We start from the raw sequence: 54,048 nt of genomic DNA, 5'->3' as shown, positions 1-54,048 counted from the left end.
CGAAAAAGCAGTGTCGAAGGTCCAGGCGTGCCGCAGCGTCGCGATCTCTCCGGCATCGTTGAACACCACCTCGACCTTGGCATCGATGAAGATGTGCGGATGCGCAAGCGCCGGCTGCGACAAGCCGAACAGTGCCGCCGGCACCGCCAGAGCAGCAAGCGCCGGGCTGAGAAATCGCATGAGGCTCAAGAGAAAGATCCGTCAGTTGATGGGGTGAACCGCAAACCAGTCCACCAGATGGTCGATCAGGGCCCGCACCTTTCCGGCAAGGTGCCGCCGATGTGGATACACTGCCTGCAGCGTCTGGCCGGTCGGCAGAAAGTCGGGCAGCACCGGCACGAGCTCGCCACTCGCCACCAGCGGGTCCGCCAGATAGGACGGCAATACGACGAAACCGAGACCCATGGCTGCTGCGGTGCGCGCCGCAAGCGGAGAATTGACCCGGAGCGGCCCGGTCACAGGCACTGAAATGGTCTTGTCGTTCTCGATGAAGCGCCAGTTAGATTGACCCTGCAGGTTCACATCGACGATGCACGGCAAATGCCGCAGATCCTCGGGATGCCGCGGCGTTCCGATAGCGGCGATCAGGCTCGGCGCTGCCCCGACCACCACATGCATATCCGCGATCTTGCGGGCAATGAGGGAGGAGTCCGCCAGCGTCGAAATCCTCAGCGCCACGTCGATCCCTTCGTCCACGAGATCGACGTAGCGATCCTCGAGCCGCAGGTCGAGCGTCACCTTGGGATGTTTCTTGAGATATTCGAAGATGGCGGGAGCCAGCGTCGACTCCCCGAAATTGCGCGGTGCCGAGACGCGGAGCATGCCGCGCGGTTCCGCCGTCTGGTCGGTGATTGTGGAATCAAGGTCGTCGAGTTGCTGCAACAGCGAGGAGGCTTCCCGGTAATAGGCTTCACCCGCCTCGGTCAGGCTCAGTTTACGGGTTGTCCGGTTCATCAGCCGCACGCCCAGATAGTCTTCGAGGTCGGTGACATACTTGCTCAGCAGCGCCTTGGACCGGCCATGCAGGCGCGCCGCAGAAGAAAAACCGCCGGCATCGAAGACCTGAACGAACGCGCGAATGCGAGCAAGATCCTGCAACCTGGCCTCCAGACGTGGGGCGTTTTCCGGCCATTATCGCGCCTTGCCCTGCCAATCGACGCATAACTCATCTGCAACGAGTGAACAATAACGCCTCTTGGTCGTTGCCCGATTAACGATAGGATGGAACCGCCATCGACGTGTAACGGGAGTTCGGACTATTTTCCCGCCTATGTCAAAACCATCTTCCAGTTCAGTGCTCTACCGGCTGATTGCTGCCGGCCAGCTGGCGCACAAGGCCGTGCTTGTGCCGCTTGTCGAGCGCGGGCTCGAACCAGGAGACGATGCCATTCTCTTCGAACTCGGCCGCGCAGGCCGGACCGAAGTCGAACTCGGCGAGGAGCTGGGCTTGCCGCTCGACTTCCTGTCGCCTCGCCTCAGCCGCCTTGCCGATCGCGGCCTGGTGGAACGGCGCGCCGTGGGGCCCGAGCTCTTGCCCGGCGTCGCGCTGACCGAACGGGGCATCCGTATTCGCAACAGCCTTGCCGATCATTGGAAGCAGCTTGAAGATGCGCTCTTGGGCGAACTCAAGCCCAAGCATGCCAAGAAGCTGGGCAATATCCTGCGACGTTTCACTGACTTGCTGCAATTCTGATCGCGCCCGGCAACGCAGCGCTCGTTCAGGCATTCATGCAGTGAGCTGGTTCGGCTGCGCTACAGTCGCTTTCCCCTGTTGGGTTTGTTCAGTCTGGGTTCATCCGCGATGCGCTTATCTAGACCCAAGGCCAAAGGCCAATAACAGGGAAAGGAGAACTCCCATGGCTCTTAATCGCAAGCTGATCGCCTCCGGGCTTGCCACCCTGGCAGTGCTGGCAACCACTGTTGCAGCGTCCGCAGCGACAGCCTATGCAACCGGCAATGTCAATGTTCGCAACGGTCCGGGCACCGGCTACCGCGTCGTCGATACGCTGATCCGCGGCCAACGTGTTGACGTTCAATACTGCCAGGGCAGCTGGTGCTTCATTGAAAAGCGCGGCCCCAATGGCTGGGTGTCGTCCAATTACCTGTCCAATGCCGGTTGGGATGACGACTATTACGCGCCGCGTCCGCCGCGCCCGCCCGTCTGGAATCCGGCACCCCCGCGCCCGCCGCACTGGAACCCGCGCCCACCGCGTCCGCCCCACTGGAACCAGCGTCCGCAGCCGGTGATCCCTGCCCCCTATCCGAGCCGTCCGAGCGGCAGCTTCTGTTTCAACGGACCTAACGGATACTTCTGCGCCGGCAACTAATGCCAGCTCAGCGCAATCCCGAGGCGCATCGATCCCGGTCGGTGCGCTTTTCTATTCGATGGTCAGCCGTTCGACGTCGACACCGTGCCGTTCAAGCGGCGCCCTCGACTGGCGCAGCAGGAATTCGTTGACCCCGTAGGCGACCACGGCGCCTACTGCCACGGCGATACCGAATCCGCGCCAGCCATCCTGGCTGCCCACGACGATCCCCGCCATCAGCGTCACCGCGCCGACGCCCAGCACGATCCAGCCGCGCTTCTGGCCGGCAATCCGGTAATTGCGCGCGCCCGAATGCAGGAGATCGCGCAGTTCGCTGTCGCTCATGGCCACGAGTTCGCGGTTGCTGCGCTCGCGCCGGATCGTTTCGATATAGGCATCCACCCGCCGCAGCGTCAGCGCATCCCGCTCGCGCGTCGCCTTGCCCCTCGTCAGAAGCGTCCAGCCACCGCCGATCAACAACAGGACGAGCGCGATCTGCAAAATGCCCATAGCGAGCCTCCCCGGGTAATCCTCTGCCTCACATGCCCATTCCGGCGCGCTGCTGCAACCCGTCAGGGGCAGATCTCTGCCAATCATCCGAAAACGAACCAGGCGCTGCGCTTACTGCGAAGGCAGCTTTGGATGTTTGGGTGGCTCAGTTCTTTGCCTGAACGCTATGCTTCGCCGGGCACAGGCGGCAGGACGACGCGTACCTGCTTCCGGCGCTCCCGCGCCATGACGACGAGCCCTGCTGCCACGATGATCCCCGCGCCCAGCAGCGATACCGCATCAATCCACTGCTCGAACACCACGATGCTCAGAATGATGGCCCATGGCAGCGAGAAGTAGTTGAACGGCTGCAGGACGCTGGCTGGCGCCATGGTCAAGGCATAAACCATAAGTCCATGCCCGATGCAGGTCGTGATCATCGTCAGGACGACCAGCCCGAAGTCGGCCCATTCCATCGGCTGCCAGAAAAACACTCCAACCGCGCTCGACATCAACAGGCCGATCAGCGAGCCATAAGCCAGGCTTGTAGCAGCCGTGTCCACACGCGAAACCTGCCGGGTCAGAACGATATAGAGCGCATAGGTCGCCGCCGACGCCAGAGCAAACCCAACGCCCCAATCGAGCGCCACCCCGCCCGGCCGCAGGATCACCAGCGCACCCAGCAATCCCGCGCCCACCGCGGCAAAGCGGAAGATCCCGACCTTTTCGCCCAAGATCGGTATCGCGAATACCGTCACCAGCAGCGGGTAAACGATCACGATCGCCTGCAACTCGCCGAGCGGCACACTCTGTAAGGCGATGGCGAAACACCAGATATCCACCATCAGCAGCACGCCGCGCAGCACTTGCCGCCGCGGCATGTTCGATTGCAAGGCCCGCCGCAGCGGCGCCTGCCGCATCACCATCACCAGCGCAAAGAGCGCAAAGCCCCAATAGCGCATCATGGTGATCTGGAAAGGTGAGTGATCCTGCACCAACAGTTTGGCGACGGCATCCTGAACGCCGAAAACCCCGATAGTCAGCAGCGTCAGGATGATCGCGCGGCCGAGATTGTCCGCGCCTTGGATCTGGGGGGAAGACATGGTCACCGATTGCACCGATACGTCCCGCTGGAACCTTGGTGCAGGACGCGATCACGCTAGCGCAGGCCCTCGAGTTTTGCCATCTCATTCCTGCCCCGATCTGTCATCTCCTCCGCCTACACTCACCCCGTTGCGACATCCGTTCGCAACACCCATTCAAATGCGTCGATTGAAGGAGGCCGGTGATCCGGCCTATTGTTTCGCCAATGTCTGAATCGCTCCGCCAAAACCAGAACCACTCCGGTGTCGCCCTGATCACCGGCGCCAGCGACCGCATCGGCGCAACTCTGGCCCGCACGCTCTCGTCAGCCGGCTACACCGTCGTCATTCACTATCGCTCGGGCGGCGACGATGCGGGTGAACTTGTGGAGGACATCCGGCGCAAAGGGGGCCGTGCCGAAAAAATCAAGGCCGACCTCGCCGATCGCACCGAGCGCGCCGCGCTCGTCCAGAAGGCCAGGGCGTTTTTCGGTCCGCTCACCATTCTGATCAACAATGCCTCGGTCTTCGACCCCGACAGTGCCCATGATGTGATCGAAACCGAGTGGGACAGGCACTTTGCCATTCATGCCGAAGCCCCCATATTCCTTTCGCGTGATTTCGCCGCCCAGCTGCCGGCCGACCGCGAAGGAAACATCATCAACATGATTGACGAGCGGGTATTGCACCCGAGCCCTGCCTATTTCAGCTATACCTTATCGAAGTCCGTGCTCTGGACTGCGACGCGCACCATGGCGCAGACATTCGCCCCGGCCATTCGCGTCAATGCCATCGGCCCCGGCCCCGTCCTGCCCCATAGCGGCCAGAGTGAAGAGGACTTCGCCCAAAGTATCCAGTCCCTGCCGCTCAAGCGCCACGCCGATCCCGACGCCATAGCCCAGGGTGTACTCGCCATTCTGGGCATGACCGCCTATACCGGCCAGATGCTTGCTCTCGATGGTGGCAAGCATCTTGATTACCCCTCCCGACGCGGCCCGACGCCTCGAAAATGACTGAGACCGACACCACCCCTGCTCCGCTCCCCTCTGGCCCGGAGGTTATCCGCAATTTCGTGCGTACCCTGCCCGCAGCGCCGGGCGTTTATCGCATGCTCGATGCTAATGGCGAGGTTATCTATGTGGGCAAGGCGCGCAGCCTCAAGGCGCGCGTCACCAACTACACCAGACCCGAAGGCCTTTCCGTGCGCATTCAGCGCATGGTCATGGCCACGGTGTCGATGGAATTCGTCCGCACCGAAACAGAAGCCGAAGCGCTGCTGCTTGAAGCCAATCTCATCAAGCGCCTCAAGCCACGCTTCAACGTGTTGCTGCGGGACGACAAAAGCTTCCCCTACATCCTGATCGCCACGGATCACGAAGCGCCCGAACTCACCAAACACCGGGGCTCCCGCCGCCGCCCAGGTCATTACTTCGGTCCCTTCGCCTCCGCTACCGCGGTCGGGCGAACCATTGCCAGCCTGCAAAAGGCCTTCCTCCTGCGCAATTGCTCGGACAGCTTTTATGCCGCCCGCACGCGTCCTTGCCTCCAATACCAGATCAAGCGCTGCGCTGGACCCTGCACACGGGAAACCAGCCTCAAAGCCTATGGCGAGCTTGTCGAAGATGCGCGTCTTTTTCTGACTGGGAAGTCTCAGTCGGTGCGCGACCATCTGCAAAAGGATATGGCTGCCGCCGCGGAAAACCTCGATTTCGAGCGCGCCGCGCTGTTGCGCGATCGCCTGTCGGCGCTGGCTCTCGTCCAGTCGCAGGGGGACGCCACGGCTCGGTCGGTCGAGGAGGCCGATGTGTTCGCCATTCATCACGAAGGCGGCCAGTTCTGCGTACAGGTCTTTTTCTTCCGGGCTTTTCAGAATTGGGGCAACCACGCTTTCCGGCCCAAGGCCGACGACAGCCTGTCCGATGCCGAAGTGCTCGAAGCCTTTATCGCCCAGTTCTATGAGGATCGCACCCCGCCCCGCCTCGTGCTTCTCAGCCACGACCTTGCCGAGCCCGAGGTGATCGAAGAAGCTCTGCGCACCCGCGCCGGCTACAAAGTGCGGGTCGAAACTCCGCAGCGCGGCGAAAAACGGGACCTCGTCAACCATGCCTTGCAGAATGCGCGCGAAGCCCTTGGCCGCCAGCTGGCCGAAGGCGCGTCACACCGCGCCCTCCTCGAAGGCGTCGCGAATTGCTTCGGTCTCGACGAGCCCCCGCGCCGTATCGAGGTCTACGACAACTCCCATATCTCGGGCACCAACATGGTCGGCGCCATGATCGTTGCGGGCGAAGAGGGCTTTTCCAAAAAACACTACCGCACGTTCAACATCAAATCCGACATCTCGGCCGGCGACGACTTCGGCATGATGCGCGAGGTTCTGACCCGCCGTTTCGCCCGTCTTGCCACTGAAAGCGAGACCGATGCGGAAGACGAGTCCACCGGCATGCCGGATTGGCCCGATGTCGTCTTCATCGATGGCGGCGCCGGTCAGCTCAACGCCGTACGCCAGGTGATCGCTGAACTGAACCTGCCCAAGGAAGTCACCTTCATCGGCATCGCCAAGGGCGAGGAGCGGGACGCCGGGCGCGAAAAGTTCTTCATGGAAGGCAAGGATGCCTTCATGCTGCCCCATCGCGACCCCGTGCTGTACTACGTGCAGCGCCTGCGCGACGAAGCGCACCGCTTTGCCATCGGCACCCACCGCGCCAAGCGCAAAAAGGACGTCGTCAAGAACCCATTGGACGAGATCGAGGGGATCGGCCCCACCCGCAAGCGCGCGCTCCTCAACCACTTCGGCTCCGCCAAGGCCGTCGCCCGCGCCAGCCTCCTCGATCTGGAATCCGTCCCCAGCATCTCAAGATCCATGGCCCAGCTGGTCTACGACCACTTCAATCGCACCTGACGCGTACCCCCTACCGTGACCACCCGGCTGGTTCGGGTGGTTCATTTCGCAGCACTGCGCGCCGTGCAATAAATCTCCGCGTTCTGTCGAAATCCGACATGCCGCTTCGTCGCATAGGCAGACACACAGGAGCGTCCGATGAAGTTTCTCACCATGGTCAAGACCCTCAACCCGCAAGTTGCGATCAACCCGCCGCCCGCTCTGATGCAGGCTATCGTCCAGCTTGGCATGGAGGCTGGTGCCCGCATGACGGAAACCGGCGGAATGGCACTGGCCGGCACAGTGACGATGCGCCAGGGTCAGCTCATCACGGACGGCCCTTTCGCCGAAGCCAAGGAACTGGTCGGCGGCTACGCCATCTACGAGCTTGAAACAGACGCCGAGATCGTTCGCTGGACCGAACGCTTCGTGGACCTTCATCGTCAGCACTGGCCCGAATGGGAAGGTGAGGTGACGATCCTCCATCTCCAGCGATTCCAGATGAACGCGTGAACCGGGCAGGCACGGCGAAATCACCCTCGCCGTGCTTTCGGGAGCAACTTCCGCGGCTTCCGCTCGTTCGTTTCCTGACCAATCAGGAGTCGCACCATGTCCGATGACAACAATCACATTCTCTCCCCCCAGGAAGCGACCGATCGCATCTGGGAGCTGGCCGACAAGATCGATATCTGCATGCTGACCACCTGGAACGGGTCCAATCAGCGCAGCCGCCCCATGTCGGCACGCGTCCGTCGCGAAGAGAACGCCATCTACTTCCTCACCGACATCGAAGGTCACAAGCTGACCGAGATCGAGAAGTACCCCAACGTTTCCCTTGCCTGGGCCGATAATGGTGGCCACAAATATGCAGTGATCTCCGGCGACGCCGTCGTGCTCAATGACCGCGTCAAGATCGAAGAGTTGTGGGAACAATTCGACAAGGCATGGTGGGATGACGCTAGCGATCCCGAGATTCGCCTGCTCAAGGTGACGCCCGACGAAGGTGAAGTCTGGGACAGCCCGAACAAGGTAATCGCCGGCGCCAAGATGTTGTTTGCTGCTGCTACCGGCGCCAAGCCCGACATGGGCGACACCGGCAAAGCCGATATGTAATTGACGCTGCTCTTAAATCCCCGCCGCCGGCGGGGATTTGCTTAGCCCCGCCTCAGACCAAAGTCGGGGCTGGACAAGCCGGCACGCCTCCGCTAGCTTCGCCGTCATGATCAACGCAGCCACCTTTTTTTGGTATTTTAGCTATCCGCTCCCGGCGGAGGCTAATGCGCGCGCGTCCTGATCCCCTAGAGACCAGACCCAAATCGCAAGCCAGCCGCCCGACTTCCGAGGCGGCTTTTTTGTTGGCCCCTCGATCACCCGAGAGACCCGCAAAATGCTCAAGTCCACCGACGATCTTCGCATCACCGAAATCAAGCCGCTGACGACGCCGATCGACGTCATGCGCCAGCATCCGCGTACCGATCAGGCGACGCGCACCGTGATCGCCGCGCGCCACGACCTCCACAACATTCTGCAAGGCCAGGACGATCGTCTCGCGGTCATCGTCGGCCCTTGTTCAATCCACGATCCCAAAGCGGCCATGGACTATGCCCAACGCCTCGTGACGCTGCGCGAAACCCTTGGGTCCCGGCTCGAAATCATCATGCGCGTCTACTTCGAGAAGCCGCGCACGACCGTCGGCTGGAAGGGCCTGATCAACGATCCGGATCTTGATGGCAGCTTCAACATCACCCAGGGCCTGCACACCGCACGTACCCTGCTGCTCGACATTGCCAATCTCGGTCTGCCGGCCGCCTGCGAGTTCCTCGACATGACTACCCCGCAATATATCGCGGATCTCGTCTCCTGGGCCGCTATCGGCGCCCGCACCACCGAGTCCCAGATCCATCGCGAACTGGCTTCTGGCCTGTCGTGCCCGGTCGGCTTCAAGAACGGCACCGATGGCAATGTCAAGATTGCGCTCGACGCCGTGCTCTCCGCCGGTCAGCCGCACCACTTCATGGCTGTTACCAAGGACGGCCGCTCAGCCATCGCGGCGACGACCGGCAATGAAGACTGCCACATCATCCTGCGCGGCGGCAAAACCACCAACTACGATGCCCACAGCGTCGATGAAGCCGCCAATGCTGCTGGCAAGGCAGGGGTCAACCCCGCCATCATGATCGATGCAAGCCACGCCAACTCCGCCAAAAAGCCAGAGAACCAGCCGCTTGTGCTCGCCGATATCGGGGCGCAACTCGCCGCTGGCGACAAACGCATCATCGGCGTCATGATCGAGTCCAACCTCGTCGCCGGCCGCCAGGATCTCGAACCCGGCAAGGACCTGGTCTACGGCCAATCCATAACCGACGGTTGCATCGACTGGAGCACCACCGTTACCGCCCTCGAAGCCCTTGCCGAAGCTGTCGAGAAACGCCGCGCGGCAAACGCCCAGGCCGTTGCCTGAATCTGATGATGTCTGCCCTTCTAACTAACGGGAGGGCAGACGCTCCTAAAGCGTCACTCCGCAGGCTTTTCCGGGTAGCCGCTCGAACGGTTCCAAATCTAAACCAATGAAGGGCACAGCCGTCAGCTCGCGCCGTTCGTTTCGTGCTGACTTGTTCAACACTCTTCCCCCGTCTTCTCTGACCAGAGCTCCAGGAGCATAGGACGGTGCAAATCTGTCAAGGACGCCGAACCGTCTTGACCCCCCTGCCCCATTCCTGTTCTCTCCCCCCATGACCCGCAACCCGCTCACTCTCGTCCCCAACATCATCACCATCGCGCGCGTTGCCGCAATCATCCCCATCGTCTGGCTGGTGATGAGTGGCGACATCACTCTGCGCATCATTGCGCTGGTCCTTTTTGTGCTGGCCGCGGCCAGCGATTGGGTGGATGGCTACCTCGCCAGGGCCTGGAACCAGTATTCGGACCTTGGCCGCATGCTCGATCCGATCGCCGACAAGCTGCTGGTCGGCATCCTGGTCGCCGCGCTTGCCTGGGACGGCAGCTTTTCGGGCTGGGACATGATCCCGGTTTCCTCCATCCTCTTTCGCGAGTTCTTTATCTCCGGGCTGCGCGAATTTCTGGGCAATACCGCCATCGTTCTGCCGGTCAGCAAGCTGGCCAAGTGGAAGACCACCATTCAGCTCGTGGCGCTCGCCGTCGTTCTGCTCGAGGGCATCATCCCCGGCTTGCGACTCGTTTCCGATCTTATGCTCTGGGCTGCCGGGCTGATCACGCTTTGGACCGGCTGGAACTATCTGCGCGCCTCCTGGCCGCATCTGTCCGGCATAGGGCCGAAATGAAAGTCCTATACTTCGCCTGGCTGCGCGAGCGCCTCAACCGCGCCAGCGACGAGGTCACGCCGCCCGATAGTGTGCGCACGCTCGACGATCTTGTCTGCTGGCTGCGGAGCAACGACGAAGCGCTCGATCTTGCCATGGCCAATCCCCGGCAGTTCAAGCTCTCCAAAAACGCCCGCATCGTGCCTTGGGACACCCCGATCGATGGCGCCGAAACGGTCGCCATTCTGCCGCCGATGACCGGCGGTTGAGATGATCCTGGTCTCCGCCTCCCCCTTCGATCCCGGCGCCCTGCTCGCCGCCTTTGCGGCCGATCATCCTCATGCCGGCGCCGCCGTCACCTTTACAGGAATGGTCCGGTCCAGCCCCGACCGTCCCATCAACGCGCTTATTCTCGAATGTTATCCGGAACTAGCCGAAAACGAGATCGCCACCCTGCGCGGGCGGGCCATCGAGCGCTTCGGCCTGATCGATGCCGCCATTCTCCACCGCTATGGACGCCTCGTTCCCGGCGAGGCGATCATGCAAGTGATGACCCTTGCAGCCCATCGCCAAGCCGCTTTCGATGGCGCACAGTTTCTGATGGATTACCTCAAGACCGACGCTCCGTTCTGGAAACAGGAAGAAACCGCGTCCGGCACGCAATGGGTAGAGGCGAACACGGCAGACGACGCGGCTAGAGACCGCTGGGCGAAGTAAGGCCCCCACGCTCAGGAACTACCTTATCTCTCCCGCTGAGGGAAAGGTCGCCCGCAGGGAAGGGTGAGGGGCCTTCCCTATCACCCAATACGAAAAAGGCCGGGCATCCCTGCCCGGCCTTTCGATCTCAGATCATCAAAATCTTATTCCGCCGCCGCCCGCTTGGGCTGCACTGCGGCCGAATAGGCGTCGATCAGCGTCCGGCACCCTTCGCCGGGCGTGAACGAATAATCGCCGATCACCGAAACCGGCGTCACTTCCGCGGCGGTGCCGGTCAGGAAGCACTCGTCGAACTGGCCCAGTTCCTCGGGCATGATATGCCGCTCGGTCACGGTGAACCCGTTCTCCTTGGCGAGCGCGATCAGCGTCTGCCGGGTGATGCCATTGAGGAAACAGTCCGGCGTCGGCGTCGTGATGTCCTTGCCTTTGATGAAGAACACGTTCGCCCCGGTGGCTTCAGCCACATAGCCGCGATAGTCCAGCATCAGCGCGTCGGCATAGCCATTGGCCATTGCCGCGTCCTTGGACAGCGTGCAGATCATGTAGAGCCCGGCAGCCTTGGCTGAAGAGGGAATGGTTTCAGGGCTCGGGCGCTTCCACTTGCTCCACTCAAGGCGAATGCCCTTGAGCTTTTCCTCGACCGAGAAATAGCTTGGCCACACCCAGGCCGCGATTGCCACATGCACCTTGTTGTTGCGGGCCGGAACGCTCAGCTCTTCAGAGCCGCGCCAGGCAACGGGACGCACATAGGCATCCACGAGGCCGTTCTTGTCCAGCACCAGCCGCTTGGCCGCTTCGATCTCGTCGACCGAATAGGGAAACGGCATGTCGAGCGTTGCCGCCGAGCGGATCAGACGCTCGGTGTGTTCGCGCGACTTGAAAATCTCGCCGCCATAAGCGCGTTCGCCTTCGAATACCGAGCTGGCATAGTGAAGCCCGTGCGTCAGCACGTGAATCTTCGCGTCCTTCCACGGTTTGAGTTCGCCATCGAACCAGATCCAGCCATCACGCTGGTCCATGGGCACGCCTGCCATGATCCTCTCCAAAGTCTTCGTTCTTGCCATTTCCACACGAAACGGGCGCTTCGTCGATCATGCCCCAAGGGCCATGCCCTTGGCAAACCTGAATGTCTTTGGGATAAGACGGAACGCCGTTGTGATGGAGCGACAATGCCAGAGCCGCAAAAAAATGTCAACAAGGCTGACATAACTTCTCCGCTTCCGGCGCGCTCCGATCTGCCCCTCGATATCATGGGGCTTTTTTTCTTCGCCTACCGGGACTTCACGGGCGACGCGGACGCCCTCCTCGAGCGACAGGGCTTTGGACGCGCCCATCATCGGGTGCTTTATTTCGTCAATCTTCGGCCCGGCATGCCCGTGGCCGATCTGCTCGACATTCTCAAGATCACCAAGCAGAGCCTGGCACGCGTTCTGCGCCAGCTGATCGACAATGGCTATATCGAGCAGAAAACCGGACAGGCCGACCGGCGCCAGCGGCTGCTGCATGCCACCGACAAGGGCCGCGCGTTTTTCGCCACTCTGTCTGCCACCCAGGCCAGCCGCATAGACGATGCCATCGCGGCCCTACCTCCTGATGGCGCTCACATGGTGCGCCAGTTTCTGATCGGCATGGTCGATCCCAATGATCACCCGGTGCTCGACCGGCTCAGCCTCACCATCAATTACCGCCGCCCATAAAAGGCTTGCACGCCAGCCGCTTGTGCGACACGTTCGACTCGGTTGGGGCAGCGGGGGCGTCCATGCCGGGTCTGGGGGACTATCTTGATCAAGCGCACGAAATGCAGCGCCAGGGTGAGTTTCTCGAAGCACTCTGGTGCTACGAGAGCGTCCTGCGCGATCCCATGATTGCGGAAAATCTGCTGCTTCGCCAGACGACCGGCATGGACATGGCGCGCCTGCTGCTTGCGGAAGCGAGCCGTTGCAATCAACTCGAACGGCGCCAACGCCTTGTCTCGCGCGCAATCGCCATTCTGAGCCGGACGATCATGACGGGGGCGGCGCGTCACCCGGCCGCCCTTCTCCTCGCCGAAGTCTATGGCCTGCGCTATGCGCTGGCGGGCGAAGCGAGCGACCTGCTGGCTGCTTATCTGCTGATCGATGCGATCATTGAAGACGAAGCGCCTTCCCAGATCCTGTCCGAAGTCGAAAAGCTGCGCGGCCAGTTCGCTTCGATCAAGCTGCTGGCCCTGCGCCAGGACGCGCGGCTTTAGCTGCGGCCCAGTTCTTCGCTGCGCTGCCGCGCGGCGCCCACAGCCCGCTCCATCAAGGGGGCAAGACCATCCGCGGCCATCAGCACCGCGAGGGCCGCTGCGGTCGTGCCATTCGGTGACGTCACGTTCTGGCGCAGCACGCTTGCCGGCGCCGCATCGGCTTCAAGCAATGCCGCAGAACCGATCACTGTCTGGCGAGCCAGCACCATGGCCACATGCTCATCCAGCCCCTGTGCCACCCCCGCTGCGGCCAGCGCTTCGACAAGATTGAACACATAGGCTGGGCCCGAACCCGAAACGGCGGTGACCGCGTCGAGATCGCCTTCCCTGTCGAACCAGACGACGAGGCCCGCAGCCGACAGCAGCGCCTCGGCGGCGGATTTGCCATCCTGGTCAACACCGGGACCCGCAACAACGCCCGTCACGCCCTTGCCGATCTGCGCTGGCGTGTTTGGCATGGACCGCACCACACGGTCGGTGCCGGAGCCTTGTTCGAGACGCGTCAGCGAAATGCCGGCTGCGATAGAAAGGATCAGCGTCTGCGGCCCGATCACGGGGGCAAGCCCCTCCATCACCGCGTCGATGACTTGCGGTTTGACCGCAAGCACCAGCACATTGGGGCGCAGCCCAAGCGCCTGATCATAGATCATCAGGTCATATTCGGCGGCAAAAGCCTTGGTCTCTTCGCTCGGATGCGGCTCGACCAGAACGAGATTGGTGGGCGGCAGGCCTGCTTCGAGCCAGCCGGTGGCGAGCGCTATGCCCATCTTGCCAGCCCCGATCAGCATCACCGGGCCAATGGAACGCAGATCCGTCATCATGCCTCGCCCACGGTTTCGAACATCACATGGCTCAGCGCATCGGCTGCCGATTTGCCAGCCCAGACCACGAACTGAAATGCCTGGTAGTAGAGATCGCAACTATCGGTGGCCGAGCGCAAGAGCGCTTCGCACTGCTGCGGCGACACATCCGCTCCGCCTGTGAGAAGGTGCGAATTGCGGAACAGCACCACGCCTTCCTTGTTCCAGATGTCGAAATGGCCGATCCAGAGCTGCTCGTTGATCAGGCTGATCAGCTGGCGCACCTCGTTGCGCCGGCCATCGGGCACCTTGAGATCAAAGGCGCAGGCGATATGGAGCGATTCCAGATCTTCCATCCAGTTGAACGAAACGTGGTAGTCGCTCCACCCGCCCCGCACGGAAATGGAAATCTCGTCCGCATCCTGCCGCTCGAATGTCCAGTCATTGATCGACGCGATATGCTCGACCAGGTCCACCGGATGGGAGCTACGATCGGGCTCATAAGCAATCAGGGACATTGGGGCGGTTCCGTGCTGGCTTGGCAGATCACCATCCACACCGGCGCACCGGAGCTTCGGGCAGAGCGGACTATCCCGGGCGCCTCACTCCTGCGCTCGAATCGTCCACGACTCAAAGCCTACACGCCATAGCTGATTCAGGGAGCCAACCCCGGTCACGACACCCCAATCTCTTGTGGAAGATGGTAACCAGCCGTTAACCATATCACACCGTCCGGGCACGCCTCGATAGCCGCCCGGCCGCGTCTTTTGCTTGCGCACCCCTTTCGGGCGCGCGGGATTCGTCAGGCTGTCTTGTCGGCCTTGAGGGCAGCCAGCTCCTTGCGCAAGGCGTCGATCTCTTCGCCTTGCACCTGAACCAGCTCGCGCAGCGCATCGAAATCCTCGCGCTTGACCAGCTCCATGTCGGCGACAATGCGCTGGGCCTGAGAGCGGGCAACGGTTTCCACTTCCCGGCGCACGCCATCGGCCACGCCTGCAGCCTCGTTCATGATCCGTCCGAGCCCGTCGAAAATTCTGCTGCTCTGATTCATGGCTGTTTCCATTTGCTCTGGTGATGTCCCTATGTAAGCGACCGGTGCCCGCTTGGCCAGTGCAGCGAATGGACGCGCCGCTAGACAGAGGGCGCCAGAGCCGCCCGTGTCTGTCCCACGGGCTCGACTGGCCGGAACGGAAAGACGAGGCTGAAAGTCGAGCCCTGCCCTTCCACACTCTTGACCTCGACGCGGCCACCATGAAGCGACATGATTTGCGACACGAAATTGAGCCCGATCCCGGTTCCCGGAAACTCTTCGGCGGTACGGGCGCGGAAAAACCGTTCGGTGACGAACCCCACCTCGTCGGCGGGAATGCCGACCCCGAAATCCTCGACACTGACGACGACATTGCCGTCTTGTTCGCTGCCGCGGATAACCACGCGCGTATCGGCCGCTGAATATTTGAGCGCGTTTGAAACCAGATTGTGCACGGCCTGCTCGAGCAGGACCCCATCGGCCATCGTCAGGTCCGGCAATCCCACGAGATGCCGCTCGATCCGTGCCTGCTCTTCCTCCACCTGATTTTCGCAAACCGCGTCGATCAGTTCGCGCACATTGCAGGGCCGCGCCTGAAACGCGATCTCGCCCTGCTCGAGCCGGGCGGCATTGAGCGTGCTTTCCATCAGCCGCGTCAGCCGCTGGCAGGCATTGCGGATCTTGGTCACGCGATGGGTGATCTCCTCGATCGACATCGCGCTACCCCGCCGCAACATGCGCTGCGAACTGGAGTCGATGATGGAAAGCGGCGTGCGAAACTGGTGCGACACGACCGACGTGAAAGCGCGGTGGAGGCGCGACACCTCGCGTTCGTGCTGCAACGCCGCTTCCGTACGCACTGTGTTGCGCAGCCCCCGCACTACGATGATCGCCACCAGAATGCCCGCCACGATCGTTGCCACCAGATAGCCGATGACCTCGAACAGGATCTGCCGGCGGTGGTCCCTCACGACGCTTTGCCGGTCGCGCCCATCGAGCATGCCCGCATTGGCGAAGTCGCGCATGGTCAGAGCCATGGCCACCGCCGTGTCATGCAGCGCCAGAATCGCCGCGCCGTTGTCCGGCTCGAAGTCGGCCAGCCCCGCCCGATGGCTTTCGAGCATGTCGCGCAATCCCGCGATTTCGTCGCTGAACCCCATTGCGGCAGCCCGCCTCGGTATCTGCCCTTCCTCGAACAGATGAATGCGGCTGTCGAGCAGGTCATAGCGCAGTTGCAGTTCGTCGCGACTGACGCGCCCCGCTTCGAACAACAAGGCGGCATCGGCAAGGCGCATGGCCTCGAACTGGCCCTGGCTTGAAAACCAGATCACCCCCTCGGCTGGCTCCCCCGCAAGGCGTCCTTCGTTCATCATCAGGCGGGTGACGGTGGTCAGAAGCAGGACAAACAGAACCGTCAGCGCAAGCGTCGCAGCCAAAAAAGGCCGCGACGTCCAGGGCCGGCCGTTCATTGCACCTGCAGCGACTTGAGCTGCCAAACCCACCGGTCGTGGAGCCGCCTGTCCTGCAGCGCCGGCTCGTCATCGCGCGGATAAACGATCCAGACCGGCCCCTTGTCGCTAACGCGCATTTCCTCGCCGTTCATCTCGGTGGCGAGCAGCAAATCATAGTCAAGGAAGTCACTCATCGGCAGCTCAACCGTATAATCGTTGAGCGCCGAGGCCATTACGACATCGCCTTGCGCCTCCACCCGCTCCATCAAGGCCCGGCCCAGCACGCCCGAAAAATCCTGCACCCCATCCGTCCAGGGGGTCGAGGTCTTGACGTGCGTGACACCGATATCCCGCAGCATCTGCCGGTCGAACTGCGCCCCGGCCTCGCTATTGGTCACCCCGACCGTCCCGCTCACCGTCAAGATGACCGGCCCCTGCGGCTCCGGCAACGGATCGCCCCCCAGCGCCAGCGGCGCGGCGGCCAAAAACGCAACTACCCCGACCTGCCATGCACCCACGCGTGCCAGGCGCAGACAACTTGCCCACTTCATGAAAGACACCCATGCCCAAAAGTTTGGAGGAAACAAGAACACTATTTACGCCTGAGACTGCTTGCTTGCACCTAAAATCGCGCCACCCCCATCTGTATTTCGTGCGCCGTTGCTTGCGCCGCCACACCGCCTATTCCCCGCTTTCCCTCAGCTGTGATGGCAAGTCCCTCTTGCGACCCAAAGCCCCTGCCGTTACGGCATAGCGACACCCCTTCTCTGGCCAAGCCGGCAAAAGGAACGCCCTTGCCCTTTCCCGATATCGACCCCATCGCCTTTGCCATCGGCCCCTTCGCCATCCGCTGGTACGCGCTGGCCTATCTGCTCGGCGTCCTGCTCGGCGCCGCCTATGGCTATCTGCTGTTGCGCAACGAACGCCTTTGGCATCGCGGCGCCCCGCCCTTTCCAGCCAAGGACATCTGGGATTTCGCCTTCTGGGCCATGCTCTCGATTGTCATTGGCGGCCGCGTCGGCTATGTGCTCTTCTATAATCTGCCCTATTACCTGCAGAACCCGCTCGAGATCATCAACACCCTCGATGGCGGCATGTCCTATCATGGCGGCATGCTCGGTCTGATGCTGGCGGCCATCCTTTTCACCCTCAGCAAAAAGGGCAATTGGCTGTCCTCGCTGGATCTGCTCGGCGCCGTTGCAACCATCGGCATCTTTCTTGGCCGCGTCGCCAATTACATCAATGCCGAGCTTTATGGGGCGCCGACCGATCTGCCCTGGGGAGTCGTTTTTCCCACCGATCCCCTGCAGGTCGCGCGTCATCCGAGCCAGCTCTATGAAGCCGTGCTTGAAGGCCTCCTGCTTTTCCTCGTGATCCGGCTTGCCACCCATGTCTTCTATGCCCTGCGCCAGCCCGGCCTCGTCGCCGGCATCTTCGCCATCGGCTATGCGCTCTCGCGTATCCTCGTCGAATTCGTTCGCCTGCCCGATGTTCAACTGGGCTATCTCTATCTCGGCTGGGTGACCATGGGGCAGATCCTGAGCCTGCCGATCCTGCTCGGCGGCATCGTTCTGGTGGCCTACGCCCTCACCCGCCCCGTCAATCAACTGCGTCCATAGGAGGCTCCGGTGAACAGCCCGCTCTCGCTTGCCCAGCAGATCGACCTGCAGATCTCAGCCAATGGCCCCATTTCGATCGCCACTTATATGGGCCTCTGCCTCACCCATCCCACCAAGGGATACTACAAGGGCGCAGACCCGCTCGGCGCGGCTGGCGACTTCATCACCGCCCCCGAAATCTCCCAGATGTTCGGCGAGTTGATCGGCTTTCACCTGGTCAATGTCTGGCAACAGATGGACCAGCCGCGCCAGTTCAACCTCCTCGAACTCGGACCTGGCCGCGGCACGCTCATGGCCGATATCCTGCGCGTCGCCTGCCGGGCCGAAGGGTTCCGTGATGCGCTCAAGCTCAAGCTTTTCGAGACCAACCCGGTGCTGACCGGCGAACAGCGGAATCGCCTTGCCAGCTACGAGCCGCAATGGCTTGAGAACTTTGAGCAATTCGACGAAGGCCCGATCCTTGTCGTTGCTAATGAATTTTTCGACGCCCTTCCCATCCGCCAGTTCGTTCGCAAGCCCGATGGCTGGCACGAGCGTCTTGTGGGCCTTGTGGATGGCAAGCGCACCTTTGGCCTTTCGCCCACCCCCATTCCCGCCGAAACCATGCCGACCGCCATTGCCGAGGCCGCCGAAGACAGCCTCTTCGAAGTCTGCTTCGCCGCTGGTGAAGTCATGTCGCGCATCGGCAAGGCCGTCGCCAGGCAAGGCGGCAGCATCCTTGCCATCGATTATGGCTATGCTCGCACCCAGACCGGAGACACACTTCAGGCTGTCCGCGACCACCGCTATGCCGATGTGCTTGAGGCACCCGGCGAGGTGGACCTCTCCGCCCATGTCGATTTCGGCGCCCTCGCTGCGGTGACTCAAGAGATTGGCCTTGCGGTTCAACCGCTTGCAACGCAAGGCGAATTCCTGATCCGCCTGGGTATTGCCGAGCGCGTAAAGGCCCTCTCCGGAGCCAACCCTGCCTCTGCCGAAGATATCCGCATCGCTCATGACCGCCTCGTCGGGAAAAGCCAGATGGGCGAGCTCTTCAAGGTCTTCTGCGCCCATTCACCCGGCCTCGTGCCTCCGGGGTTCGCGGCATGATCCCTTTCGAGAGTGTCCCCTCCTTCACCGCCGTCCCGCACGGCTTCTTCGGCCGGCAAGGCGGGGTTTCGACCGGCGACTTTGCCGGCCTCAATGTGTCGCATACGGTGGGCGACGATCCCGCGGCAGTCGACGGGAACCGTGAGGCCGTCGCCAATGCCCTGGGCAGAAGGCCTCTCGTCACCGTCAAGCAGGTGCACTCGACACGCGTCCTCACCGTCGATCTCCAAGCGCTTCCTGATCCAGTGATCGAGGCCGATGCCCTCGTAACCCGCCGCACGGATGTGCTTCTCGGCATCCTCACCGCCGACTGCGCCCCGCTCTTCTTTCTTGACGCGGAGAACGGCATTGCTGGCGCCGCCCATGCGGGCTGGAAGGGAGCAGTGGGTGGCATCCTGACCAACACCGTTGCGGCAATGGAGACACTCGGTGCCCGCCGGGATCGCATCCGCCTCGCCATCGGCCCCACCATCAGCCAGGAAAATTACGAGGTTGGGGAAGAGTTTAAGTCCGAAGTCCTGAATCAGAATGGCAAGGCCGGTTTCGCCTTCGCCACCTCCCCGCGCGGCAAACCTCATTTCGATCTGCCCGGCTATCTCGCCGCCGAAGCGCGGACGCTTGGCCTTGCACAGATCACCGACACCGGCCTTTGCACTTACGCCGAGCCTGCCCGCTTCTTTTCCCACCGCCGTGCCACCCACCAAGGCACACGCACCGGACGGCAGATCGCAGTCATTGGATTGGCTTAGCCTTTAATTCACCGATGCGGCCAAAGGGGCGTTGCAGTCATAAAAATGACTCGTTAAAGCAGCCCCTGAAACTGGAAGGCCCTGCTCCCCGGGTCAGTTGAGACAGGATCGCACCCATGAAATTGGTGACCGGCAATTCCAATCGTGCCCTCGCCCAAGCCGTCGCCAGCTATCTTGAGCTCCCCCTCACCGATTGCACCGTCAAGCGCTTCGCAGACAAGGAAGTCTATGTCGAAGTGCATGAGAATGTGCGCGGCGAGGATGCTTTCATCCTGCAATCGACAAGCTACCCGGCCAATGACAACCTGATGGAGCTGCTGATCCTGACGGACGCGCTTCGCCGCTCCTCGGCGCGCCGCATCACCGCGGTGATCCCCTATTTCGGCTATGCCCGCCAGGATCGGAAATCGGCGCCGCGCACGCCCATCTCGGCAAAGCTCGTGTCTAATCTGATCACCGAAGCCGGCGCCAATCGCGTCCTGACGCTTGATCTACATGCCAGCCAGATTCAGGGCTTTTTCGATATTCCAACCGACAACCTGACCGCTGCACCGGTCATGGTCCGCGACATCAAGGACAATTACGACGTCAAGAACGTCATGATCGTCTCTCCCGACGTTGGCGGCGTGGTTCGCGCGCGCAATGTCGCCAGCCGCATTGGCGCCAATCTCGCCATCGTCGACAAGCGCCGCCCCCGGGCCGGCGTCTCTGAAGTCATGAACATTATCGGCGATGTGTCCGGCCAGTCCTGCATCCTGATCGACGATATCGTCGACAGCGGCGGCACGCTCGTTAATGCCGCCGAAGCGCTGCTTAAAGCGGGCGCCAAGCAGGTCTCCGCCTATATCACTCATGGCGTTCTCTCCGAAGGCGCTGCCGAGCGCGTCGCTGCCAGCAAGCTCAAGGAGCTGGTGGTGACCGACTCCATCGAGGAAACGCCGGCCACGAAGGCTGCTGCCAATATCCGCCGCATCACCATCGCCCCCTTGATCGGCGAAGCCATCGCGCGCACCGCAAGCGAACAGAGCGTCTCGAGCCTTTTCGACTGAAAGGCTTGGTCGAGGTAATTTCGGAACTGCATGGCCCGCGCCTCGTTGGTCCCGTCCAACTCGAAAGGATTGGACAATGACCAAGCAAGACCGACAACAAGATCAGCTCGACAATGTCAGCACCGGCGGCCATCTGGGCGGCACGCATTTCGGCCAGACCCAGGGCGATGCCAAGACCAAGAATACCCGCGATGGTGGCGACAAGGCTCGCCCGAACGACGGCAAGAACTGATCTCTGCCGAAAGGCAGCTGGAGTGGCGAGGGATCACGAGAATCCCTTGCCCACTTCCCCCCTTTCCTCTATATCCCGCCGCCATGAAGCGCTCGTCACCCCTGGAGGACGGGCGCGTATGCCGTTGAGATGACGCCATACACCAACCCAATGGATGCTTTCCATGGCTGAGACCAAAGTGCTCAAGGCACAGGCGCGTGACGGAGTGGGCAAGGGGGCCGCTCGCGAAGCTCGTCGTCAGGGACTCGTTCCCGCTGTTATTTATGGTGACAAGAAGCCCCCCGTCACCGTTTCCGTGGCCTACAAGGACGCGCTCAAGGCGATCTATGCCGGCGGCTTCAAGTCGCACGTGCTCGACCTCGACGTCGACGGCACGATCCACAAGGTCATCCCGCGTGACTACCAGCTCGACGTCGTCATGGATCAGCCGATCCACATCGACTTCCTGCGCGTTTCGGGCAATGCCAAGATCCACGTTGAAGTCCACGTCGCCTTCATCAACGAAGAAAAGAGCCCCGGCCTCAAGCGCGGCGGCACGCTCAACGTTGTGCGCCACACCGTGGAAGTGATCGCTCCGGCAAACGCCATCCCCGAAGAAATCACTGTCGACCTGTCCGGCAGCGAAATCGGCGACTCGATCCACATCTCTGCCGTGACCCTGCCCAACGGCGTCACCCCGGCAATCACCGACCGCGATTTCACCATCGCCACCGTTGTTGCTCCCTCGGGCCTCAAGTCCGAAGAAGCTGCTGGCGAAGCCGAAGCCACCGAAGAATAATCGGTTCTGGCTCGACACAATCAGGGGCGGCCTTCGGGTCGCCCCTTTCTTTTCCGGCCTCCTCCGTTCCACGCCAAGCCTCGGGACGCGAAAAGGCGACTGCATGGAAGGGCACCGCATGAAACTGCTCGTCGGCCTGGGTAATCCCGGCAGCCAATATGAGGGCAATCGCCACAACATCGGTTTCATGGCTCTGGACGCGATTGCACGCGCCAATGGCATTTCAGGCTGGAAATCCAAACATGCCGGCCTTCTTGCCGAGGGCAGTATCGGCGGCCAACGCGTGCTGCTCCTCAAGCCCCAGACCTTCATGAACAAGTCCGGCGACTCGGTTCAGCAGGTCGCCCGCTTCTTCAAGCTCATACCCGCAGACATCATCGTGTTTTACGACGAACTCGACCTCGCCCCCGGCAAGGTCCGCGTCAAGATCGGCGGCGGCAATGGCGGGCACAATGGCCTCAGGTCAATCGACCCGCAGATCGGGCTCGACTACAAGCGCGTGCGCCTTGGCATCGGCCATCCGGGCAAGGAATTCGTCACCCATCACGTTCTCGGCGATTTCGCCAAAGCCGACAAAGCCTGGCTCGATCCGCTTCTCGATGATATCGGCCGCCATGCAGGCATGCTTCTGTCGGGCGACGATGCGGGCTTCATGAACAAGATGGCCCTCGCGGCCAAACCGGGTGAGGACACCAAGCCAGCACCCAAGGCGCAGAGCCACGTCCGCCAGGCCCGCGCCGGCAAGCCACAGGCGGAAATTCCCAAAACCGGCCCCATGGCCGACATGCTGAGCAAACTCTTCGGCAGCAAGGGCGACTGACGCCCCCGCCTCATCGCTTCGCCGCGATCGTCACCTTTTCGATCGCGTGGCTCATCGACAGGGCGTCGATCAGGTGTTGAACTTGAACAGCATCACGTCGCCGTCCCGCACCACATATTCCTTGCCTTCGTCGCGCGCCTTGCCCGCTTCCTTGGCCGGCACTTCACCGCCAAGGGTCACGAAATCATCGTAGCCGATCGTCTGGGCACGGATGAACCCACGCTCGAAATCGGTATGGATCACCCCTGCCGCCTGCGGAGCCTTGTCACCCTTGTGAATGGTCCAGGCGCGCGTTTCCTTGGGACCCACGGTGAAATAGGTCTGCAGGTTCAAAAGATCATAGGCCGCGCGGATCAGGCGATTAAGGCCCGGCTGATCGAGCCCGAGAGAGTCGAGATATTCGGCCTGCTCCTCGTCGGGCAGCTGCGCCAGCTGCGATTCGATCTCGGCCGAGATCACCACCATGCCGGCATCGTTGGCCTTGGCGTATTCCTCGACCTTCTTGGACAGCGCATTGCCCGTTGCGGCCGAACCTTCGTCTACATTGCACACATAGAGCACGGGCTTGCTGGTCAAAAGCTGCAGCTCGGTAAACGCCTTTTCTTCTTCGGCCTCGCGCTTGACGAAGCGAGCCGACTTACCCTCGCGCAACACAGCAAGCGCGCGGTCGATCAGCTCCAGCGTAACCTTGGCGTCCTTGTCATTGCCCTTGGCCTTCTTCTCGACGCCGGCGCGGCGCTTCTCGAGGCTTTCGAGATCGGCCAGCATCAGCTCGGTCTCGACCACTTCGGCATCGGCCAAGGGATCGACGCGGTTGGACACGTGGATCACATTGGGATCTTCGAAGCACCGCAGCACGTAAGCGATTGCATCGGTCTCGCGAATATTGGCCAGAAACTGGTTGCCCAAGCCTTCGCCCTGCGAAGCGCCTTTGACGAGACCCGCAATATCCACAAAGCTCATGCGCGCCGGCAGGATCGTGGCGGACTTGCCGATCGCGGCAAGCTTTTCGAGCCGCGCGTCAGGCACCGACACCTCGCCCACATTGGGCTCGATGGTGCAGAACGGGAAATTGGCCGCCTGCGCCGCAGCCGTGCGAGTCAGTGCGTTGAAAAGCGTCGACTTGCCGACATTCGGCAGGCCGACAATGCCCATCTTGAAGCCCATGGGTATCTCCGGAAATCTTTGGGCTCCAATTGGGTCGGTTTGCCCGCAATGTCAATGCAGCACGGCTGCCCCAAGCGGATCACCAGACATCAGATGCGATCTTCACCGCTCAACGGCAACAATACGCATTTTACGCGTTATAGCCTGTTAAGTGTATCGACACGATGATCCATGCCATAAGGGCTCTTAAGATCTCCTCGTGCATTGTGGAGTCAGAAAAGGATCATCGAGATGACTGCACTGCCGTCGCTGTTCGCCATCACTCTGACCGCACTTGCCGCTCTCGCGGCCCCTGCCTATGCGCAGGATCTACCCACCGTCACGATCTCCGGCAGCGCTGGCTCGATCACCCTTGATCGCGACGAGCTCGAGGAGATGGGCCTCGTCTCCGTAAAGACCCACACCCCCTGGAACGAAGGCGTGATCGATTTCGAGGGCGTGCCGATGACAGCGCTGCTCGAACGCGCCGAAGCAACCGGCGAGACTACCACCGTCACCGCCCTCAACGACTATTCCGTGGATATCCCCACCAGTGACTTCGCCGAGTTCGGCGCCATTCTGGCACTCAAGCGCGACGGTGAATATATGCCCGTTGCCGATCAAGGCCCCTTCTTCGTCATCTATCCCTTTGATTCCGATCCAGCCCTCCAGGGACAGCCCTACTATGGGCGTGCCGTCTGGCAGGTGAAGGAAATTTCCGTCCAGTAGTCACACTCGAACCCAAGGGATAAAGTCGTTCACCATGCGGCTTCTGCGCATAGCGTTGATCGTTCTCATCCTGGGTTTCGTCGGGGCAGCAGTTTACGTCTCAGCCGTGCTGTTTCAGCGCCATGCCGCGCTCGAAGGCGTGGGCTTGGGCAATGTCACCTGGCTGATCGCCCAGACCCCAAGCGAATTCGCCAGGCTCGAACAGCGCGTCGCCGCCTTCGGCATGGGCGATGGCACAGTCAGTGCCGACGAGGTCAGGCTGCGCTTCGATATCGTGGTCAACCGGGTCAAGACCCTGCGCACTCAGTCGGTATCGGCCTTTGTCGATTCCGATCCGCGCATTGCCCAGGTGCTTGATGAGTTCGAAGCTGCAGTCGAAGCTGCCCGGCCGCTCCTCGCCGAGCTCGATCAACCGGGCACTCCCGCCCGCATTCTCGAAATCCTCGATCCCGTCTATCCCAAGCTTGTGCGGCTCTCGACCGATGCCAATGTCTGGAACATCGGCCGCATCGAGGCCGACCGGCAGGGCCTGATAGACCTGCAATGGACCTTCATCGTCACCGCCATGGGCCTTGTTGCGGTCGGCTGCCTGCTGATCGCGATGCTTTTCATCCACAATCGCCTGCTGAATCGAACGCAGAAAATCTTGCGCCAGAGCGAAAGGGATCTGGCAATTCAAAATGCCCGTTTCGATGCATCGCTTGATGCCATGACGCTGGGCGTCTGCCTTCTCGACAAAGCCAATCGCGTCGTGGTCTGCAATCCGCGCTTTCTTATGCTGTTCGGGCTCACCGAAGCAGAGGCTGCACCGGGCACGCCCATCGCCGACCTCGTCGATCCCGCCCTTCTTCAGGATTCGATCTCGCCCCTGTTCAACCATCGTGAACTCGGCAGCGACCTTTCCCCCGATCACGACTTCGCTCTTCTCGACGAGCATGCCCACCAGTTGATCGACGGGACGGTGCTGCTGGTGCGCCGTGAGACGGTCAAGGACGATGGTTATGTCTGCACGTTTGAAGATGTCACCGAGCGCTACCATGCGCAAAAGCGCATCGTGCACATTGCCCGTCACGATCATCTCACCGAGATGCCAAACCGGCTCCTTTTCTGGGAAAACATCGCCCAGGCCGTGCGCGGCCTCGAGCGCCACCAGCAGTGTTTCGCGGTTCTTTATCTTGATCTCGACCGGTTCAAGGAAGTCAACGACACCATGGGACATCCGGTGGGCGATGAATTGCTTCGCCAGGTCGCCGAACGCCTGCGCCGCACCGCCTCTTCGCGTGACACCATTGCCCGCCTTGGCGGCGACGAATTTGCACTCCTCCACTATTGCGAAGATACCACCGACCGAAGCGCCCGCGCCCTCGCCGAAGACCTCATCGTTGCGGTAGGTCGCCCCTATCACATCGAGAACAACGAAATCATCGTCAGCACCAGCGTTGGCATTGCGCTTGCGCCGCGCGATGGTCAGGATGCAGATCAGCTTATGAAGCGTGCTGATCTCGCGCTTTACAGTGCCAAGGCGGATGGTGCCGGCTTCTACCGCTTGTTCTCTTCGCAGATGGAAAAGTCGCTACAGAACCGTCGCCACATCGAGAGCGACCTGCGGCGCGGCATCAAGCTCGACCAGTTCGAGCTTTATTATCAGCCGCTGGTGGAACTCCAGACAGGCTTCGTCGTCTCCGGCGAAGCACTCATGCGCTGGCATCACCCCGAGCACGGCATGGTTTCCCCCGGCCAGTTCATTCCGCTTGCCGAAGAAACCGGCGCCATCGAAGTTCTGGGCGAGTGGGCGCTCAAGCAGGCCTGCCAGGATGCGCTGGGCTGGCCCGATCATGTCCGCGTCTCGGTCAACCTTTCCCCGGTGCAGTTCGGCAGATCCGGACTGGTCGACATGGTCAAGGCGGTTCTTGCCACAAGCGAACTCGACGCACGCCGCCTCGAACTGGAAATCACCGAGTCCGTGCTGCTGCAAAATAACGCAGCAAATCTTGAAGCCTTGCGTCAGCTGCGCGCCTTGGGCCTCACCATCGCGCTCGACGATTTCGGCACCGGCTATTCCTCGCTGAGCTATCTGCAGCGCTTCCCTTTCGACAAGCTCAAGATCGACCAGAGCTTCGTGCGTGGTCTTGAAATGCGTCCCGAAAGCCTGCCCATCGTCCAGTCCATCGCGACCCTTGGCAAAAATCTTAAGATGGCTACGACCGCCGAAGGTGTCGAAACCCAGGCCCAACTCGACATCATTGCCAAGGCCGGCTGCACCGAAGCGCAGGGCTACTTTTTCGGTGCCCCCATGCCCGAAGCCGATTTTCGCGCGCTCCTTCTCGAACCCCTCGCCCTCCCCTCCCGCCGAACGCTTCCTAGCACCTGACTCAATCTTCAGAGCAGATGTCACACCGCGTCGTCACTTCGCCGATAGGGGGCACCACCTGCGCACCTCTTGCGCATGATGCAGTGTGCTTGCACAAAATGACCTTGGATAAAGCCGGCGGGACGCCCTGCAGTGTGAGAGGACATGCCGCTGAAATGAGCGATGCCTCTCGACGGCCCTAAGCCACAGGCTCGTTCGCCAATCGAAAACCAATCAAGGTGCAAGGCGACGAGAGCTCTCCGCGAAGGACTTCTGAGGAACGGGACCTGCACGCTCGAACCCCGCCACCCTGGCTTGCCCACACGCCGTCAACATGCGAGAACCCGCATTGACGTATAGGGAAAGACGATGACCAATCCTGTCACGCAAGACCGGCGGCATTTCGAAGACCTGGCGCTTGGCGAAGTCATTGAACTCGGTCAGGTGACCGTGACCAGGGACATGATCTTCACCTTCGCGCGGGAGTTCGATCCCCTGCCCTTTCACCTCGACGAGGACGCGGCACGCAAGAGCCTGCTCGGCGGACTGGCATCGAGTGGCTGGCAAACCGGTGCGCTAAGCCTGCGCATGCTGGTCGACGCGTTTCTGGGACAAGTTGCCTCCTGCGGCGGTCTGGGCTTTGAAAATCTCAAGTGGAAAAACCCGGTCATGGCCGGCGACACGATCGGCGGAACTGTGACCATTGCGGGTCTGCGCCGCTCGTCCAGCCACCCGCAATGGGGCATCGTCACGCTCGATTTCGACATCCGCAACCAGGCCGGCAAACCGGTCCTCACCATGCGCCTCGCCAATCTCGTCGAATGTCGCGAGGTCGCCGCATGACGCGCTGGTTCGAGGACATCACCATCGACGAAGTTTTCCCACTCGGCGACCACACCTTCACAGAGAGCGAAATCATCCGCTTCGCCCGGCTCTACGACCCGCAATATTTCCACATCGACCCCGAAGCCGCCCGCCATAGCCATTTCGGCGGTTTGGTTGCCAGCGGCTGGCATACGGTGAGCGTGGGCCACCGCAAGATGGTCGATGCGCTTGATGCCGAAGCCGGGCGGCTCAAGGCCGAAGGCGACGAGCCCGGCGTATCCGGTCCGTCGCCCGGCGTCAATTCGATGGAATTTAAGGTTCCTGTACGGCCCGGCGACACCGTGACTTATGAGCTGGTCGTCACCGATAAGCGCCCCTCGAACTCCCTGCCGGGATGGGGGCTGCTGTTCAATCGCTTGACCGCGGTCAATCAGCGTGGCGATCTGGTTTATTGCGCCGAAATCGTCGGCTTTTCCAAGCTGCGCGACTACCGCATGCCATGGCGGCTAAAACTGTTGCTGGCACTCACCAGATTGCCCATCATCGGCAAAAGGCTGCGCCGGAGCACTTGAAACAGTTCGGGCCCATCGGCACTCTCCTCCCATGCGCCGATTCGTTCTTGCCCTATTGCTGCTTTCCGCTTCCGCCGCGCCCTCCATGGCGCAGGTCTATCAGGGCAATTGGAGTTGCCGGGATGCGACCACCAATCGGGTGGGCATCCTGACCATCTACGGAAATGTCTATGGCTGGGCCTCCCGAACCACTGGCGATCCAAATTCGGGCACGGGCACCGTCACCCCCTATCAGGATGGCGTGGGCTTCAACGACGGCAATTTCGCCAGCAATACCGGCATCCAGGCTGCCCGCATGGTCGAGGATCCCGCCAATGGCGTCGCGGTCCAGCTCGAGACCGCCGACGCCATCGTCATGCTCTGCACCCCACGCTAGCCGCCGTCCCGGCTGGAAAAATCAGGGGTTGACCTTTTCGTGCCGTTGCTCAATCTAGAGGGGCAGCGCCGGGCCCCTCTGGTCATGGGTTCTCCATGGCGATGTCGGAGCTGCTCCACCACGTTACATGGAGAAGGTCCGGCGAATGGAATCGCTTATTGCCGCCCTATCGGGCGATTTTCTCGGTACTCCCCTTTATTTCTGGGTCGCGTTCATCACGATCGTGATCGGCCTCCTCGTTTTCGACCTCGGCATCCTGCATCGGGATGAGCACGAGATCGAAGCCAAGGAGAGCCTGCTGCTCTACGGCTTTTATGTCCTGATTGCTCTTGCTTTCGGCGCCTGGGTCTGGTTCCAGCGCGGCGCTCAGGCAGGCCTTGAATTCTACACCGGCTATCTGATCGAGCAGTCGCTGGCGATGGACAACATGTTCGTCATCGCCACTATTTTCGGCTTCCTGGGCATTCCCCGGCTTTATCAGCACCGCGTGCTGTTCTGGGGCATTTTGGGCGTCATCGCCTTCCGCGCCATCCTGATCGGCATTGGTGCGGCCCTCGTTTATCAGTTCAGCTGGATTCTGCTGTTCTTCGGGGCCTTCCTGATCTTCACCGGCATTCGCATGTTCCGGCACCAGGACGAAGAGCCGAACATGGAAGACAACAAGATCTTCCAGTTCCTCAACAAGCGCTTCCGCATCACCAAGCAGCTCCATGGCCGCAGCTTCACGGTCAAGGCTCCGCACCCAACCACCGGCAAGATGGTCACCTGGCTGACCCCGCTTGCAGTGGCGCTGATCATGGTCGAGATCGTCGACCTCATCTTCGCAGTCGACTCGGTGCCCGCCGTTTTCGCGGTCACGCAGGACACCTTTATCGTCTACACATCCAACATCTTTGCCATCCTGGGCCTGCGCGCGCTCTATTTCGCGCTCGCTGCCGCCATGAACCGCTTCCGCTATCTGCAGACCTCGCTCGCCATTATTCTCGTGATGATCGGCTTCAAGATCTGTCTCGTGCCCTTCGGCTATCATGTCCCCACGGCAATTTCGCTCGGACTGACTATCGGCATCCTCGCCGCGGGCGTCTTCTACTCGCTCTGGAAGACGCGCAACGAACCCAATATCAGCGCCGAGGAAGACCCCAGACAGGGCCAGCTCGAACCCTGAGCCCTTCTATATGACAAGGCCCGGCAGCAATGCCGGGCCTTTTGCTGTCCCGTGCAAGGCCCGGAACTTGCCGCATTTCATGGTTACCGAATTATCATCGTGACAAGGAGAAGCGCTATGGGTGTGATCCACGAGATCGTCTTCGACTGCGACAAGCCCCCGGTCCTCGCCCGGTTCTGGGCGCAGATCCTGGACGGCTATGACGTCCGTCCCTATGACCAGGAAGAGCTTGCCCGACTGCGCGCGCTGGGCCTCACGCCGGAAACCGACACAACCGTGATGGTCGATGGTCCCGGCCCTACCCTGTGTTTCCAGAATGTCGATGGCCGCGTTACCGAAAACAATCGCGTGCATTTCGATATCGAGGTGAGCGATCGCGGCGCCGAGGTCGAGCGTCTGGTCGGGGCTGGCGCCAGCGTCGACCGCGTCCTGCCCACCTACACCGTCATGCGCGACCCCGAAGGCAACCAGTTCTGCCTCGTTGACGCAGAGATCGAAACCATGGTTGCCGCCTAGCGGTGCTGACACGCTCCGTCAGCGCCCACTCCTAATGTGCCTCGTCCAATTGGAGGAGGTCACCCATGAGCCTAACAGCAACCTGTCATTGCGGCGCGACCCGCATAACCCTGCCCGACCATCCCACCAGTGCAGCACGGTGCAACTGCACCTTTTGCGCCCGCACGGGTGCGGTATGGGCCTACTACCCCCATGGCGCGCTGAAGATCGAACGAGCAGACGGCCAGCGCGACTATTCCACTGACCCCAGCGTCGGCCTGCACCACTTCTGCGGCAGCTGCGGCATGCACACCTGGGGCGAAAGCATCGATTGGTCCACGGTCTACAACACTGACGGCACCCTCAAGGGCATCGACGAAATGCCTGAGCCAAAATTGACCAGATGCCAGGTGAACCTCAATCTGATCGACGATCTTGACTGGTCCAGGATCGAGATCGAGGAACTCGACGGCCGCGCCAACTGGTAGCTGGATCAGTGCCCTTCGAATGCCATCAAGGCTGAAACCTCGACCTGCTCCGCCTTGAGCTTGGCCGCACCACCCAGATCGGGCAGGTCGATCACAAAGGCGGCGTGATCGCAGCTTGCCCCCGTGCGCCGGATCAACCCTACGGCGGCAATAGCCGTCCCGCCGGTCGCGATCAGGTCGTCCACCACCAGAACCTTGTGGTTCTCGTCCAGCACGTCGGCATGGATTTCGATCGTGTCGACGCCATATTCGAGCGCATAGTTCTGCCCGATCGTCGTACCGGGCAACTTGCCGCGCTTGCGCACCGGCACAAAGCCGACGCCCAGTGCAATAGCTACGCCAGCCCCGAAAATAAAGCCTCGCGCCTCGATGCCCGCCACATGGGTGAACCCCTGGCCCCGGTATCCCGCCGCGATTGCCTCGACGCTTTCCTTGAACCCCTCCGGGTGCTCGATCAGCGTCGTGATGTCACGAAAGAGAATCCCGGGCTTGGGATAGTCCGGAATGGTCCGGACGAGCGACTTGAGGTCGAGCGACATGGAAGGCCCTAGAAGAGTGGTCTGGATCAGGAATTGCGCCGGCCAACGATGTGCCGGGCGATAACGCCGGCATTATAGGCCACGCTGCGCGTCGCATTGACGGCTGCCTCGCGCGCTTTCGGATTGGTCGCAACGGCATGAATGCCGGCGCGCACCGCCGGATGGCGGCTCACCGTCATGGCGGCGGACACGACAGTGACAGCCAGGCGAATGGCGGACAAGGCAACCTCCTCCAAAAACCGATATGAACCATATTGCGGCTGAGCCATGCAATGGCAAGGGCCTTGCGGCCATGTGACCGGAAAATTCGAGCCCTTTCTCCTACCCAACCCCTCACCCCAGCCCTCTCCCCCGAGGGGCAAGGAGACCGGGCCAGTGATCTTGAACAGATATTATCCCAACTCGAAGTCCTCCCCTCGCCCCTTCGGGGAGAGGGTTAGGGTGAGGGGTAGCAATGCCGAGAAACCCTATTCCAGCAAGCCAAAACCGCCTCAAACTCCCCCAAACGAAGAAAAGGGGCCTCCCGGCCCCAATTCCAATCGTATCTGCGCAGTCGTTGCTTAGTGCTCAATACCGGCCCAGAGCTTGCGCTTGGTGCCCCACATCAGGCCGGCAAAGACCACGAGGAAGATCAGCACCACAAAGCCGGTCTGCTTGCGCGAAACCAGGTGCGGCTCGGCCATCCACATCATGAAGGCGGAAACGTCGGTCGAATACTGGTCCAGCGTTTCGGGAACAGAAACCCCGTTTTCCCCGTCCGCATAGTCGATGACCCCATCGGCCAGCGGCGGCGCCATGCCGATGGCGTGGCCGGGGAAGTAGTCGTTGTAATACTTGCCTTCCGGCAACTGGAACGGGGTTCCGTCTTCGCCGTGCGGCGCCGTTTCCGGCACCTCCGCGTGATAGCCGGTCAGCAGCGCGTGGATATAGTCAGGGCCGCCTTCCTGGTAACCGGTAAAGTAATTGAACACCCAGGTCGGGAACGGGTCCTTGACGCCGCGCGCCTTGGCCAGAACCGAGAAATCTGGCGGCATGGAGCCGCCATTGGCATCGCGCGCTTCCTGGTCGTTGGCGAAGGGCGAAGGCCAGCGGTCGGCGGGCACGGCAGGCCGCACGCCGCCATCGGCGGTGATATCGGCTACTTCATATTCTGCCGCCAGCGCACGCACCTGGGCCTCGGAAAATTCCGGACCACCCGGCTCCATCAGGTTGCGGAACGCGATCAGATGCGCACCGTGGCAGCTTGCGCAGACTTCGCGGAAAACCTGGAAGCCACGCTGGAGCTGGTTGGTGTCATAGGTGCCGAAAATACCGCCGAACGACCAGGCCTGGCGTTCGGGCTGCATGCCGGCCTCGGCCGCCTGGGCGGCCGGTGCCATCGCAAGGCCGGCAACGAGCGCGGCGGCAGCGAGGATAAAGGAATGCTTCTTCATTGGTCTCGCCCCGATCACGCGTGTGCCTTGCCGAGAACGCTCTCGGAAATGCTGGTTGGCAGCGGCTTGGGCGTTTCGATACGCGACAGAACCGGCAGGATGACGAGGAAGTAGATGAAGTAATATGCGGTGCAGACCTTGGCGAGCGTGGTGTAGGGCTCGGCCGCTTCCTGGGCGCCGAGATAGGCAAGGCCGAGGAAGTTGAGCACAAAGAGGCCATAGAACCACTTGAACATCGGGCGGAACGTGCCCGAGCGCACCTTGGACGTATCGAGCCACGGCACGATCAGCAGGCACAGCATGGCGCCACCCATGGCGATCACGCCACCGAGCTTGGAGTCGATGAACAAGACGTTGAAGTCGATGGCGCGCAGGATCGTGTAGAAGGGCAGCAGGTACCATTCGGGCACGATATGGGCCGGCGTCACCTGGCTGTTGGCCATGATGTAGTTGTCGGGGTGACCCAGGATGTCGGGCGCAAAGAATACGAACCAGGCAAATGGGATCATGAAGACCACCATCGCGAACAGGTCCTTCATCGTATAATACGGATGGAAGGGCACGGTATCGCGGGTGTCCTTCACCTCAACGCCGACAGGGTTGTTGTTGCCCGGCACGTGCAGCGCCCAGATATGGAGCGCCACGACGGCTGCGATGATGAACGGCAGCAGATAGTGCAGCGAGAAGAAGCGGTTCAGCGTCGGATTGCCCACGGCAAAGCCGCCGAGCACGAGCTGCTTAATGCTCTCGCCGACCAGCGGAATGGCCGAGAAGATGTTCGAGATAACCGTGGCACCCCAGAACGACATCTGGCCCCAGGGCAGGATATAGCCCATGAACGCGGTTGCGGTCGTCAGGAGGAAGATCAGCACGCCCAGGATCCAGAGGATTTCACGCGGCGCCTTGTAGGAGCCATAGAAAAGACCACGGAACATGTGGATGTAGAGCGCGACGAAGAACATCGAAGCGCCCACGGCGTGGGTCGCCTGAATGATGCGGCCGCCATTGACGTCACGGCGGATATGCTCGACCGAGTCGAACGCCATGGCGACATTGGGCGTATAGTGCATGGCAAGGATGATGCCGGTGACGATCTGCACGCCGAGGCACATCACCAGGATGGCGCCGAACGTCCACCAATAGTTGAGGTTCTTCGGCGTGGGGAAATCCATGAGATGTTCTCTGGCGAAGCGCACCACCGGCAGGCGGTCGTCCAGCCACTTCTCAACGGCATTTCCCGGAATGTAAGTCGAATGTTCTGACATCGGAAAAGCCCCCACTACCCGATCTGGACCAGCGTATCGCTGACGAATTCATATGGCGGAACCACCAGATTGGCTGGCGCTGGACCACGACGGATACGGCCCGAGGAATCGTAGTGCGAACCGTGGCACGGGCAGAACCAGCCATCGAAATCGCCCGACTGGCCGGTAGGAATGCACCCAAGATGAGTGCAGTTGGCGATCATGATCAGCCATTCTGCATGGCCTTCCTTGACGCGCGCTTCGTCGGTTTCCGGGTCCTTGAGGTCGCTCAGCGGTACTGCACGGGCTTCCTCGATCTCGCGTTCGGTGCGGTGACGCACAAAGACCGGCAGACCACGCCACATGATGGTTACCGACTGCCCTTCGGCGATCGGGGACACGTCATACTGGATGCTGGCCAGAGCCAGCGTGGACGCGTCGGGATTGAGCTGATTGATCAGCGGCCAAACCACCGCGGCTGCACCAACAGCGCCCACGGCGCCCGTGGCGACGAAAAGAAAATCTCGCCGGTTGGTGGTTGTATGTTCTGCTTGCGTGGACAAGTCCGTTTCCCCGTACGATGCACAAATGACGGAGCCGGCACCAGCCTTCGACCACTTCAAGCAGAATCGACGAGCCGGCCGCCCTCAAGCGGTCCGTCAGTTGGGGTTCTTTTTGCACTCTGCGCAGGGCTTGTCCAGTGCGCGACAGGTGACAGTGTGCACGTGCGCACCTATATCGATGCGCTCTCCCTCCCCCAACATGTCGGTCACAGCGCGCCTTGTCCCTCGATCTTGCCCTCTATCAGCCCGATATCGCGCAGAATACAGGCACTCTCGTGCGTCTTTGCGCCTGCATCGGCGTGACACTCCACATCATCCATCCCGCAGGCTTTGCCGTGACCCCGCGCAATCTCGCGCGTGCCGGTCTCGATTATGTCGAGTTCGCCACCATCCGCGAACACGACAGCTTCGACAGATTCGATCTCTGGCGGCGCGAAGCGGGCCGGCGCCTGGTACTGCTCACCACCAAATCGAGCCACTCCGCCTACGAGACGAGTTACCGGTCCGGCGACATTCTCATGCTTGGCCGCGAAAGTGCCGGCGTGCCCGACAGCGTTGCCGAAGCGAGCGACCTGCGCGTGCGCATTCCAATGCGTCCCGGTTTGCGCTCGATCAATGTAGCCATCGCCGGCAGCATGGTAGTGGGGGAAGCCATGAGACAGATAGGAGCGTTCTCAGCCGAAGTGGAACGCACCTCGGCGGTCCGAGAAGGCGACCGGCTCATCTGATCTCTTTACAGAGCTTTCCTGAAGGTCCATTCCCCACGCCATGACCCTGCCTGACGATATCGAAGCCAAGAAAACCACCGCCGCCGCCTGGTTCCGGACCATCCGCGACCGCATCTGCGTCAGCCTCGAAACGCTTGAAGCCGAGGTGACCGGCCCCAATGCGCACCTGCCCTCCGGCACGTTCGAGCGCACCCCCTGGGACCGCGCAGCCGGAGGCGGCGGCGAAATGTCGATGCTTCATGGCCGCGTCTTCGAAAAGGCCGGTGTCCACATCTCCGTCGTCCACGGTAATTTCTCGGAAGATTTCGCCAAACAGATGCCCGGCACCGAAGCCGGCAGCGCCTTCTGGAGCGCAGGCATTTCGCTCATCGTCCACCCTTGGAACCCGCACGTGCCGGCCGTGCACATGAACACGCGCATGATCGTCACGGGCAAGCAATGGTGGGGCGGCGGCGCCGATCTCACCCCGGTGCTCGATAGCCGCCGCACCCAGACGGATCCCGATACGATCGACTTCCACGCCGCCTTCGAGCGCGCCTGTGCCACCCATCCGGGCGTCGACTATGATCGCTTCAAGGCCTGGTGCGACGACTACTTCTTCCTGCCCCACCGCAACGAGCATCGCGGCATTGGCGGGATCTTCTACGACCACTTCAATTCTGGCGATTGGAATGCCGATTTTGCTTTCACCCGCACGGTGGGTGAAACCTTCGACACCATCTATCCCGCCCTTGTCCGCCGAAATTTCGAAAAGCCCTGGACCGAAGCCGAGCGCGACGAGCAACTGGTCCGCCGCGGCCGCTATGTCGAGTTCAACCTGCTTTATGATCGCGGCACGACCTTCGGGCTCAAGACCGGCGGCAACGTCAATTCGATTCTCTCGTCCATGCCGCCTGCGGTGAAATGGCCCTGAGCATCTAGTGCCCAGTCCGGCGGGCGGCGAGCCTTTCCGCCCGCGCCGCGCGAAACCGCGTCACCAGCCAACGCACCACCACATAGAAAATCGCGTAGACGATCAGCGCCAGCGGAATGGCGCCGATCATCATGGTGCTGAACGTGGGCCACAAAGCCGCCAGTTCCTCGGAGAACACGTTGTGCGGAATATGCTGGCCCACGGCGCTCACCTGGTCCGCCTCGGACGGGCTCACTCCGCCGCCACCGCGCATCCAGTCTCCAATCCCATAGGCGGCAGCCATGAAAAAGGGAAAGGTCAGCGGATTGCCCCAGGCCGTTCCGATCACTGCCGCAAGAAGGCTGCCGCCCGTCAAAAAGGCCAGCACGATTCCCAGCACGAAGTGCAAGCCGAACAGCGGGAACATCGATATCGCCGCTCCTGCCGCGACCCCGGCGGCGATTGCGTGCGGGCTGGCCGAAATGCGCATGATGCGGGTACGCAGATAGGTGAAATAGCGCCGCAACCCCATTCGCGGCCAGAACTTGTGCCACAATTGCGCGATTTTGTTTTTGGCCATGGGTCGGTGCCTTGTCTAGTCGCCTGGTCTAAAACGAAGCGCTGATAAACGCAGACCGGGAACGTGTTACATGAGCCTGAACGACCTCGACATCAAGTTCTATCGCTCGGTTCGCACCATCCGCTTCCCCCTGCGCCGCCTCACGGTTCTCACCGGCGGCAATGGCGTGGGCAAGACCAATCTGTATCGCGCTCTCGAGCTCGTCCGCGCCGCCGCCACTGGCGAGCTCACCATGTCGATTGCGCGCGAAGGCGGCCTTGCCTCCGCCATCTGGGCGGGCGAGCGCAAGCGCCACGAGTCACCGCGCATGAGTTTGGAAGTGGGGCTGGACACCGTGCTTCCCGGCGATGACCACGCCGCTTTCATGCCCCGCTACAGCATCGAGATCGGCTTCGGCGATTCCCGCTACGAGGCGGTGTTCAGCGAGGAGCCGCAGATCAAGTCCGAGCGCCTCGTCCTTGCCGCCCGCCGCCCCGTGACCCTGCTCGAGCGCACCGGTCCAGGCGCCTGGTATCGGGATGATAGCGGCGCCCGGCGTCCGCTCGAGCGCACCCTTCTTGCCAGCGAAACCCTGCTGTCTGAGTTGCGGGGCACCCTGCCCGAGGTCGATACGGTGCGCGACATGCTCTCGAGCTGGCGCTTCTACCATGGCTTCCGCACCGACCGTGAATCCCCGCTCCGGCGTCCGTCCCTCGCGGTCACCGCCCCCACGCTCGACGCCGATGGCAGCAATCTCGGCGCGGTCTTCGCCACCCTCAAGCATATCCGCGGCGACACCACTGATCTTGATGCAGCCATCGATCTGGCATTTCCCGGCGCCCGCCTCGATATCCCTCATCCGGGGCCGGATGCCAGTTTTTCCATGATTTTTCCGGAGATGCCCAATCGTCCATTCGGGCCGGGGGAACTCTCCGATGGCACGCTGCAATTCCTCGCTCTTTTGGGCGCACTCCTCGGCTACCGCCCCGCCCCGTTCATTGCCTTCAACGAGCCCGAGGCGTCGCTCCACCCCGATCTCATTCCCGCGATTGCCACCGCAATTGCCCGCGCCGCAGAGCGCACGCAGGTTTGGGTCGTCACCCACTCGACGCTTCTCGCCGACACGATCGCCGACCAGTCCGGGATCATTCCGCGTGAGGTCGTGCGCCGCAACGGCGGCACCTGGCTTGCCGGCCTTTCCGACATCGGCACCTTCCCCGAAGGTTGAGCGCGCCGGCCCCGTGCAACCAATACCCAGCCCTGCCGTTAACCCTGTCCATCCGCGACAAAGGAGGAATGGCAATGAAACGCTTTGATTCCGGTACGCTTATCCCTGGCTCCACCTGGAAGGCTGAAGCTGAATCCGAGGCCGAGGTCGTCCGTCGTGCCGTCGAGAACCTCAGGAATTTCCACGGCGAAACCGAAGTGCGCCCCGATATGGTCGAGCGCATCAAGGAACGCATTGTGGACGTCGACACCAATTCCTCGACAAAGCACTGATCGCGAAGCTGCGTCTTCCCGAGTGTGACTCACCCCCTCCCGGCCCCACCCTTGGGTAGGGCCGGTCAGAGATGAGGCGCGCCGCCGCGTCTCATCCTTTTGCAGCGTCTGCGAGCAATTCTTCCCGCGACAGCGAAAAACCGCTGTCGATCCACTTCGCCTCAGTTCGCGTCAATGCCGCACCGATCTCCGGGCCCGGCTTCATGCCCAGCGCAATCAGATCCCGGCCTGAAACCGGCAGCCCAGGCTCGGGCAGCCGTCCGATTTCCCGCGCCGCCTCCATCAGCCGCTCGCGCGGCCAGTTTGCCTCTGCCGCCGCCAGTGCCAAACCCTCGATCGCCGCGTCCCCATGGCGGTAAACTGCCTCGGCAAGCCGATCCGCCTCCATCAGCCGTGCCGCAGTCGCAACTTTTTCCGCCCCTGCCGCAACGGTGTTGGCAAGCCGCCACCGCTCCTGCCATGCGTCGAGGTCGCCACCGGCCAGCACGGCAAGGCGCGTTGTTCCATTCTGCCCGCCCAGCACTTCATAGCGCAGCAGAGTGGCCATCTGGTCGCGCGATGCATCCAGAATACCGATTTCGCTCATCACCGCCAGCGTCAACGCCACCTTTGGCAGCCCCAGCATGCGCCACATCTCGGCCCCGACACGCTCGGACGAAAGATGGTCGAGCCGCCCCGCCGCCGCCTGGCACGCGGCCAGACCCTCGGGGTCTAGCCGTTCCCCGCCATGGCTGGCGGTGAAGCGGAAAAAGCGATAAACCCGCAATCCGTCTTCCGCGATCCGCTGCCCCGGTTCGCCGATAAATCGCACCCGTCCATTGGCCGCATCGCCCACGCCACCAAGCGGGTCGAATACGCCTCCATCCGGTCCGCAATAAAGCGCATTCATCGTGAAATCGCGCCGGCGCGCATCTTCGGTCCAGTCCGTGCCGAAGCGCACCACGGCGTGCCGCCCGTCGGTCTCGACATCGCGCCGCAGCGTCGTCACCTCGACCACTGTTTCATTGAGCCGCAACGTAACCGTACCGTGCTCTATTCCCGTAGGATAAGCCGCGATACCCGCCGCCTTGGCACGCTGCATCACCGTCACCGGCAGCAGCTCGGTAGCCATATCGATATCGGCGTCCGGCCGCAGGCGCTCCATCAGCGTGTCGCGCACGATCCCGCCCACGGCCCGGGTCTGCCCCTCGTCTGCACCCAGAACCCGAAAGATGGTCTGCACCTCTGGCCGGGCGAGCCATTCCGCTTCAGGCAATCGCGTCACCACTCTCGTCAGCCCTCGCCCAAAGCAAGGTCGCGAAACCGCCGCGTGAGATTTGCCGTGATGCCCCAGATCGTGTGCCCGTCATGGTCGATCTGCCAGGTCGAGTGTTCCTTGCCGCCCCGAGTGATGCGAAAGCGGCCATAGCTTTGAGGATCGAGAATACGCGACAGCGGCACCTCGAAAACAGAATGCACTTCCTCAGGATTGGGCACGAAAGGCCCCGATGGCTCCACCTCCGCCACAACCGGGGTGATCAGGTAATTGCTGCCGGTGAAATAGGGCTCCATAAACCCCAGGATTCGCGCCTCTTCGGCCAGCATGCCGACCTCTTCATTGGCCTCGCGCAGCGCCGCGGCCCCGGCATCGGCATCCACCGCATCGATCTTTCCGCCCGGAAAGGCCACCTGCCCCGAATGCGACCGCAAATCGGGCGATCGCTCCGTATAGAGCACCGTATGTCCCTCCGGCCGCTTCACCAGCCCGATCAACACCGCGGCTGGCGTAGGCGGCCGCGAAAACGGCTCGAGTGGCGCCCAATCGGGCACCAGCCCCTCCCCTCCTGGCATATCCGGTGGCGCCGCCAGCAAGCGCGCAGCAAGCAAATCGACGATCGGCATATCAGGGGGCAAGAGAGCGTCCGGAAAACTATGCATAACGGACTAAGACTATGCCAGCCGCCCCACCGATGCACGCTCCAACTTGAACCCGTCGCGCCAAAAAGCTCGCAATTCAAGCCCGAAACCAGCGACGACCACCAGCCCAATCCCCTCGCCCCTATGGGGAGAGGGTTAGGGTGAGAGGTCTTTACTTGAGCAATGGCTCCATCCAGTCCCTTTATGGAAAGAGGATGCCAGCCACACCTCAAGCGCCCAGATCGAAATCCGCAATCGACCCCTGCAACATGTTCGCCAGCTAAGCCGTGTTGGGTGCCCCGCTCCAGCTGAGAAACAGCGACGCCCACCAGCCCAATCCCCTCGCCCCTTTTCTTCCTTCGAGCATAGGTCCATCCAGTCCTTCTCCGCGGGAGAGGATGCCAGCCTCACCTCAAGCGCCCAGATCGAAATAACGATCGACCCCTCGCAATGTTCGCCAGCTAAGCCCTGTTGGGTGCCCCGCTCCAGCTGAGAAACAGCGACGCCCACCAGCCCAATCCCCTCGCCCCTTCGGCGAGAGGGTTAGGGTGAGGGGTCTTTACTTGAGCAAAGGCTCCTGCCAGTCCCTCTATGGAAAGAGGATGCCAGCCTCACCTCAAGCGCCCAGATCGAAATCCGCGATCGAACCCTTGAGCGTGTTCGCCAGTTCCGGATCATCCGCCAACAGCAGAACCCGCGTCGGGTCTACGGGTCCGGGAAACTGCACATTACCCGGCACCGTGATCTTCCAGCCAAGCGGGCAATAATAATCCTGGTCGCCCACCAGCAAGACGAAATGCCCTTCGCCGCGGGACATGGCCAGCTTGCTCACTTCACGCGCCAGCAGCTTGCCCGCGCCCCGCTTGCGGAAATTGGGATGGGTTGCGAGTGGGCCGAGCAAATAGCCCTTGATCCCGCCGACGCTGATCGGAGTCATCCAAACCGAGCCACATGGCGTGCCGTCGACTTCGGCGATCAGGCTCAGGCTTTTGTCGATGGGAAAACGCTCCCGAACCCGGAAGGCCGTGCGCGAAAACCGCCCGGGACCAAAGGCAATGGCCTGCAGGTCATCGACAAAGACCTCGTCTTCCTCGCGTGCAAGGCGCACAGTGGGTTGGCCGGACAGGGGGGCAACAGCGGCCTCGGCCGCAACAGGCGTGGTCATGAGCTTGGATCCAGAAAAGCTGTGCAGAAACAATTGCGGCCGCCCCAAGGGCACCGCGCTGATCGACCGGCTATGGTCGTCGGAGCATCTGCAAAACCTTTACCATCCTGGACGCCTCCACGTCTGATCGCGCATTAGCACCGGCATTGCCCGGCGTAAATGGGAATATCTGCTTCATGGCTGAAATTCCTCCGCCACATTGTCCCGATGTAACCCGATTGCACAACAGTTTGTTGCCGTTCCCCTGACTTATCGCATCGAAGAAGCGTCTTTAGATGTTGGGTAGGATCAGGGCCGACTCGTTCGCTGGCAACAGAGGACCGGCCAATCCAGACAGCAAGATGACCGAAAGGGACCAAAGATGGGACAGTTGATCGACGGCAAATGGTCGGACCAGTGGTACGACACCAAAAAGACCGGCGGAAAGTTCGTCCGCTCCCAATCCGGTTTCCGCAACTGGGTCACCGCGGATGGTGCGCCCGGTCCCTCAGGCAACGGCGGCTTTGCTGCCGAAGCAGACCGCTACCACCTCTATGTTTCCCTCGCCTGTCCCTGGGCGCACCGCACCCTGATCTTCCGCAAGCTCAAGGAGTTGGAAAATCTGATTTCGGTTTCGGTCGTCTCACCCAAGATGCCGGACGAAACCGGCTGGAGCTTCAAGAAAGACGAAGGCTCGACCGGCGACACTCTGTTGGGCAAGGATTTCCTCTGGCAGGTCTATGCCGAGGCTCAGTCCGACTATACCGGCCGCGTTACCGTACCCGTTCTTTGGGACAAGAAGACCGGCACCATCGTGTCCAATGAAAGTGCGGAAATCATCCGCATGTTCAACACAGCCTTCAACGAGCTGACCGGCAACACCGACGATTACTATCCCGAGGCACTGCGCCAGGAAATCGACGCGATCAATGCCCGCGTCTACGACGACATCAACAACGGCGTCTACAAGGCCGGCTTCGCCACCACCCAGGACGCCTACGAGGAAGCCGCCCGGAAGCTCTTCGCCGCTCTTGATTGGGTCGAGGACATTCTCAGCGACAAGGCCTATCTCACCGGCGACAGCATCACCGAAGCCGACTGGCGTTTGTTCACCACCCTCGTGCGCTTCGACGCCGTCTATTTCGGTCACTTCAAGTGCAATATCCGCGAGATCGCGGACTATCCGAACCTATCCCACTATCTGAAGGCGCTTTACGAGGTGCCCGGCGTCAAGGAGACGGTCGATATCGGTCAGATCCAGACGCACTATTATTGGAGCCACACCACCATCAATCCGCACAGGATCATCCCGGTTGGCCCAAAACTCTCGTTTATGAGCTGATCGGCCTTGATGTGCTAACCAGATGCTAGCAAAACCATAGCCGGAAGAGGTCAATATCCCCATATATCGCGGCGCGGCGCATTGTCGAAAACCTCGTCGATGCGCTGCGACGTGGCTGGAGTTACTCCCTCCGGCAACTTGCTGATCTGGAACCACCCGGTTTCGGAAATCTCGTGATCCTTCTTGCGCTCGAACACGAATTCATGCGCCCGCGCCACATAGAAGAGCACATGGTCACGGTTGGTCACGGGGCTGGAATTATGATAGATTCCAAAGAGTTCCATGGGACCTGTAACCCGGTAGCCGGTCTCCTCCAGCACCTCGCGCGCCGCCGAAACCTCGGCCGTTTCCCCCGGCTCGATTCCCCCACCGGGAAATTGCCAGCCCGGCACATAGGTGTGGCGGATCAGAAATACCTTATCCCCGTCCACCAGCATCACTCGCGTCCCGATCGTCATCCGCCGCAAAAGCCCCACGACGGTCAGGAAAACCTTGGCACGAACCTGCTGGAATCGATTCATCATCGCTAGAAACTCCTTGGCCCTTCTGGGAGGCGTAGCGTCTCCTGCGCAAAAGTCGAGAGCCAAGCGCGCCTTTGTGCGTTAGAAGGCGTGACGGCGGAAACAAACCTATGTTTACGCCTGCATACATTCTAATCCACGGCGATTGGCCGTTTCCCTGTTATCTCGCTTCTGGCAAAACCACAGCCGATGATCACACTTGCCCACATTTCCGACATTCATCTTTCCCCCCTGCCCGAGGTGGCCCTCAGGAACCTGGTGGGCAAACGCCTGACGGGCTTCCTCAACTGGAAGCTCAAACGCCACGGCGAGATGAAAACCGAGACGCTGCATAGGCTTGTGGCCCATATGCGCGACCAAGACGCCGATTTCACCGTGGTGACCGGCGACCTTACCAATCTCGCGCTGCCCGAAGAAGTTCGCCGCGCCGGACAGTGGCTGACCGACCTTGGCCACAGTGATCGCATCGCCGTTTGCCCGGGCAATCACGACGCCTATGTCCCTGGCGCCATGGATGAAGCCATTGAAAACTGGGGCGAATATCTCAAGGGCGAGACACTGGAAGGGGAGACGTTCCCCTTTGTCCGCCGGGTCGGCGATGTCGCGATCGTCTCCTGCTCGAGCGCTGTGCCGACGGCCCCTTTCCTTGCGATCGGCCGTTTCGAGGACAAGCAGGCAGCCCGTCTCGACCGGATGCTCAAGCTCTTGGGCGACGCCGGCTACTTCCGTGTGGTTCTGATCCATCACCCGCCGAACGCCGAGCTGCAACACCCCTCATTCGGCCTCAAGGGACACCGAATCTTCCGCCAGGTGATCAAGGAGCGCGGCGCCGAACTGGTCCTTCATGGACATACCCATCGCTCCTCTATCCATCATATCCCCGGTCTCGATCACGAGGTTCCGGTGATCGGCGTTGCTGCTGCCAGCGCAGCGCAGGGGGGAACGCTGGACGACCCTGCCCGCTACAATCTTTTCCGCATCGAAAAGGTCGGGAATGGCTGGTCCTGCACCATGCGCGAATACGGCTTCCAGCGAGTCGGCGACGACATCGTCATGCGCATGCAAATGCGGATCTACTAGCCACTCCCGCGACTGGTGCAAATCACCTATATGATGTGGCAAAGCCGCGTGAGTTGCCCGTGACCGAAACCTTTTCTATCCTCCCCCCCCGCTTCGATCCCACAACCGGCGAGGCGCATTTCAGCTATCGCCTCAACGATCTCGATTTTGTCGAAGTTCTCGGGCTGCCGCGGGGTGCCGATCCGGCAAAGGCTGCAACGCCGGCCTTTCGCAAGCTGCTCGAGCTGACGGCGTTTGTCCTGGGGGTGAGTTACTTCAAGCTGCGCGCGCCCTTCCACATCCGGTCGGAACTGGCTCTCACCGAGGCGGAACAAGCCTTCGTTATCGATGTCTACGAAAACGGCCTTGGCGAATTCTATGCCCGCAACGACCTTGCCCGTTTTGGGCGGTTGCAGCTCGATGTCCCGTCCGACGCTATCGTGCGCAAACCCGCGCCGGATCTTGCCGAACGGACGCTTCTTCCCATCGGCGGAGGCAAGGATTCGCTTGTCAGCGTCGACCTCCTCAGCCATGTCGGCTTGGATTTCTCCCCCTTCGCCGTCAACCCCAAGGGTCCGATCCTCAGCTCGATCGACGCGATCGGTCGAGACCCCGTTTATGTCACGCGCACGCTCGACGCGGAGATGATCCGTTTGGGCAAGGAGCCGGGCTTTTACAACGGCCACGTTCCTTCCACGGCGATCAACTCCATGATCGCCTCGCTTTGCGCCGTGCTCTTTGGCTATGACCAGATCGTCTTGAGCAACGAGCGCTCGGCCAGCGAAGGCAATGTGACCTTCGACGGGCGCGAGACCAATCACCAATATTCCAAGTCGCTCGGCTTTGAACTTCTGATCGCAGATATCCTCGGCGATGCCACCGGTGGAGCGCTGACCTATTTCTCCCTGCTGCGCCCCTATTCGGAAGCTCGCATTGCCTCGCTCTTTACCCAGGGTCTTCGGTTCGACACGGTCTTTTCCAGCTGCAATCGCAATTTCCGCCTCAACGGCAATGATGGCCCTCTCTGGTGTGGCGAGTGCCCCAAATGCCACTTCGTTTTCCTGATCTTTGCTCCCTTCATGGCCAAGGACCGGCTGCTCCGGATCTTCGGCAAGAACCTTCTCGATGAACCGGCCAACGAGCAATCCTTCCGCGAGCTCGCAGGCCTTGCAGGCCAGAAACCCTGGGAATGCGTCGGCGAAATCCTCGAAGCGGCGGCCTGTTTTTATACGCTTACCCGCCACGCCGATTGGCATCAGGAGGCCGTGGTGCGGGCAGTGAAGGCCGATCTATTCAGCCAGTATGGCGAGGAAAAGCTGCAGCTTGCCATGGCCGAATGCCTGACCGACAGCCACGACCACCACATCCCGGTGGCTCTGGCCGCCAAGGTGGCCGCTCATGCGGTTTGACGAACCAGTCCTGCTTTATGGGGCGGGCCGCGAAGCGATTTCGACTCGTCAGTTCCTCCGGCAGATCCAGCCCGATCTTGCGGTCTTCGTGACCGCCGACACCGGCTCGGCCGCCATTGACGGGACGGCCTTCATCCCTCCCAGAGAAATCGAACAGGCGATTGGGGAGCGCCGCTTCGGCACCATCGTCAAGAGCCCGGGCGTCTCCCGCTACAAGCCGATCTTTACCCACGCGGCCAAGGCCGGCATTGCAGTCACCTCCAACCTCAATTTATGGGGCGCGGCCTATCGCAAGAACCGCACGGTGATCGCCATCTCCGGCACCAAGGGCAAGTCGACCACCGCAACGCTGGTGCACCTCATGCTGGTCCGCTCCGGTCTCGATGCCGGGCTTGCAGGGAATGTCGGGCTCGCCCCGCTCGATATTGCCGACAAGCACGCCATTACCGTGTTCGAACTGTCGAGTTACCAGACCGCCGACATGGCATTCGTGCCCGATATCGCCGCCATTACCAATCTCTATCCTGAACACGTGGACTGGCACGGTTCAGTCGAACGCTATTTTGATGACAAATTGCACTTGGTGGACCGGGAGGGCAGTTTTGCTGTCGCCCTCGGCTCTGCCGCTGCCGGCAATGGGCGGGTCGCGCGGGCCGTTCGCGATCATCGGCGTCTTGTGCGTGAACTGACACCGCAAGAAGCCATCACCATCGAAGGCGCCGTCGCCCACTCGCGCCTTCGCGGTGAGCACAATCTCGATAACGCCCTGCTTGCGGCAAAGATCGCACTCGCAGCCGGCGCTACGATGGGCGGCGTCCTGGCCGGTATTGCCGCGTTTCGCCCCCTGCCCCATAGGCTCGAAGAGCATCGGATTGGCACGCTGACCATCGTCGATGATTCCATCTCGACCACACCCGAGGCCACAAAGGCAGCGCTTGCAGCCTACCCCGGCCGTCGTATTGCCCTTGTCGCTGGCGGGCACGAACGGGAGCAGGATTACGGCGAGTTGGCAGGGCTCCTGGCGATGCGGGGCGTCACGGTTCTCGTCACCCTTCCGGTAACGGGCGCGCGCCTTGCCGAGGCTGCACGCAAAGCAGCTCCCGATCTTTCCGTCAGCCAATGTCCTGATCTTGAAGCGGCGATCGCCACTCTCGCCTCGATACGGGACCGGTTCGATACCATCATTCTGTCCCCTGGCGCGCCGTCTTACAATCAGTTCAAGAATTTCGAGGAACGCGGCACCCGCTTTGTCGAACTATGCCGAACTCAGTTCGGGACCAATCTGGCATGAACGGCGCCGTTTACCTCGCCGTCGCCATTGTAGGCGAGGTGATTGCCACATCGTTCCTGCGCGCTTCGGCGGGCTTCACTCAGCTTGTGCCCACCATCATCGTGGTGGTGGGCTATTCCATCACCTTCTACTTCTTCTCGCTTGCCCTTCAGACCATACCGGTCGGCATCGGCTATGCCATCTGGTCAGGCGTGGGCATTGTCCTGGTTTCGATCATCGCCTTTTTCGCCTATGGTCAGTCCCTCGATATCCCCGCCCTGGTCGGCATCGGCCTGATCCTTGCCGGTGTGCTGGTGATCAATCTCTTCAGTCATTCTAGCACGCATTAAGCGCTTCAGAAGGCCGCCACCAGCGACATTGGCGGTATGCCCGTTCGTGACAGTCCTGTCCGCAGGTGCTCCAGTAGCTCGACATCCGTACTCCGGCGACGGAGCTGGGTCATGATCCCGTAGCCTCGGAAGCTCGACACTTCCAAAACGCGCGGCAGGAGCCGCTCGACAGCCCCGGCATCGCCGAGCTCCTGTGCTGACACAATCCCAAGCGGTGCTCCAACCTCCACATCGACACGCGCGCAAAGCTCTGCCAGCTGCAGGGCCCGGGCAAATTGGCGATCCCTATATGCCCCGAGGGCGGGCACGCATTGATACCAGGCAGGAACATTGGAGACCGGCAAGGCTCCGATGGCACGCTGAGCGAGGGGAAGCGCCTGTTCGAGCCGTCCCATAAGCGCGAGGTGCCTTGCATGGGCAGCCGCTCCGTCCACGCTAGCGGGGTTGAGTTGCAGCGATGTACTATAGGCGCCTTCCGCGTCGTCATGTGCGCCCATCGCCTCATGCAGGCGCGCCCTCTGCTCCCAAACGAAGCTGCTGGTCGGCGCAGCTTGAAGAGCGCGAGAGATGAACTCGTTGGCTTGGCCAAACCGCGCCATCTGCGTCGAAGGCGTCACGCGCACCGTATCGCTGGTCTCCGCGATCAGGCTTCCCTCGATGGCAAGCAAGCTGGGATGCGTCCGTTGATCCTCGGGCAGCGCTGCGAGGCACGAACGGACCCGGCCGGCGGCGCCCGTCGCCTGGCTGGCGCGATAGATGTTGAACAACAACGCGCAGGTGTAAAACCCCTCTTGTCCTGCAAAGTTGCCATTGCTCAGGGCAGCGCGAGCCTTGGCATGGAGCGGTCCACGGAAAGTGCCGAGGGAAGAAACCAGCCGCTGCGAAATCGCATCGATCCTGCCGGACTCGAAGAGATCGGCAGGCGGAACTGCAAGCGAGAGGTTCCACACGACGCTGTTGGTATCGAGATCGGTCAGGATGGCGTTAACGACATAGTCCGATTCCGGCGTCTCCTGCCGCACAAGTCCACTGAGCAGGTAATCATCTTGCACATCGTCGGGCACGGCGACATCGCCTCGCCCGTCATAGGTCACATTCACCGCGATAAACGGCTGGAAATCCGTCACCAGCTCGATCGCGAGCGCCGAAAGCGCCGTGGTCACGGCAGGTGTGTCCGTCAAGTTCTGGAAATCGACGATACGCAATTCCGGCGGACGCAAGAGCGGCTCGGCTACTGCCGCGGGCCGGTTAAGCGGGCCCCAGCTCGATAGAGAATAGGCCAGCACGGCCACACCGATCGCGATCACAAAAAGAACGATCCACGACACTGTCACCTGTCCTCGCGGCCGCTTCTCCTCGTGGGCAGGAACGAGGTCGAGCTCAGGCTCGGCAAAAGTTGGGACAGATGCTTCGTCTCGAGGCACGACAGGCGCAGCCACAAGCACGAAATCGGGAACGTAGCGCCCGATCGGCAGCTGTATCTGCACCGCTTCTCCAGTGCCTGGTCCGCGATAATATTGATCCAGAAGCGCTCGCAATCGCCGCGCCTGCACCCGAACGATCGGGTCGCTCTGCGGATCGAAGTCCGCCGGGCGGCCGAACACGTCAACGGCGATGGAGTAAGCCTTCACCGACTGTGTCTCGCCGTCGAGCCGCTTGTGGACGATGTAGCTCAAGAAGCGCGTAAGTTGAGGCGAGCGGGCCATTTCTGACCACGCCGTCAAGCGATCGAGCGCCGCCAGGACCGCATCCCTGTCTGCCGCAACGTCAGTCATTTTACCCCCGGACGCTACGTAAAATGCCGTCGCTGACATGTAAAAGGCAAGTGCAAACTTACCTTGATTTTACAGGAGCATCCTTTTCGCGCGAGCCCGGCTACCGCATACCTCGCCCTACTGGCGCTGAACTGATTTGCGCCGGGTTTCGCAGTCGGCGGAAAGGCCCCCAAGACTGCGGATTTCTCTTCGATATTACGCAGGTTGGAGACTAGGTGAGTCCCACTTGCCTCAAGAGTAGATTTGCCCAGTGGACGCCGGGCAAGGAGTTGCGTGTGGAAAACCCGGGCGGGATCGCTCCATGGATCGGCTTGATCGATGACGACGGTCACTCTGCGTATCTGTTCCAGCGGGAAATGCGCGAGCTGCTCGGCACAGATGTGTGCAGCTATGGCGGTGACTGCGAAGCCGTTGCAGATCTTGACCTGGTGTTGAGCGATTCGCGCGCCGACTGGCCCGATCTCCTGGTGGTCGATCTAAAGGCTCATAGCCTTGCCACACTTGAATTCGTGCAGCGTCACGCCTCCTGGTTGCGCCAGAAAGGCATTCCGCTGATCGCCATGGTGCCGCCTGCGGATCCCAAGGCGTGCCGAATGTACCACGAAGCCGGCGCGGCTGCCGTCTTCTTCCGCCAGCCCGAGCGCGACGCCTATCGTCGCGAACTGGAAGGCATCGAAAATTTCCGGGCGCGCACTCAGCGCCTGGACGCTGTCGGCATGTGACTCCTGCGTCCACAGGTTACGTGCCTTAGGCGGAGAGAACGTTGCTGGATGCGGTTGTCCCGACCGTGTCAGGCATTCCCAAGCGTTCTCTCCGCCCATTGGACAAGGGTTTCGATCTGCACCATCGGAACCCGGAAGCGCTGCTTGGCTCTGTGCGAGGCAGCGTGGGGGCGCGGTCGTGATACCTCCCGATCATGACCGTACGGGGGGAGAAGCATTCCGCCCTGCAACGCATCGTCCCTCAGCGTTGCAGGGCTACTCCATATGCTTCTCCCCGCGGCCCGTTCACATTGCTTCTTCGCCTTTGCGCAGTTCCGCCCGGTGATCGAGTTGCGCATCCTCCTGGGACTTGTGCCCAATCTTGTGCGCGATGGCGCGTAACGCAGCCAGGATCAAGACCGCGAGTACAGTGGTTGCTGCGGCGAGCGTATAAAACCCTAGCGCGCAGGCGACACCCACTGCGCCAGCAAGCCACATACCCGCTGCCGTCGTCAGGCCCTGTACGCCCACGCCGCTGCGGAAAATCGCTCCGGCACCCAGAAAAGCGATGCCTGCCGTTACGGCCTCGACCGCACGGATGGGGTCGGACTGCGACGTCATGCCATCGCCGATAGTATGGAAAATCTCGAAGGCCAGGATCGTGAACAGCGCTGCGGCGACCGCGATAAGGATATGGGTGCGAAGGCCCGCCTCGGCCGTCCGCATTTCCCGCTCAAAGCCGATGATGGCGCCGCAAACTGCAGCGATCACCAACCTGATTCCCATGATGTGTTCAGGCAAATAGGTGTCCGTTAGCCCGAAACTATTCCCGGTATCCATCAACTGCCTCCGATTGTGACGATAAGATCACAATCGCGCTAAACCGCTGCGGGTTCCGTTTCACCCCTCGGCTGCAACACGGATCTGCAGTTTGACATCCTGTGGCCTGGCCTCAACGGCGCGGTCGAACGCCTCCTTGGCCTCATCGAAGGCAAAAGTTTGGGAGATGAGCGGCTTGAGATCGACCTTGCCTGATGCGATCAGCGCAATTGCCCGCTCATACTGGTGGGCATAGCGAAAGACATTCTTGATCCGCAGCTCCTTGGTCGAAGCCGCCGCGATATCGAGCTTGATGGGTTCGACCGGCAAGCCCACCACCACGATCGCTCCGCCGGGACGCGGCAGATCCATGATTGTTTCCCAGGCCTTGGGCGATCCCGAACACTCGAAAACGATGTCGGCGCCCCAGCCCTCCGTGAGTTCACCGACCTTCTCCACAAGGTTGGTGTCCCGGATGTTGACCGGGATGACGCCCTGATAGCGCGCCGCGATATCGAGTTTGGGTTGCGCCAGATCCGCCACGATGACCCTCGCGCATCCCCCGGCAAGTGCGGCCAGCGCGACCATGGTGCCAATCGGCCCTGCACCGAGCACCACGGCAGTATCGCCGGGCACGATGCGTGCCTTGCTTGCCGCCTGCATGCCGACAGCGAATGGCTCTACCATGGCGCCTTCGGCGAAGCTCACATTGTCCGGCAGCTTGAAAGTGTAATCGGCTGGATGAACGACTTCCGGGGTCAGGACACCGTGGATGGGCGGCGTGGCCCAAAAGCGCACTGCCGGATCGACATTATACATGCCGAGCCGGCTGGCACGCGAGGAAGAATCGGGCACGCCCGGCTCCATGCAGACCCGATCACCCACTTTGAGATGGGAAACCCCCTCGCCCACTTCCACGATGGTTCCGGCCGCCTCATGCCCCAAGACCATGGGCGCGTCGACCACAAAGGGACCGATGCGCCCGTGGGTATAATAATGGACATCAGACCCGCAGACGCCCACCGTATGTATGGCGATCCGCACCTCGCCCCTGCCGACATCGAGCGGAAGCTCGATATCGCGCAGCTGCAACTCATGCTGCTTTTCAAGTACGAGCGCGCGAACCTTAGCCATCAGATCCTCCCAGATAGAAAGAAACGGTTAGCTCATGCGGTCCGTCAGCGCCAGTGCAGCCCTCACCCTCAGGTGGTGGGCGCGGGCATGGCGATGCTGTAAACGAGGTAGATAACGGCAAAGGCCACGATCACGCCAATCAGCGAGAACACCAGCACGCGTGCGTTCATTTTGCGCGGGCTTGCCTGGCGCGTTTCCGTAGCAGTCTTCTGCGGATCGTAGGTTTCCATGTCATTCTCCCTAAACTCTCGTGAAATCCAACGTTTGCGCCTGTCGAGAGTTCCCCGCACGCCTTGACGCAAGGGGCAAGCCGGTCCAGCTTTCGCACGGACACAAGAAAGACAGAGTTCATGACCACCCCTGCCCTCCTCACCCGCATGATCATGGCCGGACAGGGCAAGGCAAAGGCCGATCTCGTTATCCGCAATATGGGACTGCTAGATGTCATCACCGGCTCGGTAACCGTTACTGATATCGCCATCGTTGCGGACCGTATCGTGGGCACCCACGCCCGCTACGAGGGCGAAGTGGAAATCGATGGCTCCGGGCGCTTTGCCGTGCCGGGCTTCATCGACACACACCTCCATATTGAATCCTCGCTTGTTACTCCGCTCGAGTTCGACCGCTGCGTGCTGCCCCATGGGGTGACCACCGCGCTTTGCGACCCGCACGAAATCGCCAATGTGCTTGGGGCGGAAGGTATTCGCTATTTCCTCGATTGTGCCGACCGCACCATCATGGATGTCAGGATCAATCTGTCTTCCTGCGTCCCGGCAACGCCGTTCGAGACAGCCGGTGCGCAGCTCGAAATCGACGATCTCCTGCCCTTCCGTGATCACCCCAAGGTCGTGGGCCTTGCCGAGGTGATGAATTTCCCCGGCGTACTCAACGCCGACCCGGGCATTCTTGCCAAGCTCATGGCGTTTCAGGATGGCCATATCGATGGCCACGCTCCCCTCCTGCGCGGCGAAGCGCTCAACGGCTATCTTGCTGCGGGTATCCGCACCGACCACGAGGCGACAAGCGCTGAAGAGGCGCGGGAAAAGCTTGCCAAGGGCATGGCCATCCTCATCCGCGAAGGCTCGGTATCGAAGGATCTCGCAGCGCTTGCCGAGGTCCTCGATGAAAACACATCGAGTTTTGTGGCGCTCTGCACCGATGACCGGAACCCACTCGACATCGCCGAGGAAGGACACCTTGATTCCTCGATCCGCCGGCTGATCGCCATAGGCCGGCCGCTCCACCACGTTTATCGTGCCGCCAGCCACTCGGCTGCCCGCATCTTCGGCCTGCGCGATCGCGGGCTCATCGCGCCAGGCTGGCGCGCCGACATCGCTATTCTCGACACCCTCGAAGAATGCCGGGTTTCTGACGTGGTCGCGGGCGGACAGCTCGTTACGCCTGAGCTTTTCGAAAAGCGCTCAAGCGTTGTCCCGGTCGGGCTCCACTCGGTCAAGGCACAGGCCGTCAACGCCAGCGACTTCATCACGGAGCCCAAGCCGGGTCAAAACCGCATCCCTGTTATCGGCGTTCGCCCCGGCCTGATCCTCACCTTCCGCGAAGAGGCCTCCCTTTCAGCAACTGCGGAGGGTCTGCAGCCCGATATCGAATCCGATGTGATCAAGGTCGCCGTCATTGAACGCCACGGCAAGAATGGCAATATCGGCCGCGCCTTCGTCACTGGTTTCGGCCTCAAGCGAGGCGCTATCGCCTCTTCGGTGGGCCACGACAGCCACAACCTCACCGTTGTCGGAGCGAACGACGCCGACATGGCGGTGGCGGTTAACCGGCTGATCGAGCTCGGTGGCGGCTTTGCTGTTGCCGATGGCGGCGAGGTCAAGGCCGAGCTGGCGCTGCCGCTTGCGGGCCTGATGAGCCTGAAAAGTTTCGAGGAGGTCGCCGAGGACCTGCATCACCTGCGCGACGCTGCCAAGACCCTCGGCTGTGTCCTGCCCGAGCCCTTCCTGCAGGTCGCCTTCCTCGCTCTGCCCGTCATACCGCACCTCAAGATGACCGATCGCGGGCTCTTCGATGTCGACAGGTTCGATTTCGTGAGCTGACCATGAGCCTGTCTTCGCTCTATCTCGCCTGGCTCGAAGATCTGCCGCCGCGCCTTAATGGAGTGAAGAAGACCCGCGGTCTCTCCCTGGCCATGGATGACGGCGTCATTCTCAAGACCGACCACTATGCCCCGCGCAGCGAAGGACCCCACCCAACCATCCTGATGCGCCTGCCCTATGGACGGCGTGGTTTTGGCCCCATCGCCGAAGCCTATGCCGAGCGCGGCTTTCATGTTGTCATTCAGGCCTGCCGAGGGACCGAGCAATCCGGCGGCGAGTTCGATCCCTTTGCAAACGAACGATCCGAAGGACTTGCGACCCTGCGTTGGATCGAGGAACAGCCCTGGTTCGATGGCCGGATCGG

The 54,048-nt window shown here is 61.5% G+C and carries 65 protein-coding genes (2 of these 65 cut by a window edge); 40 read left to right on the top strand and 25 right to left on the bottom strand.

Annotated elements, in window-relative coordinates:
• Together BM364_RS04200 and BM364_RS04195 are read right to left on the bottom strand one after the other, a co-directional pair.
• Window positions 1-180, bottom strand: partial view of a HoxN/HupN/NixA family nickel/cobalt transporter gene (locus BM364_RS04200; protein WP_092421293.1) — the 5' end (the start) only. The gene continues 1,488 nt to the left of window position 1, outside the view; only the first 180 of its 1,668 coding nucleotides appear in the window; it begins with the start codon at window positions 178-180; the stop codon falls past the left edge of the window.
• A gap of 21 nt (window positions 181-201) precedes the next feature.
• Window positions 202-1,098 carry a LysR family transcriptional regulator gene (locus tag BM364_RS04195; RefSeq protein WP_092421287.1) on the bottom strand — a complete coding sequence of 299 codons (897 nt, stop codon included), beginning with the start codon at window positions 1,096-1,098 and terminating at the stop codon, window positions 202-204.
• A gap of 172 nt (window positions 1,099-1,270) precedes the next feature.
• On the opposite strand from BM364_RS04195, the gene BM364_RS04190 reads away from it, so the two are divergent.
• Together BM364_RS04190 and BM364_RS18345 are read left to right on the top strand one after the other, a co-directional pair.
• On the top strand, window positions 1,271-1,693 hold the full coding sequence (locus tag BM364_RS04190) for a MarR family winged helix-turn-helix transcriptional regulator (RefSeq protein ID WP_139232474.1): 423 nt from the start codon (window positions 1,271-1,273) through the stop codon (window positions 1,691-1,693).
• A 163-nt stretch (window positions 1,694-1,856) separates the two neighbouring features.
• A complete protein-coding gene (locus BM364_RS18345) occupies window positions 1,857-2,327 on the top strand; it encodes an SH3 domain-containing protein (RefSeq protein ID WP_175528454.1) in 471 nt (156 codons plus the stop codon).
• Between the two features lie 51 nt (window positions 2,328-2,378).
• Here the strand turns inward: BM364_RS18345 and BM364_RS04180 are convergent, their stop codons facing one another.
• Window positions 2,379-2,816: a hypothetical protein gene (locus BM364_RS04180; protein WP_092421279.1), complete on the bottom strand. Its 438-nt coding sequence runs from the start codon at window positions 2,814-2,816 to the stop codon at window positions 2,379-2,381.
• Between the two features lie 164 nt (window positions 2,817-2,980).
• Window positions 2,981-3,898, bottom strand: coding sequence for a DMT family transporter (locus BM364_RS04175; protein ID WP_092421276.1), 918 nt, complete (start codon window positions 3,896-3,898; stop codon window positions 2,981-2,983).
• A gap of 206 nt (window positions 3,899-4,104) precedes the next feature.
• On the opposite strand from BM364_RS04175, the gene BM364_RS04170 reads away from it, so the two are divergent.
• The 8 genes from BM364_RS04170 (at window position 4,105) to BM364_RS04135 (ending at window position 10,753) form a co-directional block, all read left to right on the top strand.
• Window positions 4,105-4,890 carry an SDR family oxidoreductase gene (locus BM364_RS04170; RefSeq protein ID WP_092421274.1) on the top strand — a complete coding sequence of 262 codons (786 nt, stop codon included), beginning with the start codon at window positions 4,105-4,107 and terminating at the stop codon, window positions 4,888-4,890.
• Window positions 4,887-6,776, top strand: coding sequence for an excinuclease ABC subunit UvrC (uvrC, locus tag BM364_RS04165; RefSeq protein WP_092421270.1), 1,890 nt, complete (start codon window positions 4,887-4,889; stop codon window positions 6,774-6,776). The genes BM364_RS04170 and uvrC overlap by 4 nt, the downstream gene beginning before the upstream one ends.
• Before the next feature lie 138 nt (window positions 6,777-6,914).
• Window positions 6,915-7,268, top strand: coding sequence for a YciI family protein (locus BM364_RS04160; protein ID WP_210186386.1), 354 nt, complete (start codon window positions 6,915-6,917; stop codon window positions 7,266-7,268).
• Between the two features lie 96 nt (window positions 7,269-7,364).
• Window positions 7,365-7,868 carry a pyridoxamine 5'-phosphate oxidase family protein gene (locus tag BM364_RS04155; protein WP_092421267.1) on the top strand — a complete coding sequence of 168 codons (504 nt, stop codon included), beginning with the start codon at window positions 7,365-7,367 and terminating at the stop codon, window positions 7,866-7,868.
• 274 nt (window positions 7,869-8,142) lie between these two features.
• Window positions 8,143-9,216 carry a 3-deoxy-7-phosphoheptulonate synthase gene (locus tag BM364_RS04150; RefSeq protein ID WP_092421263.1) on the top strand — a complete coding sequence of 358 codons (1,074 nt, stop codon included), beginning with the start codon at window positions 8,143-8,145 and terminating at the stop codon, window positions 9,214-9,216.
• Window positions 9,217-9,487: 271 nt separating this feature from the next.
• Window positions 9,488-10,057 (top strand): CDP-diacylglycerol--glycerol-3-phosphate 3-phosphatidyltransferase, encoded by a 570-nt coding sequence (gene pgsA, locus BM364_RS04145; RefSeq protein WP_092421262.1) that lies wholly within the window; start codon window positions 9,488-9,490, stop codon window positions 10,055-10,057.
• Complete coding sequence (locus BM364_RS04140) at window positions 10,054-10,305, top strand: MoaD/ThiS family protein (RefSeq protein WP_092421261.1); 252 nt, start codon at window positions 10,054-10,056, stop codon at window positions 10,303-10,305. The genes pgsA and BM364_RS04140 overlap by 4 nt, the downstream gene beginning before the upstream one ends.
• A 1-nt stretch (window position 10,306) precedes the next feature.
• A complete protein-coding gene (locus tag BM364_RS04135) occupies window positions 10,307-10,753 on the top strand; it encodes a molybdenum cofactor biosynthesis protein MoaE (RefSeq protein WP_092421251.1) in 447 nt (148 codons plus the stop codon).
• 143 nt (window positions 10,754-10,896) lie between these two features.
• Here BM364_RS04135 and BM364_RS04130 read toward each other — a convergent pair whose 3' ends face one another.
• Window positions 10,897-11,787 carry a branched-chain amino acid aminotransferase gene (locus BM364_RS04130; RefSeq protein WP_092421248.1) on the bottom strand — a complete coding sequence of 297 codons (891 nt, stop codon included), beginning with the start codon at window positions 11,785-11,787 and terminating at the stop codon, window positions 10,897-10,899.
• A gap of 135 nt (window positions 11,788-11,922) precedes the next feature.
• On the opposite strand from BM364_RS04130, the gene BM364_RS04125 reads away from it, so the two are divergent.
• Window positions 11,923-12,450, top strand: coding sequence for a MarR family winged helix-turn-helix transcriptional regulator (locus BM364_RS04125; RefSeq protein WP_425284870.1), 528 nt, complete (start codon window positions 11,923-11,925; stop codon window positions 12,448-12,450).
• A gap of 62 nt (window positions 12,451-12,512) precedes the next feature.
• Window positions 12,513-12,983: a hypothetical protein gene (locus tag BM364_RS04120; protein ID WP_092421244.1), complete on the top strand. Its 471-nt coding sequence runs from the start codon at window positions 12,513-12,515 to the stop codon at window positions 12,981-12,983.
• Here the strand turns inward: BM364_RS04120 and proC are convergent.
• The 5 genes from proC to BM364_RS04095 all read right to left on the bottom strand — a co-directional run bounded on the left by proC (window position 12,980) and on the right by BM364_RS04095 (window position 16,815).
• Window positions 12,980-13,804: a pyrroline-5-carboxylate reductase gene (gene proC / locus BM364_RS04115; protein WP_092421243.1), complete on the bottom strand. Its 825-nt coding sequence runs from the start codon at window positions 13,802-13,804 to the stop codon at window positions 12,980-12,982. The genes BM364_RS04120 and proC overlap by 4 nt on opposite strands.
• Entirely contained in the window at window positions 13,801-14,301 is a 501-nt protein-coding gene (locus BM364_RS04110; RefSeq protein WP_092421242.1) for a type III secretion system chaperone family protein, read from the bottom strand. Before BM364_RS04110 ends, proC begins: the two co-directional genes overlap by 4 nt.
• Window positions 14,302-14,585: 284 nt before the next feature.
• A complete protein-coding gene (locus tag BM364_RS04105) occupies window positions 14,586-14,834 on the bottom strand; it encodes an accessory factor UbiK family protein (protein ID WP_092423855.1) in 249 nt (82 codons plus the stop codon).
• 80 nt (window positions 14,835-14,914) lie between these two features.
• Window positions 14,915-16,282: a sensor histidine kinase gene (locus tag BM364_RS04100; RefSeq protein WP_092421241.1), complete on the bottom strand. Its 1,368-nt coding sequence runs from the start codon at window positions 16,280-16,282 to the stop codon at window positions 14,915-14,917.
• Window positions 16,279-16,815, bottom strand: coding sequence for a putative pterin-binding protein (locus BM364_RS04095; protein WP_092421240.1), 537 nt, complete (start codon window positions 16,813-16,815; stop codon window positions 16,279-16,281). Before BM364_RS04095 ends, BM364_RS04100 begins: the two co-directional genes overlap by 4 nt.
• Before the next feature lie 243 nt (window positions 16,816-17,058).
• Between BM364_RS04095 and lgt the strand changes: the two genes are divergently transcribed.
• The 7 genes from lgt to pth all read left to right on the top strand — a co-directional run bounded on the left by lgt (window position 17,059) and on the right by pth (window position 22,600).
• Window positions 17,059-17,883, top strand: a complete 825-nt coding sequence (lgt, locus tag BM364_RS04090; RefSeq protein ID WP_244542761.1) for a prolipoprotein diacylglyceryl transferase — start codon at window positions 17,059-17,061, stop codon at window positions 17,881-17,883.
• A gap of 9 nt (window positions 17,884-17,892) precedes the next feature.
• On the top strand, window positions 17,893-18,972 hold the full coding sequence (locus tag BM364_RS04085) for a class I SAM-dependent methyltransferase (protein ID WP_092421238.1): 1,080 nt from the start codon (window positions 17,893-17,895) through the stop codon (window positions 18,970-18,972).
• Window positions 18,969-19,721: a peptidoglycan editing factor PgeF gene (gene pgeF, locus BM364_RS04080; RefSeq protein WP_092421237.1), complete on the top strand. Its 753-nt coding sequence runs from the start codon at window positions 18,969-18,971 to the stop codon at window positions 19,719-19,721. Before BM364_RS04085 ends, pgeF begins: the two co-directional genes overlap by 4 nt.
• A gap of 116 nt (window positions 19,722-19,837) precedes the next feature.
• Window positions 19,838-20,770 carry a ribose-phosphate pyrophosphokinase gene (locus tag BM364_RS04075; RefSeq protein ID WP_092421228.1) on the top strand — a complete coding sequence of 311 codons (933 nt, stop codon included), beginning with the start codon at window positions 19,838-19,840 and terminating at the stop codon, window positions 20,768-20,770.
• Window positions 20,771-20,846: 76 nt separating this feature from the next.
• Window positions 20,847-21,002, top strand: a complete 156-nt coding sequence (locus tag BM364_RS18340) for a hypothetical protein (RefSeq protein ID WP_175528453.1) — start codon at window positions 20,847-20,849, stop codon at window positions 21,000-21,002.
• Between the two features lie 163 nt (window positions 21,003-21,165).
• Window positions 21,166-21,780 (top strand): 50S ribosomal protein L25/general stress protein Ctc, encoded by a 615-nt coding sequence (locus tag BM364_RS04070; protein ID WP_092423853.1) that lies wholly within the window; start codon window positions 21,166-21,168, stop codon window positions 21,778-21,780.
• Window positions 21,781-21,898: 118 nt separating this feature from the next.
• The gene (gene pth / locus BM364_RS04065) at window positions 21,899-22,600 is read left to right on the top strand and encodes an aminoacyl-tRNA hydrolase (RefSeq protein ID WP_092423851.1); all 702 of its coding nucleotides are present in this window, start codon (window positions 21,899-21,901) and stop codon (window positions 22,598-22,600) included.
• Window positions 22,601-22,669: 69 nt separating this feature from the next.
• On the opposite strand, the gene ychF is transcribed toward pth, so the two are convergent.
• Window positions 22,670-23,767, bottom strand: coding sequence for a redox-regulated ATPase YchF (gene ychF / locus BM364_RS04060; protein WP_092421227.1), 1,098 nt, complete (start codon window positions 23,765-23,767; stop codon window positions 22,670-22,672).
• Between the two features lie 231 nt (window positions 23,768-23,998).
• Between ychF and BM364_RS04055 the strand changes: the two genes are divergently transcribed.
• The 8 genes from BM364_RS04055 (at window position 23,999) to BM364_RS04020 (ending at window position 30,746) form a co-directional block, all read left to right on the top strand.
• Window positions 23,999-24,475, top strand: a complete 477-nt coding sequence (locus BM364_RS04055; protein ID WP_092421226.1) for a putative pterin-binding protein — start codon at window positions 23,999-24,001, stop codon at window positions 24,473-24,475.
• A 34-nt stretch (window positions 24,476-24,509) separates the two neighbouring features.
• Entirely contained in the window at window positions 24,510-26,846 is a 2,337-nt protein-coding gene (locus tag BM364_RS04050) for a putative bifunctional diguanylate cyclase/phosphodiesterase (RefSeq protein ID WP_092421225.1), read from the top strand.
• 348 nt (window positions 26,847-27,194) lie between these two features.
• Complete coding sequence (locus BM364_RS04045) at window positions 27,195-27,668, top strand: MaoC family dehydratase (RefSeq protein WP_092421224.1); 474 nt, start codon at window positions 27,195-27,197, stop codon at window positions 27,666-27,668.
• A complete protein-coding gene (locus BM364_RS04040; RefSeq protein WP_175528452.1) occupies window positions 27,665-28,222 on the top strand; it encodes a MaoC family dehydratase in 558 nt (185 codons plus the stop codon). The genes BM364_RS04045 and BM364_RS04040 overlap by 4 nt, the downstream gene beginning before the upstream one ends.
• Window positions 28,223-28,253: 31 nt before the next feature.
• Window positions 28,254-28,598, top strand: coding sequence for a hypothetical protein (locus BM364_RS04035; protein WP_092421222.1), 345 nt, complete (start codon window positions 28,254-28,256; stop codon window positions 28,596-28,598).
• Window positions 28,599-28,743: 145 nt separating this feature from the next.
• Window positions 28,744-29,763 carry a TerC family protein gene (locus BM364_RS04030; protein ID WP_092421221.1) on the top strand — a complete coding sequence of 340 codons (1,020 nt, stop codon included), beginning with the start codon at window positions 28,744-28,746 and terminating at the stop codon, window positions 29,761-29,763.
• A 117-nt stretch (window positions 29,764-29,880) separates the two neighbouring features.
• The gene (locus BM364_RS04025) at window positions 29,881-30,279 is read left to right on the top strand and encodes a VOC family protein (protein WP_092421219.1); all 399 of its coding nucleotides are present in this window, start codon (window positions 29,881-29,883) and stop codon (window positions 30,277-30,279) included.
• A 65-nt stretch (window positions 30,280-30,344) separates the two neighbouring features.
• Window positions 30,345-30,746, top strand: coding sequence for a GFA family protein (locus BM364_RS04020; protein ID WP_092421217.1), 402 nt, complete (start codon window positions 30,345-30,347; stop codon window positions 30,744-30,746).
• A gap of 5 nt (window positions 30,747-30,751) precedes the next feature.
• On the opposite strand, the gene BM364_RS04015 is transcribed toward BM364_RS04020, so the two are convergent.
• The 5 genes from BM364_RS04015 to petA all read right to left on the bottom strand — a co-directional run bounded on the left by BM364_RS04015 (window position 30,752) and on the right by petA (window position 34,525).
• Window positions 30,752-31,285: an adenine phosphoribosyltransferase gene (locus BM364_RS04015; RefSeq protein ID WP_092421215.1), complete on the bottom strand. Its 534-nt coding sequence runs from the start codon at window positions 31,283-31,285 to the stop codon at window positions 30,752-30,754.
• A gap of 26 nt (window positions 31,286-31,311) precedes the next feature.
• On the bottom strand, window positions 31,312-31,506 hold the full coding sequence (locus tag BM364_RS04010) for a hypothetical protein (RefSeq protein ID WP_139232471.1): 195 nt from the start codon (window positions 31,504-31,506) through the stop codon (window positions 31,312-31,314).
• A gap of 339 nt (window positions 31,507-31,845) precedes the next feature.
• Window positions 31,846-32,718 (bottom strand): cytochrome c1, encoded by an 873-nt coding sequence (locus BM364_RS04005; RefSeq protein ID WP_092421211.1) that lies wholly within the window; start codon window positions 32,716-32,718, stop codon window positions 31,846-31,848.
• A 14-nt stretch (window positions 32,719-32,732) separates the two neighbouring features.
• Window positions 32,733-33,983 (bottom strand): cytochrome b, encoded by a 1,251-nt coding sequence (locus BM364_RS04000; RefSeq protein WP_092421209.1) that lies wholly within the window; start codon window positions 33,981-33,983, stop codon window positions 32,733-32,735.
• A gap of 14 nt (window positions 33,984-33,997) precedes the next feature.
• On the bottom strand, window positions 33,998-34,525 hold the full coding sequence (petA, locus tag BM364_RS03995) for a ubiquinol-cytochrome c reductase iron-sulfur subunit (RefSeq protein ID WP_092421207.1): 528 nt from the start codon (window positions 34,523-34,525) through the stop codon (window positions 33,998-34,000).
• Window positions 34,526-34,743: 218 nt separating this feature from the next.
• On the opposite strand from petA, the gene BM364_RS03990 reads away from it, so the two are divergent.
• Window positions 34,744-35,253: a tRNA (cytidine(34)-2'-O)-methyltransferase gene (locus tag BM364_RS03990; RefSeq protein WP_092421202.1), complete on the top strand. Its 510-nt coding sequence runs from the start codon at window positions 34,744-34,746 to the stop codon at window positions 35,251-35,253.
• A 40-nt stretch (window positions 35,254-35,293) separates the two neighbouring features.
• A complete protein-coding gene (gene hemF, locus BM364_RS03985) occupies window positions 35,294-36,166 on the top strand; it encodes an oxygen-dependent coproporphyrinogen oxidase (protein ID WP_092421199.1) in 873 nt (290 codons plus the stop codon).
• Between the two features lie 4 nt (window positions 36,167-36,170).
• On the opposite strand, the gene BM364_RS03980 is transcribed toward hemF, so the two are convergent.
• Window positions 36,171-36,725: a DUF2062 domain-containing protein gene (locus tag BM364_RS03980; protein ID WP_092421197.1), complete on the bottom strand. Its 555-nt coding sequence runs from the start codon at window positions 36,723-36,725 to the stop codon at window positions 36,171-36,173.
• Window positions 36,726-36,795: 70 nt separating this feature from the next.
• Between BM364_RS03980 and BM364_RS03975 the strand changes: the two genes are divergently transcribed.
• Together BM364_RS03975 and BM364_RS03970 are read left to right on the top strand one after the other, a co-directional pair.
• Window positions 36,796-37,932: an AAA family ATPase gene (locus BM364_RS03975; protein WP_092421194.1), complete on the top strand. Its 1,137-nt coding sequence runs from the start codon at window positions 36,796-36,798 to the stop codon at window positions 37,930-37,932.
• Window positions 37,933-38,006: 74 nt separating this feature from the next.
• Window positions 38,007-38,204, top strand: coding sequence for a DUF1059 domain-containing protein (locus BM364_RS03970; protein ID WP_092421192.1), 198 nt, complete (start codon window positions 38,007-38,009; stop codon window positions 38,202-38,204).
• A gap of 91 nt (window positions 38,205-38,295) precedes the next feature.
• Here the strand turns inward: BM364_RS03970 and BM364_RS03965 are convergent, their stop codons facing one another.
• The 3 genes from BM364_RS03965 to BM364_RS03955 all read right to left on the bottom strand — a co-directional run bounded on the left by BM364_RS03965 (window position 38,296) and on the right by BM364_RS03955 (window position 41,265).
• Window positions 38,296-39,468, bottom strand: coding sequence for a CCA tRNA nucleotidyltransferase (locus BM364_RS03965; protein ID WP_139232470.1), 1,173 nt, complete (start codon window positions 39,466-39,468; stop codon window positions 38,296-38,298).
• An 8-nt stretch (window positions 39,469-39,476) separates the two neighbouring features.
• Entirely contained in the window at window positions 39,477-40,097 is a 621-nt protein-coding gene (locus BM364_RS03960) for a CoA pyrophosphatase (RefSeq protein ID WP_175528451.1), read from the bottom strand.
• Window positions 40,098-40,716: 619 nt separating this feature from the next.
• Window positions 40,717-41,265, bottom strand: coding sequence for a GNAT family N-acetyltransferase (locus BM364_RS03955; RefSeq protein WP_092421188.1), 549 nt, complete (start codon window positions 41,263-41,265; stop codon window positions 40,717-40,719).
• Here BM364_RS03955 and BM364_RS18725 point away from each other — a divergent pair.
• Both BM364_RS18725 and BM364_RS03950 read left to right on the top strand, forming a co-directional pair.
• Window positions 41,264-41,392: a hypothetical protein gene (locus tag BM364_RS18725; RefSeq protein WP_280140619.1), complete on the top strand. Its 129-nt coding sequence runs from the start codon at window positions 41,264-41,266 to the stop codon at window positions 41,390-41,392. The two genes, BM364_RS03955 and BM364_RS18725, sit on opposite strands and share 2 nt — an antisense overlap.
• 234 nt (window positions 41,393-41,626) lie before the next feature.
• A complete protein-coding gene (locus BM364_RS03950; protein ID WP_092421187.1) occupies window positions 41,627-42,586 on the top strand; it encodes a glutathione S-transferase family protein in 960 nt (319 codons plus the stop codon).
• Window positions 42,587-42,636: 50 nt separating this feature from the next.
• On the opposite strand, the gene BM364_RS03945 is transcribed toward BM364_RS03950, so the two are convergent.
• Window positions 42,637-43,110: an NUDIX domain-containing protein gene (locus BM364_RS03945; RefSeq protein ID WP_092421186.1), complete on the bottom strand. Its 474-nt coding sequence runs from the start codon at window positions 43,108-43,110 to the stop codon at window positions 42,637-42,639.
• Between the two features lie 186 nt (window positions 43,111-43,296).
• On the opposite strand from BM364_RS03945, the gene BM364_RS03940 reads away from it, so the two are divergent.
• The 4 genes from BM364_RS03940 to BM364_RS03925 are packed head-to-tail and all read left to right on the top strand — an operon-like array spanning window position 43,297 to window position 47,195.
• Entirely contained in the window at window positions 43,297-44,187 is an 891-nt protein-coding gene (locus BM364_RS03940) for a metallophosphoesterase family protein (RefSeq protein WP_092421184.1), read from the top strand.
• A 59-nt stretch (window positions 44,188-44,246) separates the two neighbouring features.
• A complete protein-coding gene (locus tag BM364_RS03935) occupies window positions 44,247-45,575 on the top strand; it encodes a MurL-like N-terminal domain-containing (protein WP_139232469.1) in 1,329 nt (442 codons plus the stop codon).
• Window positions 45,565-46,866, top strand: a complete 1,302-nt coding sequence (gene murD / locus BM364_RS03930) for a UDP-N-acetylmuramoyl-L-alanine--D-glutamate ligase (RefSeq protein ID WP_092421180.1) — start codon at window positions 45,565-45,567, stop codon at window positions 46,864-46,866. The genes BM364_RS03935 and murD overlap by 11 nt, the downstream gene beginning before the upstream one ends.
• Complete coding sequence (locus tag BM364_RS03925) at window positions 46,863-47,195, top strand: DMT family transporter (protein WP_092421177.1); 333 nt, start codon at window positions 46,863-46,865, stop codon at window positions 47,193-47,195. Before murD ends, BM364_RS03925 begins: the two co-directional genes overlap by 4 nt.
• A gap of 5 nt (window positions 47,196-47,200) precedes the next feature.
• Here BM364_RS03925 and BM364_RS03920 read toward each other — a convergent pair whose 3' ends face one another.
• Window positions 47,201-48,970 (bottom strand): tetratricopeptide repeat protein, encoded by a 1,770-nt coding sequence (locus BM364_RS03920; protein ID WP_092421175.1) that lies wholly within the window; start codon window positions 48,968-48,970, stop codon window positions 47,201-47,203.
• A 215-nt stretch (window positions 48,971-49,185) separates the two neighbouring features.
• Here BM364_RS03920 and BM364_RS03915 point away from each other — a divergent pair, with 215 nt between their 5' ends.
• Window positions 49,186-49,692: a hypothetical protein gene (locus BM364_RS03915; RefSeq protein WP_139232468.1), complete on the top strand. Its 507-nt coding sequence runs from the start codon at window positions 49,186-49,188 to the stop codon at window positions 49,690-49,692.
• Window positions 49,693-49,977: 285 nt separating this feature from the next.
• On the opposite strand, the gene BM364_RS03910 is transcribed toward BM364_RS03915, so the two are convergent.
• The 3 genes from BM364_RS03910 to BM364_RS18335 all read right to left on the bottom strand — a co-directional run bounded on the left by BM364_RS03910 (window position 49,978) and on the right by BM364_RS18335 (window position 51,854).
• Entirely contained in the window at window positions 49,978-50,511 is a 534-nt protein-coding gene (locus BM364_RS03910; protein WP_092421171.1) for an MgtC/SapB family protein, read from the bottom strand.
• Between the two features lie 60 nt (window positions 50,512-50,571).
• Window positions 50,572-51,624 (bottom strand): NAD(P)-dependent alcohol dehydrogenase, encoded by a 1,053-nt coding sequence (locus tag BM364_RS03905; RefSeq protein ID WP_092421169.1) that lies wholly within the window; start codon window positions 51,622-51,624, stop codon window positions 50,572-50,574.
• Window positions 51,625-51,692: 68 nt separating this feature from the next.
• On the bottom strand, window positions 51,693-51,854 hold the full coding sequence (locus BM364_RS18335) for a hypothetical protein (RefSeq protein WP_175528450.1): 162 nt from the start codon (window positions 51,852-51,854) through the stop codon (window positions 51,693-51,695).
• 120 nt (window positions 51,855-51,974) lie between these two features.
• Here BM364_RS18335 and ade point away from each other — a divergent pair, with 120 nt between their 5' ends.
• Entirely contained in the window at window positions 51,975-53,684 is a 1,710-nt protein-coding gene (gene ade, locus BM364_RS03900) for an adenine deaminase (protein WP_092421167.1), read from the top strand.
• Window positions 53,685-53,686: 2 nt separating this feature from the next.
• A protein-coding gene (locus BM364_RS03895; protein ID WP_092421165.1) for a CocE/NonD family hydrolase crosses the window boundary here: on the top strand, window positions 53,687-54,048 show its beginning. 1,264 nt of this gene lie beyond the right edge of the window; only the first 362 of its 1,626 coding nucleotides appear in the window; the start codon lies at window positions 53,687-53,689; the stop codon falls past the right edge of the window.

This window comes from Devosia crocina (assembly GCF_900116545.1).
Taxonomy (GTDB): Bacteria; Pseudomonadota; Alphaproteobacteria; order Rhizobiales; family Devosiaceae; genus Devosia; species Devosia crocina.
The sequence above is the reverse complement of the archived record's forward strand: the minus strand, read 5'-3'. Positions and strand labels throughout refer to the sequence as shown.

Bases quoted from the DNA above. Each gene is read 5' to 3' on its own strand.
- pgsA (WP_092421262.1), top strand. From the start codon at position 9,488: ATGACCCGCAACCCGCTCACTCTCGTCCCCAACATCATCACCATCGCG.
- BM364_RS04160 (WP_210186386.1), top strand. From the start codon at position 6,915: ATGAAGTTTCTCACCATGGTCAAGACCCTCAACCCGCAAGTTGCGATC.
- BM364_RS04050 (WP_092421225.1), top strand. From the start codon at position 24,510: ATGCGGCTTCTGCGCATAGCGTTGATCGTTCTCATCCTGGGTTTCGTC.
- murD (WP_092421180.1), top strand. From the start codon at position 45,565: ATGCGGTTTGACGAACCAGTCCTGCTTTATGGGGCGGGCCGCGAAGCG.
- BM364_RS04015 (WP_092421215.1), bottom strand. From the start codon at position 31,285: ATGTCGCTCGACCTCAAGTCGCTCGTCCGGACCATTCCGGACTATCCC.
- BM364_RS04150 (WP_092421263.1), top strand. From the start codon at position 8,143: ATGCTCAAGTCCACCGACGATCTTCGCATCACCGAAATCAAGCCGCTG.
- BM364_RS03940 (WP_092421184.1), top strand. From the start codon at position 43,297: ATGATCACACTTGCCCACATTTCCGACATTCATCTTTCCCCCCTGCCC.
- BM364_RS04075 (WP_092421228.1), top strand. From the start codon at position 19,838: ATGAAATTGGTGACCGGCAATTCCAATCGTGCCCTCGCCCAAGCCGTC.
- BM364_RS04170 (WP_092421274.1), top strand. From the start codon at position 4,105: ATGTCTGAATCGCTCCGCCAAAACCAGAACCACTCCGGTGTCGCCCTG.
- BM364_RS03955 (WP_092421188.1), bottom strand. From the start codon at position 41,265: ATGACCACGCCTGTTGCGGCCGAGGCCGCTGTTGCCCCCCTGTCCGGC.
- proC (WP_092421243.1), bottom strand. From the start codon at position 13,804: ATGATGACGGATCTGCGTTCCATTGGCCCGGTGATGCTGATCGGGGCT.
- BM364_RS04125 (WP_425284870.1), top strand. From the start codon at position 11,923: ATGCCAGAGCCGCAAAAAAATGTCAACAAGGCTGACATAACTTCTCCG.
- uvrC (WP_092421270.1), top strand. From the start codon at position 4,887: ATGACTGAGACCGACACCACCCCTGCTCCGCTCCCCTCTGGCCCGGAG.
- BM364_RS04035 (WP_092421222.1), top strand. From the start codon at position 28,254: ATGCGCCGATTCGTTCTTGCCCTATTGCTGCTTTCCGCTTCCGCCGCG.
- BM364_RS04030 (WP_092421221.1), top strand. From the start codon at position 28,744: ATGGAATCGCTTATTGCCGCCCTATCGGGCGATTTTCTCGGTACTCCC.
- BM364_RS03920 (WP_092421175.1), bottom strand. From the start codon at position 48,970: ATGACTGACGTTGCGGCAGACAGGGATGCGGTCCTGGCGGCGCTCGAT.
- BM364_RS03975 (WP_092421194.1), top strand. From the start codon at position 36,796: ATGAGCCTGAACGACCTCGACATCAAGTTCTATCGCTCGGTTCGCACC.
- BM364_RS18345 (WP_175528454.1), top strand. From the start codon at position 1,857: ATGGCTCTTAATCGCAAGCTGATCGCCTCCGGGCTTGCCACCCTGGCA.
- hemF (WP_092421199.1), top strand. From the start codon at position 35,294: ATGACCCTGCCTGACGATATCGAAGCCAAGAAAACCACCGCCGCCGCC.
- BM364_RS04045 (WP_092421224.1), top strand. From the start codon at position 27,195: ATGACCAATCCTGTCACGCAAGACCGGCGGCATTTCGAAGACCTGGCG.
- BM364_RS03905 (WP_092421169.1), bottom strand. From the start codon at position 51,624: ATGGCTAAGGTTCGCGCGCTCGTACTTGAAAAGCAGCATGAGTTGCAG.
- pth (WP_092423851.1), top strand. From the start codon at position 21,899: ATGAAACTGCTCGTCGGCCTGGGTAATCCCGGCAGCCAATATGAGGGC.
- BM364_RS04000 (WP_092421209.1), bottom strand. From the start codon at position 33,983: ATGTCAGAACATTCGACTTACATTCCGGGAAATGCCGTTGAGAAGTGG.
- BM364_RS04140 (WP_092421261.1), top strand. From the start codon at position 10,054: ATGAAAGTCCTATACTTCGCCTGGCTGCGCGAGCGCCTCAACCGCGCC.
- BM364_RS04040 (WP_175528452.1), top strand. From the start codon at position 27,665: ATGACGCGCTGGTTCGAGGACATCACCATCGACGAAGTTTTCCCACTC.
- BM364_RS04135 (WP_092421251.1), top strand. From the start codon at position 10,307: ATGATCCTGGTCTCCGCCTCCCCCTTCGATCCCGGCGCCCTGCTCGCC.
- BM364_RS18725 (WP_280140619.1), top strand. From the start codon at position 41,264: ATGAGCTTGGATCCAGAAAAGCTGTGCAGAAACAATTGCGGCCGCCCC.
- BM364_RS04180 (WP_092421279.1), bottom strand. From the start codon at position 2,816: ATGGGCATTTTGCAGATCGCGCTCGTCCTGTTGTTGATCGGCGGTGGC.
- BM364_RS04020 (WP_092421217.1), top strand. From the start codon at position 30,345: ATGAGCCTAACAGCAACCTGTCATTGCGGCGCGACCCGCATAACCCTG.
- BM364_RS04095 (WP_092421240.1), bottom strand. From the start codon at position 16,815: ATGAAGTGGGCAAGTTGTCTGCGCCTGGCACGCGTGGGTGCATGGCAG.
- BM364_RS18340 (WP_175528453.1), top strand. From the start codon at position 20,847: ATGACCAAGCAAGACCGACAACAAGATCAGCTCGACAATGTCAGCACC.
- BM364_RS04110 (WP_092421242.1), bottom strand. From the start codon at position 14,301: ATGTCCCTGATTGCTTATGAGCCCGATCGTAGCTCCCATCCGGTGGAC.
- ade (WP_092421167.1), top strand. From the start codon at position 51,975: ATGACCACCCCTGCCCTCCTCACCCGCATGATCATGGCCGGACAGGGC.
- ychF (WP_092421227.1), bottom strand. From the start codon at position 23,767: ATGGGCTTCAAGATGGGCATTGTCGGCCTGCCGAATGTCGGCAAGTCG.
- BM364_RS03925 (WP_092421177.1), top strand. From the start codon at position 46,863: ATGAACGGCGCCGTTTACCTCGCCGTCGCCATTGTAGGCGAGGTGATT.
- BM364_RS03945 (WP_092421186.1), bottom strand. From the start codon at position 43,110: ATGATGAATCGATTCCAGCAGGTTCGTGCCAAGGTTTTCCTGACCGTC.
- BM364_RS04175 (WP_092421276.1), bottom strand. From the start codon at position 3,898: ATGTCTTCCCCCCAGATCCAAGGCGCGGACAATCTCGGCCGCGCGATC.
- BM364_RS04130 (WP_092421248.1), bottom strand. From the start codon at position 11,787: ATGGCAGGCGTGCCCATGGACCAGCGTGATGGCTGGATCTGGTTCGAT.
- pgeF (WP_092421237.1), top strand. From the start codon at position 18,969: ATGATCCCTTTCGAGAGTGTCCCCTCCTTCACCGCCGTCCCGCACGGC.
- BM364_RS03910 (WP_092421171.1), bottom strand. From the start codon at position 50,511: ATGGATACCGGGAATAGTTTCGGGCTAACGGACACCTATTTGCCTGAA.
- BM364_RS04070 (WP_092423853.1), top strand. From the start codon at position 21,166: ATGGCTGAGACCAAAGTGCTCAAGGCACAGGCGCGTGACGGAGTGGGC.
- BM364_RS04190 (WP_139232474.1), top strand. From the start codon at position 1,271: ATGTCAAAACCATCTTCCAGTTCAGTGCTCTACCGGCTGATTGCTGCC.
- BM364_RS03950 (WP_092421187.1), top strand. From the start codon at position 41,627: ATGGGACAGTTGATCGACGGCAAATGGTCGGACCAGTGGTACGACACC.
- BM364_RS03970 (WP_092421192.1), top strand. From the start codon at position 38,007: ATGAAACGCTTTGATTCCGGTACGCTTATCCCTGGCTCCACCTGGAAG.
- BM364_RS04100 (WP_092421241.1), bottom strand. From the start codon at position 16,282: ATGAACGGCCGGCCCTGGACGTCGCGGCCTTTTTTGGCTGCGACGCTT.
- BM364_RS04005 (WP_092421211.1), bottom strand. From the start codon at position 32,718: ATGAAGAAGCATTCCTTTATCCTCGCTGCCGCCGCGCTCGTTGCCGGC.
- BM364_RS18335 (WP_175528450.1), bottom strand. From the start codon at position 51,854: ATGGAAACCTACGATCCGCAGAAGACTGCTACGGAAACGCGCCAGGCA.
- BM364_RS04155 (WP_092421267.1), top strand. From the start codon at position 7,365: ATGTCCGATGACAACAATCACATTCTCTCCCCCCAGGAAGCGACCGAT.
- BM364_RS04055 (WP_092421226.1), top strand. From the start codon at position 23,999: ATGACTGCACTGCCGTCGCTGTTCGCCATCACTCTGACCGCACTTGCC.
- BM364_RS04120 (WP_092421244.1), top strand. From the start codon at position 12,513: ATGCCGGGTCTGGGGGACTATCTTGATCAAGCGCACGAAATGCAGCGC.
- BM364_RS03980 (WP_092421197.1), bottom strand. From the start codon at position 36,725: ATGGCCAAAAACAAAATCGCGCAATTGTGGCACAAGTTCTGGCCGCGA.
- BM364_RS04025 (WP_092421219.1), top strand. From the start codon at position 29,881: ATGGGTGTGATCCACGAGATCGTCTTCGACTGCGACAAGCCCCCGGTC.
- BM364_RS04105 (WP_092423855.1), bottom strand. From the start codon at position 14,834: ATGAATCAGAGCAGCAGAATTTTCGACGGGCTCGGACGGATCATGAAC.